Below are 57,671 nucleotides of genomic sequence, written 5' to 3'. Positions count from 1 at the left end.
CCAGTGCCATACCAAAGCTCACCGAGAGCAGCACTATTGGCCTCGTTGGACAACCTGACACCCAGCGGGGCGCCCTCCAGCAGGGCCCGGGGATTCAGCTCCTCTTGCTCCCAGTGCAGGTTAGGCGCGGAAAGGACAAGGTTGCGCTGCTCATCCACCAGCCCCGGGACCGCGAGGCCACCACCCAAGATGGCGATGTTGGCGGCGGCGGCCTCGGCTTTCACCTCAGCCGTCAAGAGGCCTAGGCGTTCCATAACCTTGGCCGGAGCCAGACCGCGGTTCCGCGACTCCACGGTTGAGTGGAACCGAAGGTTTCCGCCAAGGTCCACCAGCCCAACAGCCAGGTAGTCAACGTTGATTTCCATTCCCACCACGCCGCGGCGCGAGCTGAGTTCGAGCCCCTGCCCCGGCCGACCCCGCTCGCCGTCACGATAGAGACCCACCTCGGAAACCAGCCCGGATTCCACGAGGTCGGCAACAAGACTGGATACGGCGGCTTTAGTGAGTCCGGTTCCGGCCGCGAGCTGCGCGCGGCTGGGTTTGGCGTCCCCGGTTCGGGCGATGGAGTCCAAGACGAGCGAAAGATTTCGACGGCGGACGTCCCCTACACGCCCGGGCGCGGCTGCTTCATTCACTGGCGTGGGACCTCCCTGCAGATTCAAAGAACTTTTTTCCGGCTTCCATTGACCATGATCCATTATCCCCCATATAGTTCAGATTGAAAACTAATTGGAATGCACTTCTCCAAGTTCTTCCCCAGTGCTTTGCAAAGGAGCAAATATGACCCCGCAGCCCACCCCGCAGGACCGCTTCACCTTTGGCCTCTGGACTGTCGGATGGACCGGCGCCGATCCCTTCGGCGTGGCCACCCGTCCGGCACTGGACCCTGTGGAAGCCGTGCATAAACTCAGCGAGCTGGGCGCTTACGGCATCACTTTCCACGACAATGATCTGATCCCCTTTGACGCCACTGCCTCCGAGCGCGACCTCATTCTGAAGAACTTCAAGGCAGCCTTGGCAGAGACCGGGCTGAAGACGCCCATGGTGACCACCAACCTCTTCAGCCACCCGGTATTTAAGGACGGCGGTTTCACGTCGAACGATCGCTCCATCCGCCGCTTTGCCCTCAGCAAGATCCTCCGGAACATTGACCTCGCCGCAGAGCTTGGCGCAGAAACTTTCGTGATGTGGGGCGGCCGTGAAGGCAGCGAATACGACGGCTCCAAGGACCTCTCCGCAGCGCTGGACCGCATGAAGGAAGGCGTGGACACCGCAGCCGGGTATATCAAGGAAAAGGGCTACGGCCTCCGGATCGCGCTCGAGCCCAAGCCGAACGAACCCCGCGGCGACATCTTCCTCCCCACGGTCGGCCACGGCCTGGCGTTCATCGCGCAGCTCGAGCATGGCGACATCGTGGGCCTCAACCCGGAGACCGGCCACGAACAGATGGCGGGGCTGAACTTCACCCACGGCATCGCCCAGGCCCTGTGGGCGGGCAAGCTCTTCCACATTGACCTCAATGGCCAGCGCGGCATCAAGTACGACCAAGACCTCGTTTTCGGCCACGGCGACCTCACCAGCGCCTTCTTCACGGTGGACCTGCTGGAGAACGGCTTCCCCAACGGCGGACCAAAATACGATGGCCCCCGCCACTTTGATTACAAGCCCTCACGTACCGACGGCTACGACGGCGTGTGGGAATCGGCCAAGTCCAACATGTCCATGTACCTCTTGCTGAAGGAACGCGCTTTGGCCTTCCGCGCTGATCCAGACGTTCAGGAGGCACTTGCTACGTCGGGCGTGTTCGAGCTGGGTGAGCCGACGTTGAACGCCGGCGAAACCACGGCGGACCTGCTCGCTGACGCCAGCGCCTTCGAGACGTTCGACGCCGACAAGGCCGCCGAACGCTCGTTCGCTTTCGTCCGCCTCAACCAGCTGGCCATCGAGCACCTGCTCGGCGCCCGCTAAATCAGACCACCACACTGATATCCCGCCGCCAGGTCGTTCCGGAATTCACTCACGGAACGGCTTGGCGGCGGACCCCAAAAGGATTAACGCATGCCTCTCGTAGCCGGGATCGATAGCTCAACCCAGTCCTGCAAAGTGATCATCCGGGACTCCGTCACCGGTACCTTGGTGCGCCAGGGCAGGGCCTCCCACCCTGACGGCACCGAAGTCCACCCGGATCACTGGTGGACAGCCCTGCAGGACGCGATCAGCCAGGCAGGCGGCCTTGACGACGTCGATGCCGTCTCCATCGGTGGACAACAGCACGGCATGGTGTGCTTGGACGACTACGGCAACGTCGTCCGACCGGCCTTGCTGTGGAACGATACCCGTTCGGCGCCCGACGCAGAGGAATTAATCCTTGAGGCCGGTGGTGGCGATGCCGCCGCCGGGGCCGCATATTGGGCCTCCACCACAGGCACAGTTCCCGTAGCATCCCTGACCGCCACCAAGCTTCGCTGGCTCGCAGGGAACGAACCCGCCAATGCCCAACGTACGGCTGCGGTGTGCCTTCCGCATGATTGGCTGTCTTGGCGTTTGGCGGGTCACGGACCCGGAACCGGCCCGGCATCGTTGGAGCTCCTCCGCACCGACCGTTCCGACGCCTCCGGCACAGGCTACTTTTCGGCAACCACTGGGGAGTACTTACCCGCAGTCCTGGAACGCACGCTGGGCCACGTCCCGGTGCTGCCAACCGTCGTCGGGCCTTTGGAAGCGGCGGGCAAGACTCCCACGGGCGCGTTGATCGGCCCGGGTGCGGGAGACAACGCCGCAGCAGGGCTGGGCGTCAACGCCGCCGTCGGGGACGTTGTCATTTCGATCGGAACATCGGGGACGGTGTTCGCGGTATCAGATGTTCCCTCTCATGATGCCAGCGGACTCGTGGCAAGCTTCGCGGATGCGACCGGCAACTACCTTCCGCTGGCCTGCACGCTCAATGCGACCCGGATCTTCGACGCGACAGCTGCACTTCTGGGAGTGACCCTAACGGAACTCGGCAACCTGGCCCTGTCAGCTCCGGAAGGCGCCGACGGGCTGACCCTCGTCCCGTACTTCGACGGGGAGCGGACACCCAACCTGCCCGATGCCACGGGATCGCTCCACGGCATCACCGTCTCCAACTACACTCCAGCCAACATGGCCCGGGCAGCCATTGAGGGTGTGCTGTGTTCCTTGGCCGACGGGCTGGCTGCTCTGCAGGCGCAGAGTGTCTCTGCCCAGCGCATCATTCTGATTGGCGGCGGAGCGCAATCAGACGCCGTCCAACAGATTGCAGCCTCAACTTTCGGCTTGCCTGTCTTCGTCCCAAGGCCCGGCGAGTACGTGGCCGATGGCGCTGCCAGGCAGGCCGCAGGCGTTCTCACCGGTCAGCTCCCGGGCTGGAAGCTTGAAGGGCGGGAGCTGACACCGCAGAGTGCTTCCGGAGTTCCTGGGTTCCTGGCCCGGTACCGGCTTTACGCCGCGGGGGTCGCGAAAGGCTGATCCCACACCGGTGCTCTATCGTGACAGGGTGAGCATTGAACAATCTGCACATCAGCGACCTCCTGTCATGGAGGATGTGGCCCGCGTGGCAGGCGTCTCGCATCAAACCGTGTCGCGCGTTCTGAACAACCACCCCAACGTGAGTTCCAAGACCCGCGAGCGCGTGGAACAGGCAATCACCGAGCTGGGCTACCGACGAAATACGGCTGCTCGCAGCCTGGTGACGCGGCGTTCCCAGACCATTGGCGTGCTCGGCAGCGAAATGGCACAGTACGGGCCGTCTCACACCCTCCTTGGTGTGCAGCAAGCCGCCCGGGATGCGGGCTATTTTGTGAGCGTGGCCGGTTTGCGGGAAGTCACCCCGGAGACCATCAAGGACGCTATTGCCCACTTCATGGACCAAGGCGTAGATGGCATCGTGGTCACTGTTCCCCACCCGGGTACGTTCGACGTCCTCCGCGATGTCACCGCCCAGGTTCCGCTGGTGGCCGTGGGGTCAGTGGGCGACGAACACCTCAGCGGCGCCACGGTCGATCAGAAGCAGGGGGCACGGCTCGCGGTCCAGCACCTTTTGGACCTCGGCCACACTCAGATCGGCCACTTGTCCGGGCCGTCCGATTGGATTGACGCAGCAGCCCGCATCGAGGGCTGGCAGGATGCACTGACTCAGGCCGGCCTAGAGCCAGCCACACTGATCGAGGGCGACTGGAGCGCCGAATGTGGTTACAGGGAAGGCCTGAAGATTGCGGCTGACCGTTCCGTGACCGCCCTCTTCGTCGCTAATGACCAGATGGCTCTTGGCGTCCTGCGCGCGTTCCATGAAACAGGGGTTCAGGTCCCCGGCGACCTCAGCGTAGTGGGCTTTGACGACCAACCGGAGTCGGCATATTTCATACCTCCACTGACCACCGTGGCGCAGGATTTCGAGGAGCTCGGCCGGCGATGCATTGGCTTGCTGTTGGATCGGCTGGAGAGCGGCGCCACGGGCACGCCTGCCACGGTGGCGCCGCGGCTGGTGGTCCGATCCACCACGGCCCAAGCAGCCAGCTAGGCATCCCCCTCCCAACTAAATAGCAGCTGAGCACGTTTTGAGGACTCTAAACGTGCTCAGCTGCTACGTACTTGGGTGCGCCAGCCACTAACTTCTTCAGAAGGACCCATTCCGCGCGGCCCGCTCTTGACATCAAAGTTGTGAGCGCTAACAATTGCATCAGACCTTCTTCAGTTTTCCACCCCTACCCCCGGCAATGAGGCCCAGGCCAGCCGGATGGAGACCCCATGAATACCTCTGAAAACCTCCCGCTGGACGAGCAGTTCGTCATTGGCGTGGACTATGGAACCCTGTCCGGCCGCGCCGTCGTGGTGCGCGTTTCTGACGGCGCCGAGATCGGCAGCGGCGTCTTTGAATACCCGCACGCTGTCGTGTCGGAAACACTCCCCGGCAGCGGACAGCGACTCCCTGCCGACTGGGCCCTCCAAGTACCCAACGACTACCGCGACGTCCTGCGCAACGCTGTCCCGTCCGCCGTCGCCGACGCCGGAATCAACCCGGAAAATGTGGTGGGCATCGCCACCGACTTCACCGCTTGCACCATGGTTCCGACGACGGCGGACGGCACGCCGCTGAACGAACTGGAACGCTTCGCGGATCGCCCGCACGCCTTCGTCAAACTGTGGCGCCACCACGCAGCCCAGCCACAGGCCGACCGCATCAACCAGCTCGCCGAAGAACGGCGCGAATCATGGCTTCCCCGCTACGGCGGCCTGATCTCCTCCGAATGGGAGTTCGCCAAGGGGCTGCAGCTCCTCGAGGAAGATCCGGAAGTCTACGGCGCCATGGACCACTGGGTTGAGGCCGCCGACTGGATCGTTTGGCAGCTCTGCGGCAGCTACGTCCGCAACGCCTGCACCGCCGGGTACAAGGGCATCTACCAGGACGGAAAGTACCCCTCCCGGGACTTCCTGGCTGCGCTTAACCCGGACTTCAAAGACTTTGTGTCCCAAAAGCTTGAACACACCATCGGCCGCTTGGGAGATGCCGCCGGCTACCTCACGGAAGAAGCAGCGGCCTGGACCGGGCTTCCTGCGGGAATCGCAGTGGCTGTGGGAAATGTTGATGCCCACGTCAGCGCACCCGCCGCAAACGCCGTTGAACCAGGGCAGCTCGTCGCGATCATGGGCACCTCCACCTGCCACGTCATGAATGGCGACGTTCTCCGCGAAGTCCCGGGCATGTGCGGAGTAGTGGACGGCGGCATTGTGGATGGCCTCTGGGGTTACGAAGCAGGCCAGTCCGGCGTAGGCGACATCTTCGGTTGGTTCACCAAGAACGGCGTCCCGCCGGAATACCACCAAGCCGCCAAGGACAAGGGCCTGGGCATCCACGAATACCTCACCGAACTCGCGGAAAAGCAGGCAATCGGCGAGCATGGACTGATCGCCTTGGACTGGCACTCGGGCAACCGCTCAGTGCTGGTGGACCATGAACTTTCCGGCGTAGTGGTAGGCCAGACCTTGGCCACCAAACCGGAGGACACCTACCGGGCACTCCTGGAAGCCACAGCCTTCGGCACACGCACCATTGTGGACGCGTTCTGCGATTCCGGCGTCCCGGTCAAGGAGTTCATCGTGGCCGGCGGGCTCCTGAAGAACAAGTTCCTGATGCAGGTGTACGCCGACATCACCGGCCTGCAGCTCTCCACCATCGGATCGGAGCAGGGTCCTGCGCTGGGCTCGGCAATCCACGCCGCCGTGGCCGCAGGGAAATACAAGGACATCCTCGACGCCGCAGCGTCCATGGCTGCCGCGCCCGGCGCGGTCTACACCCCCATCCCGGAAAACGTTGCCGCCTACGAGGTCCTTTTCCAGGAATACAAGGCTCTGCACGATTACTTCGGCCGCGGCACCAACAACGTCATGCACCGCCTCAAGGCCATCCAGCGCGCGGCAATCCAAGGCTCCGGACAACACGCCGACCAGCCCGCCGCCCTGGAAGGAGCCTCGGCATGAGCACGCTCTTGGAGTCCATTGCCAAAGTCCGCAAGGAAGTCTGCGATCTGCACGCCGAACTGACCCGCTACGAACTGGTGGTATGGACCGCTGGCAACGTCTCGGGCCGCATCCCCGGGCACGATCTCATGGTGATCAAACCGTCGGGCGTTTCCTACGATGACCTCGCACCCGAGCTCATGGTGGTCACCGACCTTTATGGCACACCTGTGCGGGGAATGAACACCGGCAGCGCGGGGACCGTGGATTGGGGCAACCCGGACCTCTCCCCGTCCTCCGATACCGCCGCGCACGCGTACGTCTACCGGCACATGCCCGAGGTAGGCGGCGTGGTCCACACGCACTCCACCTATGCCACGGCCTGGGCTGCACGCGGTGAGGCAATCCCCTGCGTACTGACCATGATGGGCGACGAATTCGGCGGATCGATTCCGGTGGGACCGTTCGCGCTGATCGGCGACGACTCCATTGGCCAGGGAATCGTGGAGACTCTGAAGAACTCCAGCTCCCCCGCGGTGCTCATGCAGAACCACGGTCCCTTCACTATCGGCAAGTCCGCCCGCGATGCAGTCAAGGCAGCAGTGATGTGCGAGGAAGTGGCCAGGACGGTCCACATCTCCCGCCAGCTGGGCGAGCCGTTGCCCATTGACCAGGACAAGATCGACTCCCTCTACAACCGATACCAGAACGTTTACGGCCGCTAAAGCGGACAACCCGGCTGCCGCCGCGGACAGCCCGGTCGCCACTGCGGACCACCGAAGCCACTCGAAACTCAAAAGCACCTCAGGAGCCACGAAAATGCCCAGCGCCAACAACACTTCCGCCAACAATACGTCCCTGGGCCAGTACGAGGTCTGGTTCCTCACCGGCAGCCAGCACCTCTACGGGGAGGACGTCCTCAAGCAGGTGGCAGCGCAGTCGCAGGAGATTGCCAACGCCCTCAACGCCAACAGCGATGTTCCCGTCAAGCTCGTGTGGAAGCCGGTCCTCACCGATTCCGATGCCATCCGCCGCACCGCATTGGAAGCCAACTCAGACGATTCCGTCATTGGCGTGACCGCTTGGATGCACACGTTCAGCCCCGCCAAGATGTGGATCCAGGGCCTGGACCTGCTCCGCAAACCGCTGCTGCACCTGCACACCCAGGCCAACCGCGACCTGCCCTGGGCTGACATCGATTTCGACTTCATGAACCTCAACCAGGCTGCCCACGGCGACCGCGAATTTGGGTACATCCAGTCGCGCCTCGGCGTGCCGCGGAAGACCGTCGTCGGGCATGTCAGCAACCCTGAGGTGGCCCGCCAGGTGGGTGCGTGGCAGCGCGCCTCGGCCGGATGGGCCGCCGTGCGAACCTTGAAGCTGACCCGTTTTGGTGACAACATGCGTAACGTCGCCGTCACAGAAGGTGACAAGACAGAAGCCGAGCTTCGCTTCGGCGTCTCGGTCAACACCTGGTCCGTCAACGAGCTCGCTGACGCTGTCCACGCAACTGCAGAGTCCGACGTCGACGCCCTGGTTGCCGAGTATGAGCGACTTTACGAGGTGGCCGACGAACTAAAAAAGGGCGCTGCCCGCCACGAGTCGCTGCGCTACAGCGCCAAGATCGAGCTGGGTCTCCGCAGTTTCCTTGAAGCCAACGGATCGGCAGCGTTCACCACGTCCTTCGAGGATTTGGGGGAACTGCGCCAACTCCCCGGTATGGCGGTCCAACGCCTCATGGCCGACGGTTACGGCTTCGGCGCCGAAGGTGACTGGAAGACCGCCATCCTGGTCCGCGCGGCCAAGGTGATGGGCGGCGACCTGCCCGGAGGCGCGTCGCTCATGGAGGACTACACCTACCACTTGGAGCCCGGCTCGGAGAAGATCCTGGGTGCCCACATGCTGGAAGTCTGCCCCTCGCTGACGGCCACCAAGCCGCGGGTGGAGATCCACCCGCTGGGAATTGGCGGCAAGGAAGACCCCGTCCGCATGGTGTTTGACACCGACGCCGGCCCCGGCATCGTCGTAGCGCTGTCCGATATGCGCGATCGGTTCCGCCTGGTGGCGAACGTGGTTGACGTCGTCGACCTTGACCAGCCGCTGCCCAACCTGCCCGTAGCCCGCGCGCTCTGGGAACCGAAGCCCAACTTCGCCACATCGGCCGCCGCGTGGCTCACCGCCGGCGCCGCGCACCACACGGTATTGTCCACACAGGTGGGCCTCGAAGTATTCGAGGACTTCGCCGACATCGCCAAAACCGAACTTCTCACCATTGATGAGGACACCACCATCAAACAGTTCAAAAAGGAACTCAACTGGAACGCCGCGTACTACAAGCTGGCCGGCGGCCTGTGAGCACTGAATTCACGCTGAGCGCTGGCGGTTACACGGCAGTTGTGACCGCCCGGGCGGCCGCACTGCGCGTTCTGCAGTTTCAGGGCAGGGACCTGGTTGTGCCGTTTCCGGAGGGCGGTCCGATCCCGGATTACCGCGGCATCATTGCTGCGCCGTGGCCCAACAGGATCGCCGACGGCAAATACACGTCCGACGGCGTCGATCACCAGTTGCCTGTCAACGAACCTGAGCGGGGCACTGCCCTGCACGGCCTGGCCTTCCCGCTCGATTGGACTCCGAAAGAGTCCGACGCCGGGTCGCTCACCTTGACATGCACTGTGGGTCCCACCGCGGGCTACCCGTTCGTGCTGGAGCTGTCGGCTCGGTTCGTGCTGGACGCTGACGGATTGCACACCACGGTGACTGCCCGGAACGCCGCTGACATCGCAGCTCCCTACGGCGTGTGCCCGCACCCGTACCTGGTGGCCGGCTCGTCGCCCCTGGATGAGTGGGTGCTTGAGTTCGCTGCGGATTCATTCTTGGAAGTCACCCCGGACAGGCTGCTGCCCGTTGAGGTGGTGGGCGTGGAGGGGCACGCTTTCGACTTCCGTTCCCCGCGCGCCATCGGCACCACCGAAATCGACCACGCCTTTACGGACATAACGTTCGACGGCGGGCTGGCGCGGCTGTCCGTCCGCGACCCGGCGGGCACCGGCGTCGGAATGTCCTGGGACGAAAGCTGCCCTTGGCTGCAGATCCATACGGCAGACAAGCCGGCACCGATCCCTGGGCGAATCGGCCTTGCCGTGGAGCCCATGACGTGTCCGCCGGATGCCTTCAACAGCGGAACAGACCTGATCCGACTGGAACCCGGGGCCGAGCACACGGCGTCGTGGAGCATCTACACCCTGTAGCGCGTTCCTGCCCAGTTAGCCGAGGCAACGGGGGGCACAAGCCCGGCTTTCCGCGAAACTGCTCGCGGGAATCCGGGCTTTTCGGGGACTAACTGGGCAGGAGCGCAGCTAAGCGCCGGCGGTGCTTTGGCGGACCACCAGCTCGGGCGTGAACACCACCGCCCGGTGCTTGGCGCCGCCGCTCTCCTGTTCTTCCGCGAGCAGCTCGATCGCCGTGCGGCCCAGCGCTTCCGTGGGCTGGCGGATGGAGGACAACGGGACCACTGCGGAAATGGCGAAATCGATGTCGTCATAGCCAATGAGCGCGATGTCCTCGGGTATCCGGACGGTCCGCAGCATGGTCAACGACTGCATGACGCCGAGTGCCAGGAGGTCGTTGGAGCAGAACACGGCTTCGGGACGCTTTTCCGGCGAGCGCTCCACCAGGCTATTGCCTACTTGTCGGCCCGCAAGAACGGTCTGTCCGGCGGAGTCGAGCACTTCAATGCTGGCATCCGCCACTTCGCTGACGGCACGCTGCGCGCCCTTGAGTCGGCTGGCCACCTGTCGTATGGACGGCGTACCAACAAAAGCTAAACGACGGCGGCCCTGGTCCAGCAGGTGCTTGGCGGCCAAGTAGCCACCTTCTTGGTCATCCACGGAGACCGAGCTGCAGCGATCGGTGTCCGCGAGTTCGTCCACCAGAACAGTGGGCACGCCGCGTTCGCGGAGGGTATCGATCCGCTCCCCCACATCTCCTACCGGAGAAATCAGCAGGCCTTGGACGCGTTGCTCTTGGAAAAGGTCCATGTAGTGCGCTTCGCGGGAGGAGTCCTGACCGCTGTCCCCCACCAGCACTACGCTGCCCAGGGCCGCCGCAGCATCTTCCGCCGCGCGAGCCACTGAGGAGAAGAAGGGGTTTCCAACGTCCAACACGATCAGGCCAATGGTGCGGCTTTGGCCGGCGCGGAGCTGACGGGCGGCGTCGTTGCGGACGAAGCCGAGTTCAGCAATGGATTTGAGGACACGTTCCTTGGTCCTCTGCGAAACCCTGTCCGGATAGTTCAGCACATTGGAAACAGTTCCCACTGCTACCTGGGCGTGAGTGGCAACGTCTTTGATGCTGGCTGTCTGGGACATGCTTTCCGATCTCCGCTGGCTGACGTCAATGTGTTGGAAACGTCTTGACACCCTCCCGTTTACGAGGGTAATTTGAATCGTAACAAATGAAACGATTCAAAGACGAGTAACCCTGGAGATCCGCACATGAGGGTTTGTTTCCGCTCTTCAGTCCAGCCGGAACTGATGGCCGAGTACAAGCAGCGCCACGCCGCCGTATGGCCGGAGATGCTGTCCGCACTGAAAAACGCAGGGTGGAACAACTACTCCCTGTTCCTCGCTCCGGATGGCCAATTGATCGGCTACCTGGAATGCGAAGACTACGAGGCCGCCCAAGCTCGCATGGCTGTCACGGAGATCAATGCCCGCTGGCAGGCCGAGATGGCCACCCTCTTCGCGAACAGCGATGTCCCTCCGGACCAGGGCTTCGAAGTCATTGAAGAAGTTTTCAACCTTGAAGACCAGCTTGCCGCCGCGGACGACGTCATAGCCGCCGCCGGCGTCACACACATAGACAAAGACCCCGCCCACGAGTACCAAAAGGAACAAGCATGAACACCACAGAATCGGCCCTGGGCCGTCTAGGGGAACTGGCCATTGAAGTGCCGTCCTGGGCCTACGGAAATTCCGGGACCCGGTTCAAGGTCTTCGGCACCCCCGGTACTCCACGCACCGTTCAGGAAAAGATCGCCGACGCCGCCAAGGTGCACGAGCTCACCGGGCTGGCACCTACTGTGGCATTGCACATCCCGTGGGACAAGGTGGATGACTACGCAGCGCTGCGCGAATACGCCGCAGGGTTGGGCGTCGGGCTGGGCACCATCAACTCCAACACCTTCCAGGATGACGAGTACAAGTTCGGCTCCCTGACGTCCTCCAACGAGTCCGTGCGTCGCCGGGCCATCGATCACCACCTGGAGTGCATCGAGATCATGCACGCCACCGGGTCCAAGGACCTGAAGATCTGGCTGGCTGACGGCACCAACTACCCGGGCCAAGACGATATCAGAGGCCGCCAGGACCGCCTTGCCGAGTCCCTCCAAGAGATCTACGCGGGCCTCGGTGACGAGCAGCGCCTGGTACTGGAATACAAGTTCTTCGAGCCCGCTTTCTACCACACCGATGTTCCGGACTGGGGAACCTCCTACGCTCAGACCCTTGCACTCGGTGAGAAGGCTTTCGTCTGCCTCGACACCGGCCACCATGCCCCGGGCACCAACATCGAATTCATCGTGATGCAGCTCCTGCGTCTGGGCAAGCTGGGTTCCTTCGACTTCAACTCCCGCTTCTACGCCGACGATGACCTGATTGTTGGCGCGGCTGATCCTTTCCAACTGTTCCGCATCATGCACGAGGTCATCCGCGGTGGCGGCTTCGGCAAGGACTCCGGTGTCGCCCTCATGCTGGATCAGTGCCACAACCTCGAAGAGAAGATCCCGGGCCAGATCCGCTCGGTCCTCAACGTCCAGGAAATGACCGCCCGCGCCCTGCTCGTGGACACCGCAGCACTCTCCGAAGCACAGCGTGCCGGGGATGTCCTGGCCGCCAACGGCATCTTCAACGATGCCTTCTACACCGATGTCCGCCCGGTCCTGGCCGAGTGGCGCGAATCCCGCGGCCTGCCCGCCGATCCGATGGCCGCGTACAAGGCCAGCGGATACCAGAAGAAGATCAACGAGGACCGCGCAGGCGGCCAGCAAGCCGGATGGGGCGCCTAAGCATGACTACCAACACCACTGTTGAAGAGCTGATTTCCCGTTCCAACCGACTCGGCGCGGACAAACGGAACACCAACTTCGCTGGCGGCAACACCTCCGCCAAGGGCACCGAGAAGGATCCTGTCACTGGCCAGGACGTTGAGCTCCTGTGGGTCAAAGGCTCCGGCGGAGACCTCGGCACTCTGAAGGCTGAGAACCTCGCAATACTCCGGCTGGACCGGCTGCAGGCGCTCAAGTCCGTTTACCCCGGCGTCGAGCGAGAAGACGAAATGGTGGCCGCCTTTGATTACTGCCTGCACGGAAAGGGCGGCGCCGCGCCGTCGATCGACACCGCCATGCATGGCCTGGTTGATGCTGCCCATGTTGACCATCTGCACCCGGACTCGGGCATCGCGATCGCTACCGCGGTTGACGGCGAGGCACTGACCTCCAAGGTCTTCGGCGACAAAGTGGTGTGGGTTCCGTGGCGTCGGCCCGGTTTCCAACTGGGCCTGGACATCGCGGCGATCAAGGATGCCAACCCGCAGGCCATCGGCACCATCCTGGGCGGCCACGGCATCACCGCGTGGGGTGCCACCAGCGAAGAAGCCGAGGCCAACTCGCTGTGGATCATTGACCAGGCCGAGAACTACATCAAGGACAACGGCAAGACGGAGCCCTTCGGCGCCCAGCTTCCCGGTTACGGCGCCCTCCCAGAGGCTGAGCGCCGTGCCAAGGCAGCTGCCCTCGCTCCGGTGATCCGCGGCCTGGCTTCCACGGACAAACCGCAGCTGGGGCACTTCAGCGATGACGCCGTCGTGCTTGAATTCCTTGAGTCCGCAGAGCACCCGCGCCTCGGCGCGCTGGGCACCTCCTGCCCGGACCACTTCCTACGCACCAAGGTCAAACCGCTGGTCCTGGACCTGCCGGCCGACGCCACCATCGAGGAGTCAACCAACCGCCTCAAGGAACTGCACGCCGCCTACCGCGAGGATTACCAGGCGTACTACGACCGCCATGCAGACGAGAACAGCCCGGCCCTCCGCGGTGCGGACCCGGCAATCGTGCTGGTCCCCGGCGTGGGCATGTTCTCCTTCGGCAAGGACAAGCAAACCGCACGCGTGGCCGGCGAGTTCTACATCAACGCCATCAACGTCATGCGCGGCGCCGAGGCCATCTCCACCTACGCCCCGATCGAGGAATCCGAAAAGTTCCGCATCGAGTACTGGGCCTTGGAAGAAGCCAAGCTCGCCCGGATGCCCAAGCCCAAGTCCCACGCCACCCGCATCGCGCTGGTGACCGGTGCGGCGTCGGGCATTGGCAAGGCGATCGCCACCCGTTTGGCGTCCGACGGCGCGTGCGTGGTCATTGCCGACCTGAACCTTGAGAACGCGCAAAAGGTCGCCGAGGAACTGGGCGGTTCCGACGTCGCCATCGGCGTCCAGGCCGACGTGACCGACGAAGCCCAGATCGCTACTGCCATCCAGGAAGCCGTGCTCGCGTTCGGCGGGCTCGACCTGGTGGTCAACAACGCCGGCCTGTCCATCTCCAAACCGCTGCTGGAGACCACCGAGAAGGACTGGGACCTCCAGCACAACGTCATGGCCAAGGGCTCGTTCCTGGTGTCCAAGGCCGCGGCCAAGGTCATGATCGATCAAGGCCTGGGCGGAGACATCATCTACATCTCCTCCAAGAACTCCGTGTTCGCCGGCCCCAACAACATCGCCTACTCGGCCACCAAGGCAGACCAGGCCCACCAGGTCCGTCTCCTTGCCGCTGAATTGGGCGAGTACGGTGTCCGCGTCAACGGCATCAACCCCGACGGCGTGGTCCGCGGCTCCGGTATCTTCGCCGGCGGCTGGGGCGCCAAGCGAGCCGCCGTGTATGGCGTGGACGAGCAGGAACTGGGCAAGTACTACGCCCAGCGCACGCTCCTCAAGCGCGAAGTCCTTCCCGAACACGTGGCCAACGCCGCGTCCGTGCTTACCAGCAACGAGCTCTCCCACACCACCGGCCTCCACATCCCCGTGGACGCCGGCGTGGCAGCAGCCTTCCTCCGCTAGGACTCACAGTGACCAACGGAACCACCACGGACACCGCCCCGGCACACGCCGGGGCGGTGTCCGCTCCCGCAGACATCAACGCAGTGTTCGCCGCCATCGACATCGGAGCCTCGTCCGGCCGCGTCATGCTCGGCCGCGTCTCTCCCTCCACAGGTGTCTCCCTCGAGACCATCCACCGCTTCCCCAACGGCGTCATAGAGATCAACGGCGGCCTCCACTGGGACTTCGACGCCCTGTTCGCCGAGGTACTCAAGGGCCTAACGGCCGCCGCTTCCGTTGCGGCCACGAACGGCGAGCGCATCGTCAGCATCGGCATCGACACTTGGGCTGTGGACTACGGATTGGTGAACGATGCCGGCGAACTCACCTCGGTTCCGTTCAGCTACCGGGACGAGCGCAGCCGGGCCACGGTGGAGCGCGTCCATGCGGACATTTCCCCCGAGAAGCTCTACGCCACCACGGGCTTGCAGTATCTGCAGTTCAACACGATTTACCAGCTCGCTGCCGAACCGAATCTGGATGGGCTGCAGGCCCTCCTCATTCCGGACCTGATCGCCTTCCTGCTTACAGGAGAACGTCGGACCGAGGCCACCAACGCCTCCACCACGGGGCTCTTCGATGCCGTCAAGGGCGAGTGGGCCACCGGATTCTTGGATGCTTTGGGGCTTCCCCGGAACCTCTTCCCGCCGCTCATCCAGCCCGGAGAAACCGTGGGCACACTGCTTCCGGCGATCCTTGAGCAGACGGGTCTGCCCGCTGACACTATGGTGGTGGCTGTCGGCTCGCACGACACCGCCTCGGCCGTCGCCGCCGTTCCAGCCGACGAGCAAGACTTTGCCTACATCTCCTCCGGCACATGGTCGCTGGTGGGAGTGGAACTGAACAAGCCCGTACTGACTGAAGCGAGCCGTAGCGCCAACTTCACCAACGAACGCGGCGTGGACGGCACCATCCGGTACCTGCGAAACGTCGGCGGTTTGTGGTTGCTCAGCGAATGTCAGCGGGCTTGGGCTGCGCAGGGGTTCAGCCAATCACTGCCGGCATTGTTGGACTCAGCTGCGGCGCTGCCTGAGGGCGGCCCACAGATCAACGCCGACGACCCCGCCTTCACCGCCCCGGACAACATGCCGGACCGCATCCGCGCAGCCGTGCGCAACACCGGTGCCGTGCTCGCAGACCGTCCTGCCGCCGTCGTGCGTTGCATCATGGACAGCCTCGCGGCCGGCTACGCTCGCACACTGGCCGACGCCGAACGGCTCACCGGCCGCAGCGTGGACGTGGTGCACATTGTGGGCGGCGGTTCGCAGAACCGGCTTCTGTGCCAGCTCACCGCGAATGCCACCGGAAAGCCTGTGGTTTCAGGACCTGTGGAAGCCACCGCGCTGGGCAACGTGCTGGTGCAGGCACGCGCCGCTGAAGTGGTGGCCGGCGGCCTGGCTGAGCTGCGTGGGCTGGTTGCCGCCGGAACGGAGCTGGCGCGCTACGAGCCGGCCCCTGAGGTCAGCGGCGTGGCCTTCTGACCCTCATTGGCAAGAGGATGGCCGCGAAACAACCCGCAGGGGTTGCTTTGCGGCCATCCATCGTTCAATCAAGGTCAGGAAGCCACACCGCCATCGGCCGAACGTCTGGTACGTCACAGCGCCGGATGAGGGTGCCGCGCTAAACTGATCGCATTATGATCCGCACAATGTTCAAGTCCAAGATCCACCGCGCAACGGTGACCCACGCCGACCTCCACTACGTCGGTTCCGTCACTGTCGACCTGGACCTCCTGGACGCGGCCGACATCCTTCCCGGCGAGCTCGTCTCCATTGTGGACGTCACCAACGGCGCCCGGCTGGAGACGTACACCATTGCCGGCGAGCGCGGTTCCGGCGTGATCGGGATCAACGGGGCGGCCGCCCACATGGTCCACGTTGGCGATACCGTCATCCTCATCACCTACGCCGAGATGACCACGGAAGAGGCCCGGATTTATGAGCCCCGCGTGGTCCACGTGGGCAAGGACAACAAGATCCTGCAGCTCGGCAATGACCCAGCCGAGGGCCACACTCCCGGGCTGATGCGCCCGCCGCATGCGCTCAGCAACGCAGCGCACCTCAGCTAAGGCTCCACAGCAACGCTCGACGTCGGCCCTCACCGGAGGGCCGACGTCGAGTGCGTTGTGAGTCCGTATGACGGAACTCTCGGCAGAAAACGCTTACTCGAACGGCGGTTCTGGCTAGGCTGGGAACCGTGACCCAGCAAACCCCCACCCGCACAGCGCCATGATCGGCGTCCTTTCCGGGTTCTTCGTGGTGTGGGCCATCATCCTGGTGGGCATGTTCGTTGGACGCCGGAACATCCTTGGCGAGAATGCCCGGTCCGTCCTAAGCTCGCTGACCTTCTTCGTGGCGAGTCCGGCGCTCCTGTTCGAGACCTTGAGCAAAGCCAAACTGCATGACGTCTTCGCCGCCCCGTTGCTGGTCACTGCCGTGGGCGCTGTGGTGACGGGCCTGCTGTTCTTCCTGATGGTGAAGTTCTGGCTCAAACGAACCATGCCGGAAGCCCTCATGTCCTCCATGAGCGCGTCCCTGGCCAACTCGGCCAACCTGGGCATCCCCATCGCCGTGTTCGTGCTGGGTGACGCCAGCTATGTGGCTCCCCTGTTGATCTTCCAGCTGGCGTTCTTCACGCCGATGTACCTGATGGCCCTGGACGCCAGCACCAGTTCGCACCGCACCACTCCCGTGCGTTTCCTGCTGATGATCGTGAAGAACCCCATGATTGTGGGCTCAGCGCTGGGGCTTCTGGTGGCGGGCACTGGATTTCAGGTCCCCACACTGATTTTGGAGCCCATCCACCTCATTGGCGGCGCAGCGATTCCGGCAATGCTGATGTCCTTCGGCATGAGCCTGAACGGGTCCAAGCCACTGCAAAAAGCCGCAGGCCGTAGGTTGGATACCTTGTTGGCCAGCGGATTCAAGCTGGTTGTCCATCCCCTGATCGCCTACTTGTTCGCGCGCTTCGCGTTGGGCATGGATGGTCACGCGTTGTTTGCCGTGGTGGTCACTTCGGCCCTGCCCACGGCCCAAAATGTGTTCGTTGCAGCCAACCGCTACCAAGCGGGAATCACCGTGGCCAAGGACACCGTGCTGATCACCACCATCGTGGCTGTGCCGGCCATGATCGCCGTGGCGCTCCTGCTCGCCTAGCTGTGCCGCCCAAGCGAGGGTTACTCCACGTCCGCGCTGGCCAGGTAGTAGTCCAAGAGCTGGGCGCAGCGGATGAAGCCCAGATGCGAGTAAGCCTGAGGATGGTTGCCCAGATGTGTTTCCGTGCCGGGATCGTACTCCTCCGGCAACAGGCCAGTGGGTCCGAACAGTGCCACCAACTGATTGAACAACTCCAAGGCATCATCCAAGCGGCCAACAGCCAGGTACGCCTCGATCAGCCAAGTGGTGCAAATGTGGAAGCCACCCTCCAAACCCGGCAGCCCGTCGTCGTACCTGTATCGGAAAACGGTGGGTCCCACGCGCAACTCGCGTTCAACCGCCGTGACGGTATCCAGGAAGCGCTGGTCCTGGACATCCAGCAGGCCCGAGAGCCCGATGTGCAGGACCGCGGCATCCAGGTCAGGGCTGTCGTAGGCCACAGTGTAGGAAGCTGCGGACTCATCCCAGCCCTCGCGAAGGACTTCCTCCCGGATGGTTTCGGCAGTGACGGCCCAGTCCGCATGAGGCCGGCGCCCATGCAGGGCGGCGGCCCGGAGGGCCCGGTCCAGCGTCACCCAGCACATCACTTTGGTGTAGACGTGATGCCTGGGGGCCCGTCGTGCTTCCCAAATCCCGTGGTCAGGTTCATGCCAGCGGGCCAGCACCGCATGGGCCATCTGCTCCATCAGGAACCAGTGTTGTTCGGGCAGGAACCCGCGGCGTTCAGCAAGATCGTGGATCAGATCGGCGATGGGCCCGAACACATCCAGCTGCACCTGGTGGTCCGCCGCGTTGCCGATGCGCACCGGTCGTGACCCCGCATAGCCGGGCAGGCTTTCCACAATTGCCTCCGTGGAGAGCGGCGCACCCGTCACCGAGTACAGAGGGTGCAGCCACTCGGGCCCCGGCGCATTTTGAAGGATGCGGTCCAGCCAGGCAAGGAAACCGTCGGCCTCCTGCGTGGAACCCAACGACACCAGGGAATTCACGGTCATGGACCCGTCACGCAGCCAGCAGTAGCGGTAATCCCAGTTTCGGGTCCCGCCGATACCCTCAGGCAAGGAGGTGGTGGGCGCGGCCAACACGGCGCCGGTGGGCTCATGAACAAGCGACTTCAGCACCAACGCGGAGCGGCGCACCAATGATGTTTTGATGGTGGGCAGCTGCAGTGCCTTGATCCAGTCACGGGAGGACTGCCCGACGGCGGTGCGCCGGTTTGGTTCGCCGCCCGGGTCCGCGGGTGGCGGCTCGGTGTCACCGCAGCGGAGATTCAACACCACAGGACCATGGTTAAGGGGAACTTCAGCCGTGGCCGTGGCGTATTTGCCGTCGCTGGTAATCCGGAACGAAACCCCGGGTGCGGAGAGGATGATCGGATCCGAAGTACCCATGATGTGGACATCGTCGCCGCGGACCTCCATGCTGAAGGGCGCGTTGGCATAGTCCGGCCTGGGCGCAAAAACCACGCGCGCGGTGCCCGTCCCGGAAAGCACCCGCACCAGGCTGGTGATGCCTTCCGGTGCCGGCTCCAAATAATCAGTCACGGTGACGTCAGCCCAGCGCGTCTCCACGATCATGGTGTTATCCACATACCGCTGAGCCAGCACCTGCGATGGCTTCACCGGTTCTATGCTGAAGTGACCGGCGGGTTCACCGCCAAGAATGTGGGCAAATATGGATCCGGAATCGGGAAGGGGATGACTCATCCAGCAGACTTTGGCGTCCGGGGTCAGCAGTGCTGTGGAGCTCCCGTTGCCGATCATGGAATGCCGTTCCAGCCCTACCGCATCTTCTCCAAACAGCCATGCCCGTCTGAGTTCGAACAACAAAGCCAGTACGCGCGCAAAGGCTTCCGGGTCAGCGATGGTGTGCGCCGCCGTCGTATCCCCGGGGCCCACATGAAGGCCGAGGTCCGGTCCGCGCAGGGTGGCGATTGCTTTTTCGTCGCTCTCGGCGTCACCGGCGTACAGCGCGGCACTTACCCCGAGCCGTGCACGTAGCTGCTCAAGCGCCTGGCCTTTGGCAGGCTCTTCCACGGTGAGGTCCAAAACGGTGCCATCGATGATGAAGTACAGACCGAACTCAATGGCGATCTTCTGCGAAAGGAAAATCACCCGATCCACCACCTCGGGGGTAGCCGGCCGGGTATGCACGGCCACGCCCACGGGTTTGCGGACGATGCTGATGCCTTTCTCAAAGCCCACAGCCTCGGTCAACGCCGTAGCCACCTGTTGGAGGAGCTGTTCCGTGGCCAGGGACAAGGTGTAGGCATAGCCCATGTCGAATTCCACACCGTGGGAACCCACCAGATGTACCTCGGCCGGAAGGCGGGAAACGGCGGCCAGGTCCCGCAACGAGCGCCCGGAAATGATGGCTGTGTGCGTGTTGGGCAAGGCGGCGAGCGCACGGAGTGCCACCGCAGCGCTATCCAGTGGCAAGGTCTCGGTGGACACGCCCTCAGCGGAGCAGAGAGTCCCACCGTAATTGCACGCCACCAGTAGTCCGGGGACGCGGGCGAGTGCCCTGAGTTCGGCGAACAGCTGCGGCGTAATTCCGCTCTCCGCGTCAGACTGGAGAACGGTGCGGAGGAGGCCAAGCGGGAGAGACTTCATGAGCAGAGCAGAGTCGGCTACTGCTTGGTTCAGGTGCGTAGGCATGGCGGATCCTTCCGGGGCGGATAGCTACAGTTTCCGCCCTTCCGGTTTCGCTTGACTACCTAGTAAGTTGCAAATGCGTAAAGCTTTTCCTTGGATTTATCCCCCGGCAGGTCCCGCTCCCCGAACGCCACCACCGGCTCGGGAAACGGGACATGCTGCAGCACGGCTACTCCGCGAACGTGTCCGCGATGTCCAAGACGTCGTCCAGGATCGCCAGACCCGCACGGGCATCCTCAGCACTGATGTTGCAGGGCGGAACCACGTGGATGCGGTTGAAGTTGGCGAAGGGGATGAGACCGCGTGACTTGCAGGCCGCCACGAGTTGGTTCATTTCGGGGCTGGAAGAACCATAAGGAGCCAGTGGTTCGCGGGTGGCGCGGTCCTTGACCAGCTCGATGGCCCAGAAAACACCCCGGCCCCGCACTTCGCCCACGGAGCGGTGGCGTTGGGCGAATCCGGCGAGCGCCGGGCCGATCACCTCGGTGCCCAGGTTTGCCGCATGCTGCACCATGCCTTCGCGTTCCATGGCGTTGATGGTGGCCACTGCGGCCGCGGTAGCCAGGGGGTGGCCTGAGTAGGTCAGCCCGCCGGGATAGGCGCGTGTACCGAAAGTGGCTGCGATTTCCGGGCTAATGGCAACGCCACCAAGCGGTACGTAGCCGGAGTTCACTCCTTTCGCGAAGGTGATGAGGTCCGGGACAACGTCAAAATGCTCGACGGCGAACCACTTGCCGGTGCGTCCGAAGCCGGCCATGACCTCGTCGGCGATCAGGACGATGCCGTGTTTGGTGCATAGTTCCCGCACGCCCCGCATGTAGTCAACCGGCGGAACATAGATCCCGGCCGTTCCAGGGATACTTTCCAGCATGATCGCAGCGATGCTGGTGGGACCTTCGAGCTCGATGAGCTGTTCCAGGTGCTCCAGGGCCCGTTGAGCTTCCTGCTCCTCGGTGGTGGAGTGGAAGGCCGTGCGGTAGAGGTACGGCGGGAAGAAATGCAGGGTTCCCGTGGAGCCGTTGTCGCTGGCCCACCGCCGTGGGTCTCCGGTGATGTTAACGGCTAAGTGCGTTCCGCCATGGTACGAGCGGTAGGCGGAGAGGACCTTGTGGCGGCCCGTGTGCAAGCGGGCCATCCGGACGGCGTGCTCGTTGGCGTCCGCTCCGCCGTTGGTGAAGAAGATCCTGTCCAGCTCCCCCGGGGTTCGCTCGGCGATCAACCGTGCGGCTTCGGATCGGGCGTCGTTGACGTAGCTGGGAGCAATAGTGCACAGCTTGGCTGCCTGTGCGGCGATTGCTGCGACGACGGCAGGGTGCTGGTGCCCGATGTTGGTGTTGACCAGCTGGGAAGAGAAGTCCAGGTACTTGTTGCCCTCACCGTCCCAAACGTGTGAGCCCTCTGCGGCTGTGATGACCATGGGATCCAGCGTGTCCTGTGCGGACCAGGAGTGGAAGACGTGTTGACGGTCCAGATCGTAGGCGCGCTGGGCTGCCTCACGGTCCGTCTGCTGCGGTTCAAGAATGGCGGTCATGATGGTTTTCCTGACGTCGTCTCTGAGTAGTTCGGGGGAACGCTTAGGAGTTTTGCGGGAAACCGAGGTTGATCCCGCCGTGGCTGGGATCCAGCCAGCGGGTGGTGACGGCTTTGCCCCGGGTGAAGAAGCCCACTCCTTCAGAACCGTGGGCGTGGGTGTCTCCGAACAGGGAGTTCTTCCATCCGCCAAACGAGTAGTAGGCCATGGGCACCGGGACGGGGACGTTGATGCCAACCATTCCCACCTCAACCTCATTTTCGAAGCGGCGGGCGGCACCGCCGTCGTTCGTGAAAATCGCGGTGCCGTTGCCGTACGGGTTGGCGTTGATGGTGGCCAGGGCGTCGTCGTAGCTGTCCACCCGCACCACTGAGAGCACCGGGCCGAAGATCTCTTCCTGGTAGATGGACATGTCCGTGGTGACGTGATCGAACAGGGTGGGGCCTACGAAGAAGCCGTCGCCTTCGGAGTCGGGAACTACGCTGCGACCGTCGACGACGAGCGTGGCACCTGCCGCTTCACCGGCGTCGACGTATCCGGACACCTTGTCCCTGTGCTGGGAGGTCACCAGCGGGCCCATATCGCAACCTCGCAGTCCATCGCCGGTGCGCAGCGAGCGGGCACGGTCAGCGATTTTATCCACCAAAGCATCAGCGATGTCGCCGACGGCCAGGAGCGCCGAGACCGCCATGCACCGTTCGCCGGCTGAACCGAACCCTGCGTTGATGGCGGCGTCGGCGGCGAGGTCAAGATCGGCGTCGGGCAGGACAATCATGTGGTTCTTCGCGCCGCCCAAGGCTTGGACCCGCTTGCCGTGGGCGGTGGCGGTCTCGTAGACGTACTTGGCAATCGGGGTGGATCCCACAAAGGAAACGGCCTTGACGTCGGGGTGTGTCAGCAGGGTATCCACCGCTACTTTGTCGCCGTGGAGGACGTTGAAGACGCCGTCGGGAAGGCCGGCTTCCTTCCAGAGCTCGGCCACCCAGTTGACGGCCGTGGGGTCCTTCTCGCTGGGCTTGATGATCACGGTGTTGCCTGCCGCGATGGCGATGGGGAAGAACCACATGGGGACCATTGCCGGGAAGTTGAACGGGCTGATGATTGCCACGGGACCCAGCGCTTGCCGGATGGAGTGGATGTCCACCTTGGTGGAGGCGTTTTCGGTGTAGCTGCCCTTGAGCAGGTGCGGAATACCGCAGGCGAACTCCACCACTTCCTGGCCGCGGCTTACTTCGCCCAGGGCGTCGTCCAGCACCTTGCCATGCTCGGAGGTGATGATCGCGGCGAGCTCGTCCTTGCGGGAGTTGAGGAGCTCACGGAAAGCGAAAAGAACCTGGGTTCGGCGGGCCAGGGAGGTATCGCGCCACGCCGGGAAGGCCGCTTTGGCGGCGGCGACTGCGGTGTTTCCGTCCTCCACGCTGGCCAGGGCAACCTGCCCGGTGACCTTACCCGTGGCCGGGTTGGTAACGGGAGCGGTGCGGTCTCCGGCCGGGACGTAGCTGCCGTTGATCCAGTGCTCGATGGTGTTCAAGAGTTCTCCTTGGTGCGGGGTGATGTGCAGGCTGGATTCAGTCTGTCCGGCGTTCAGCAGCCGCAGTAGGGCCTATGTGTAAGAGAATTCCTTGAGAGCCTTACACTGTGTAAATGCTGCCCACTGTTCGCGCCGTCCTTGAGCTTCCCGTGTTGCGGGCCGCCGTACCCACCGTTCTTGGCGGTACTGACCGCTTGGAGGCGCCCGTTCGCTGGGTGCACGTCAGCGAAATTCTCGACGTCGGCGGCCTGCTGTCCGGCGGGGAATTGGTGCTGACCACAGGACTGGAGTTGGAGAAGTCCCCGGAAGAGTCGGCGTCGTTCATCTCTTCGCTGGAGGCCGCCGGAGCGGCCGGACTGATTGTGGAACTCATTGGCCAGCGCCCCCGCAGCCGCAGGGCCCTGGAGAAAGCGGCCCGCTCCGCCTCCATGCCCGTGGTTGTGGTGGAGCGTCGGGTGCGCTTTGTCCAGGTCACGGAGATTGTGCACAGGATGATCGTGGCTGAACAACTGGAGCGTGTGGAACGTGCCCGCGACGTCCATGAGGCCTTCACCGTGCTGAGCTTGGAAAGTGCCGACACCCAACGTGTGGTGGAGCAAGCGGCCTCCATGATCGGTGCATCGGTAGTGCTGGAGGACCTCTCACACCTGGTTCTTGCCTATGCCGGGCAGCGCGTATCCACCACGGATCTTCTGAACGACTGGGAGCGGCGATCCCGGACCACCCCCTTCCCTGCCCACACCGCACGATCCGGACCGGAACAGTGGCTCCAGGCGGCAGTGGGAGTACGGCAACAAGTGTGGGGCAGGTTGGTAGTGCCTATGCCACCCGCCGATTTGGACGCCGATCAGGACATGGTCATCATGGTTCTGGAACGGGCGGCCCAGACCCTGGCCATCAACCGATTGGCGGATCGCGATCAGCGCGAGCTCAGCCACCATGCGCAAGCCGGACTCCTGAACGCACTCCGCCAACCCCGTGGGCTCAGCGAAGCAGAAGCATTGGCACGCGCCGGTTCCTTGGGGTTGAAGCGATCCTCCTACTATGTGCCGCTCGTATTCAGGACTGCCCTCACAGCATGGGGTTCGCCCATCCTTTCCGGCGACCCCTTCGCCGGCCAGCAGGACGAGCGCGAACTCTTGGAGAGGCTGGCCAAAGCATTGAAGTCCAGCGCCGGCACAGCGTTGGCGGCAAGCATCCAGTCCGGTTCAGTAGGAATGATCCTTTCCCTCCCCGCCCGGCAGCAGGAGGAACCGACGCTCCACATCCTCGCGGAGGCAGCCGCCGGTCCGGCTGAGGCCACACCCCCCGGCTGGATCATCGGAGTTGGCCGTCTGCAGCCAACGCTCTTGGAGGCCGCAGCGGGCATCGACGAAGCAGCGCATGTGGCCGAAAGCGCCGCCACGCTCCGGGATACGGGCAAGCCCTACTTCCGGGCTACCGACGTGCGCCTCCGCGGGCTGCTGGCTCTCTTGCGCAAGGATCCCCGCGTTCAGCAATTCGTGGAGTCGGAGTTGTCCGCCGTCCTCCGAGCGGACGCCGAAGGCAAAGGCGAATACCTGGACCTGCTGGGACGGTACCTCGGATCCGGTGGCAACAAGGCCGCCATGGCACGCAGTGGCTACCTGAGCCGGCCCACTCTTTACGCCAGGCTCAGGAAACTCGAGGATCTGCTGGGGGTGGATTTGGAGGACGCGGAATCGCGGACCTCACTGCACGTGGCGCTCCTGGCACACCTCATCCGGGGGCAGTGACGTCTCGCTGTTGATGGCACCATGGACAGATGGCCAAGCCCTTCACCCTGACGCAACTTCGGTACTTCGCCGTGGTGGCCGAACTCGAGAATATGACAGCTGCCGCCCAGCGGCTCATGGTGACGCAGTCTGCCCTGTCGGCTGCCATGGCTCAGCTGGAAGCAAGCCTGGCTACGCAGTTGTTCGTGCGCCACAAGTCCCGCGGTTTGCGGTTGACGCAGAGCGGCCGCCAATTCGCCCAGGACATCAAGTCCTTCCTGGAGCAGGCAGATTCGCTGTATGAGTCGGCGCGGGGACTTTCCACCACGCTGGTAGGTGAGTTGAAAGTGGGCGTTTTTGCCCCCTTGGCGCCTTTCCGTCTTCCCGCCATCCTGCAGACCTTCGAAACCCGGCATCCCGGCGTCGAAGTTTCCATTCTGGAGGCGGACCTGGCCACGTTGCAGGACGCGCTGATGGATGGCCGCTGCGATGTTGCCCTCACTTACGGGCTGGGTCTTGGCAAGGGGTTCGCCTACAAGGTGGTGGAGCGGGTTCCGCCGCACATCCTGGTCCACCAGGGTCATCCGGCGGCGGGGCGCCCGGAACGCGAAATTGCCCTGAAAGAGCTCGACGGCGAGCCTTCCGTGGTGTTGGACCTCCCGCACAGCCGGGAGTACTACGAGCAGTTGTATGCCACAGCAGGGGTAGTCCAGAATGTCCGCCATCGATTTGCCGGCTACGAGACGGTCCGCTCGTTTGTTGCCAAGGGTCACGGCTATGCCATCCTCAACCAGCGCCTGCACAGCGACGTGACCTACTCGGGCGGCAAGGTGGTCCCGTTGGCATTGACGGACGCTTTCCCCCCGATCGAGGTGATGCTGGTCAGGCCGGAGGGTGTCCAGGCCACCAAGCGCGTCCTCGCTTTCGAAGAGACCTGCCTGACCTTGTACGGAGCTGCCCGCGACTAGGTTTCGCTCCAGCTTCTATCAAATAAATCGATCGCAGAATCAAAAACAATCAATTGGACAGATGTGACGCGGGTCACCGATGGTTGAACAAGTCCGGCATCGACATCAGCGCGGAAGACCCCCAGGTCCCCGCCACTGCAGGAAAGTCGCCTTGGCCGGACCCCGGTTTGCCATCCTGATCAGAGGAGATTCGATGGTGCAGAACAGCGTCGAAAATGTCCGCGCGGTTTCCCCGCATGGCCCCGTCAGCAATAACCAGGCAATAATCGCCCACATCATTTCCCATAGCCGAAACACTGAATCGGCAACAGGAAACCTGAGCAACCTAGCGTGGCAGTCATGACCCTCAACAAGCTCGCCGCACACGAATCGGCCAAAGATCCAGCGGCCTCGGCGCCCTCCACCAGTGACAAGTCCACAACCATGCAGAAGCGTGTTCTGGCAGGCGGCAGCGTCGGTCAGTTCATCGAATTCTACGACTTCACCCTCTACGGCCTCACAGCTGTGGTGTTCTCCCAACTCTTCTTCCCGGGCAGCAACCCGCTGACAGCCATGCTCGCTACGTTCGCGACGTTCGGCGTGGCTTTCGTGGTCCGCCCCCTCGGCGGCCTGTTCTTCGGTGCACTGGGTGATCGGATCGGTCGGCGGCGCGTCCTCACCATCACCCTCATAGCGATCGGCGGAGCCACTGCCCTCATGGGACTGCTCCCCACCTACGCTCAAATCGGAGCTTGGGCACCGGCCCTCCTGGTGCTCTGCCGGCTTATCCAAGGATTCTCCGCGGGTGGCGAATCTGTTGGCGCCCCGTCCTTCGTGTTCGAACACGCGCCCGTGAGCAAACGTGGCTTCTGGCTCAACATCACCATCGCGGCAACAGCGCTGCCCTCTGTGGTGGCAGGTTCCATGATCCTGATCCTCAGCCAGTCCATGCCCAACTCAGCATTCATGGAATGGGGATGGCGCCTTCCGTTCCTGCTGGCCCTCCCCCTTGCCTTGTTTGGAGTGTGGATTCGCAGCCGTACCGAAGAAAGCGATGTCTTCAAAGAGGCACAATCCGGTCAGACCAAGGAATTCAGCCCCATCCGCGAGGCTTTCCGCGAAAACAAGCTCCGAATGGTGCAGGTCATCTTCGTCATGGGCCTGACAGCCATGGGATTCTACTTCCTCTCTGCCTACTTCGTTTCATATGTCCAGACCACAGGAAAGCTCAGCCGCGAGCAGTCACTGATGGTCAACGCCGCAGCACTGGCACTGTATGCCGTACTCCTGCCGATCGGCGGACGAATCGGGGATCGTTTCGGCCGCAAGCCAATGTTGATTGCTGGTTCCGCTGCCTTGGCTTTGCTGTCCATACCGAGCTTCATGCTGGTCACCAGCGGCAGCCTGCCCCTGGCATTGCTCGGCCAGTCCATCTTCGTGGTGGCACTGTGCATCTACGGCGGCGGCTGCTACACGTTCTTCGTCGAGATCTTCACCACAAAAACACGCTTCACCTCGGCCGCAGTTAGTTATAACGGCGCCTATGCGATCTTCGGCGGCACCGCTCCACTCATCGGCACGGCTTTGGTAGGCGCTACTGGAGTACCGCACGCGCCGGGCCTCTACATGGCGGCAGCTGCCGCCGTCGTGCTTCTCCTGATCCTCTTCACCAAGGTGCCCGAGACCCGCGGCCGAATGGGCTGACGCACACCGCACCCACCGCATTCCACAGCACCCTAAGGACCTCCATGACTTCCTCAGCTTTTCTTCAGGACTTCCACCATGTGGCCACCATCGGTGCCACAGCCAACAACGGCGTAGACCGCCAGGCCGCAACGCCGGAAGATGCCGAAACCCGCGCCTGGTTTGGGCAGTGGATTCACGACGCCGGATGGCAGCTTCAGGTAGACGGCATCGGCAATATGTTCGGGCTGGTTGAGTGGACGCCCGGGGCGCCCTTCATCCTGATCGGTTCCCACCTGGACAGCCAACCCCTGGGTGGGCGGTTTGACGGCGCCTATGGCGTCATTGCCGCTCTGCATGCTGCCCGGGCCATCGACCTGGACGTCAAGACCACCGGCGACGCGCCCCGCTTCAACCTGGCCGTGGTCAACTGGTTCAACGAGGAAGGCGGCAGGTTCGCACCTTCGGTCATGGGAAGCTCTGTTTTTACTGGGCTGTTTGACCGCGAAGAGATGCTGTCCGTGAAAGATCTCCAAGGCGTCTCAGTCCGTGAAGCCTTGGAAGGCATCGGCTACCTCGGCACAGATACGGGACCGAACGCGGCGGGGTACGCAGAAATCCACATCGAGCAGGGCCGGATCCTGGAGCGGGAAGGGATCAGCATCGGGCTCGTTGACAGCAGCTGGTACACGCAGAAGTTGGATATTGAAGTGCTGGGCGAACAGTCCCACACCGGTGCAACGGCCATGGCAGACCGCCACGATGCGCTGGTAGCTGCATCGAAAATCATCCTGATGGTCCATCAAGTCACCGAGGAATTCGCAGAAGAGGCCCTGGTCTCCTCCGTGGGCCAACTGACGCTGGAGCCCAACTCGCCAATCGTCGTGGCACGTCGTGTGCACTTGGTGGCGGACCTGAGATCCGCTGAACCGGACATCGTGAAGTCGGCCCGGGCCAAGTTACTGGCAGATATCCAGGAGCTGGCCGTTGAGCATGACATCAAGGTCAACGTCAAAGACTTCGATATCCGCCCCATCCGCCGGTTTCCGGAAGCCGGACTGGAGCTCTCCGCCAAGGTCGCTGCCAACCTTGGTCTGTCTTCCCGCCGCATCCAGACCATGGCCGGGCATGATTCCGTGGCCATGAACACTGCTGTTCCCTCGGTGATGCTGTTTGTACCTAGTGTGGACGGCGTATCCCACTGCGAGCGCGAATTCACCACGGACGAGGATATGGTGACCGGCGTGGAGATGCTGACGGGTGTTACCCGGGCTCTGGTGCAGGGAGAATTGGCGTGACCGAATTGCACTACTTGGACGCCAGTACTGCCCTGGGTTTGTTCCGACGCCGTGAGCTTTCCCCTGTGGAGCTCCTGCAATCGCTGATCAGCCGCATCGAGGAAGTGAACGGCGGCATCAATGCGTTGACGGAGACGCTCTTCGACGACGCTCTGCCGGCTGCGCAAAAAGCCGCCACGCGGTACGCCCGCGGACGCGATATCACTCCCCTTCTGGGGTTGCCGGTGGCTGCAAAAGAAAAGCACGGGATTCAAGGGCGCACACTCTCCCAAGGCCTGGTGGCGCGGAGGGACACCGTTGCAGCGGCGGACCATCCTGTGATCGAGAGAATTCAACGCGCCGGCGGAATCATTCATGCCCGGACCACCACCCCGGAATTGAGCTGCGCAACGGTGACGCACAGCCCGCTCTGGGGTGTCACCCGAAACCCCTGGAATCTGCGGTTCTCCCCCGGCGGGTCTTCGGGAGGTTCCGGTGCGGCATTGGCTGCAGGCTTCGCACCCCTGTGCACGGCATCAGACATTGCGGGATCAACCCGGCTGCCGGCGTCGTTCACAGGAACCGTGGGCTATAAGGCTCCCTACGGAAGGATCCCGGGATTAGCCCCTTTGTCAGCGGACCACTACCGCGGCGATGGCCCCATGGCACGTACCGTGGCAGATACTGCGTTGCTGGCGAATATCATGTCCGGGCGACACCCCGGCGATCACACCACTGTGGCGGACGCGGCGTCCATAACTCCCGATCCTGCATTTGTGGCCGGTTTACGGGTTGCGCTGTGCATACGCTTGGGCGATTACCCCGTAGCTCCCGATGTTGAGGCCAACACGCGGCGAGTGGCGCAAGCCCTCACGGCGGCGGGGGCCGTGGTGGAAGAGATCGTCCTCCCGTGGACCGTCCAGGAGATCAGCAAAACCATGTTCACGCATTTCGGATACCTGCTGGGTCCCGCCATGGAGGACGACACGGCCGGGACTGAGCCCCAGCTCGCCGCTTACACCAGGCGTTTTATGGCTGATGCCCGCGCGGCGGCCGAGGGAAACCGTTTCGTGGACGGGCTCCGGGCCGAAACCCTCCTGCAGGGACAGCTGGCAGAGGCCATGACCGGGTTCGATGCGCTGCTGTGTCCGGCGTCGGCTACTCCGGCTTTGGACGCAGACGCCCACTATCTCAACGGAATCGACGTCAACGGCCAGCACCTCAGCCATTATTGGCAGGCACACATGACGGCACCGTTCAATATCGCCAACCGTTGCCCGGTCCTGGCCATTCCCAGTGGAATGGCTGACTGCGGTATTCCCACAGGAGTGCAGATTGTGGGACACCCATTTGATGACGCCACCGTTTTCCACCTCGGGGCGGCCGTGGAATCCACACTTCCGTGGGCTGATCGCCATCCCACTGCTCCCGAATTCGCGGGGCATGTGGGCTAGCGGAGTCAGCCTACGCGGCCACAAGCCCCGCGACCTCAGCCACAAGTTCCACCGACCGCAGGCGCTCTTCGGTGCCGATGCTCTGGTGGGCCACGATCAGTTCATCAGCATCAGCGAATGCCGCAAACTCGTCGAGGTAGTCACGCACCACGTCTTTGGTTCCCACAGCGGAGAACTTCATCATTTGGGCAATGTGCTGGCCTTGCGGGGAATCAAGCACCATGTCTGCTTCGTCGTCGGTGAACTCGCGGCCGCCACCGAAGAACAGTGAGACGCGGGCGCGCTTCACAGCGAGGTGGATGGCCTGTGCCTCGGCGTTGGAGTCCGCGGCAGTAACGTTCACGCCGGCGATCACGTACGGCTCGGACAACTGATCCGAGGGCTTGAATTCGCGGCGGTAAACGGCAACAGCGTCCTGAAGCGCGGCGGGGGCAAAGTGTGAAGCGAACGCGTATGGAAGACCCAACTGGGCTGCCAGCTGGGCGCCGAACAGCGAGGATCCCAAGATGTACAGCGGCACGTTGGTGCCCTTGCCCGGCGTCGCTTCAACACCTTGGATGCGTGTGGGACCAGTGAGGTAACCCTGCAGTTCCAACACGTCCTGCGGGAAGCGGTCCGAGGAAGTATGGTCCCGACGCAACGCGCGCATGGTGTTCTGGTCGCTGCCGGGGGCACGGCCCAGTCCGAGGTCGATCCGTCCCGGGTGCAGTGTTTCCAGCGTGCCGAACTGCTCAGCGATGGTCAGCGGCGAATGGTTGGGCAGCATCACACCACCGGCCCCGAGGCGGATGGTGTTGGTGTGGGCGGCGACGTGAGCGATCAGCACGCTGGTAGCGGAGGAGGCAATCGCAGACATGTTGTGGTGCTCGGCGTACCAAACACGGCGGTACCCAACCTCTTCGGCTTTCTGCGCCATGGCAACACTGCCCGCCAAGCTCTCCGCCACCGTCTGGCCCTTCCCGATGGTTGCCAGGTCGAGGATGGAAAGAGGAACAGTCACAGGAAAGCCTTTCGGTACGTTGTGGTGCCCGCACGGTTGATTGCCGGGCACTCTATGGACAACGACGACGACCCCCGGCTTATTTCTGTGAGTTGCGTCGCGCGGTGCCCTGGCCCGTGTTTTGTGACCCATTTCGACGCCCGATTAACTGCCGTGAACCCCTGTATCCCAGCGTTTCAGAACGCTTTGACCCGCTCCCGGAAGCTGCCGGATAGTTGCAGCCACAAGTACGCATCAGACCTCCCTGTCGTGATGATCAGGGAAACCCAAGGAGAAACACATGGCACGCTTTGCTCTCAAGACCGGGGCCACCGCGGCGCTGGCCGCTACGGCGATACTGGGGCTGGCTGCCTGCTCCGATCCTGGGGCGACCGCCGCTACGGGTCCGAGCGCCCCGGCGTCGAACGTTTCTTCCAACTCCTCCACCAAAGAGTTCAACCTGACCCCGCAGCAGGACCGCATCAAGGTGACTGTGGACTCCGCCGCGGCCGCCTTGGTTCCCGACGCCATCAAGGCCGACGGCAAGCTGACCGTGGTGACCACCGGCGGCACTCCCCCGCTGAGCACGTTCGCCACGGACAACAAGACGCTGATTGGCAGCGAAGTGGACATTGCCTACGCAGTGGGCGAGAGCCTGGGCCTGCAGGTTGAGGTGCTGCCGGTAGCGTGGGCGGACTGGCCGCTGGGTGTCGAGTCCGGCAAGTACGAGGCAGTCCTATCCAATGTCACGGTCACCGAGGCGCGCAAGGAGAAGTTCGACTTCGCCACGTACCGCAACGACCTCCTGGGCTTCTACGCCAAGACCGACTCGGACATCTCCACCATCAAGGAAGCCAAGGACGTGGCCGGCAAGCGCATCATCGTTGGCTCGGGCACCAACCAGGAAGCAATCCTGGTGCGCTGGGACGAGGAGAACAAGAAGAACGGCTTGAAGCCGGTTGAGTTCCAGTATTACGACGACGACTCCGCCTCCCAGCTGGCCCTCCAGTCGGGCCGTGCGGACCTGACGTTCGGACCCAACGCATCCGCGGCCTACAAAGCTGCGAAGGACGGCAAGACCAAGGAAGTGGGCACGTTGGAAGGCGGCTGGCCGCTGAAGGCTGAAATTGCTTTCACCACCCAGAAGGGCAACGGCCTTGCGGTGGCTGCTCAGGCTGCACTGAACACCCTCATCAAGGACGGAAGCTACGCGAAGATCCTGGACCGTTGGGGCCTCTCATCCGAGGCGATTCCTGCGTCCGAGCTGAACCCGGCAGGCCTGCCCAAGAAGTAGGAACCGCTATGGCAGGGCCACCTGCCGACGACGAATCCCCGCCGGACATCAACCGGCGGGGATTCTTTGTGTGCTGCTGTTACTCAGTTGGGTGCGGTTAGAAGTGGGCGGGATCGGTGTTGGCTCCGCAGAGGATCACTGCAACGGTTTCGCCCGCCCGTGGAGCGTAGGCGCCTGAGAGCAACGCCGCGTAGGCCGCTGCTGCACCGTGCTCCACCACGATCCTGTAATTTTCCCAGAGAGCCCTGCGGGCGGTCACAATGTCTTCATCGCTGACGAGGACGCTCCGGACCCCGGTACGCCGGGCCACTCCAAAGCCGATTTCGCCAATCCGCCGGGCGCCAAGGGAGTCCGCAGCGATTCCGGACACGGCCACATCCACCGGCTCACCTTGGGCCAACGCGGTGTGCAGCGTGGGGACTGTCTCGGGTTCGACGCCCACCACCTGCGCCCTGCCCTCGGCGGCCGCAGCAATGCCACCCATTAACCCGCCGCCGCCTACAGCAACAAGAATGGTGTCGACGTCGGGCAGTTCATCCAGGAGCTCAAGCCCAACACCACCGGCACCGGCTACGATCTCGGGCTGATCATAAGCGTGGCAGTAGACCGCGCCCTTTTCCTCCGCGTAACGGATCGCAGCGGCATAAGCGTCCGCATACTCCGCGCCGCCCTGGACCACAGTGGCACCAATCGCGTAGAGCTTGTGCACTTTGTTTGCCGGAGCAGACTCCGGGACGAATACAGTCGCCGGGACCCCCATCCTGGCCGCGGCGTAGGCATTGGCCAAGCCGGCATTGCCACCGGACGCCACCACGATGCCCACCTCCGGGTTTAGCTCGCCGCTTTCCTGCGCCGTGAGGAGCCTGTTGAAGGCGCCGCGTGCCTTGAAGGATCCAGTGTGCTGCATGTACTCGCATTTGAACCACAGCTGATAGGCCTCTTGGTCGCCGCTCTCAGCCAGCGGAGTATGGCGAACCCAACCTGCCGTCCTTGAGTACGCTGCTTCTACCTCTTCACGTGTGACCATCCTGGCTGCACCTTTCGTCCATGTCATCCTATGGTTCGCGTGGGGCGCGCGACGTCCTGCCGGTTCCAGCATCCACTTGTATTGTCTTGCAATATTAACCACTATTGTGTGACAATAATCCATGGGGATTAGATGGGCTAGCAGCTCAGGTAAACATGGCGTAACGCGGGAAGATGCCCTGAACGCAATCCTCAATTACACCTACCGCATCCAACAATTTGATGAGCCTCGCGTGGACACAACCACCAGGCCTGATCTTTTTATCGGACCCAGTAGGGACAACCGGATGACCTTAGAGGTGATGGCGTCTATTACACCGCCAGACGACATCTTTGTCTTTCACGTCATGGAAGCCAGACGTAAGATTCTTGATATTGCAGAAAGGGGCAGTGCGCTATGAGTGACGCTGGAATGGAAGCAAAAGAGGAGGACCGCTACGCGGGTCTCGCCGACTGGGCTGAGATAGCGGACATCGGACCTGATGCTCACATCACGAAGGCTAGCGGTCCCGAAGCTGGACGATCGATTCTTGAGGCTGCGCTGGGTTCAGCGGAAGCTGTACGACGCGCCGTTGGAAAGCCGTCATTGAGTGCCCGGGGCACCTCGCCGTCTCGTTCCCTCCGGCTTCCGGAGGAAATGGACGCACAACTGGTGGCCCGCGCCGCTGCTGAGCAGAGAAAGCCCTCAGCCATCATGCGTGATGCATTGGCCGAGTACCTGGCCAAGGCGTCCTGAACAAAACGATATGGGGGTGGACATAGGCTTGAACCCATGTCCGTTGACTTCGTCCTCCGCCCCACCGTTGCCACCGACGCTTCCTGGATTGCCGAACTGCGCGCCGTGGTGATGCGCCCGGATCTCGAACGGCTGCAGCGCTTTGATCCAGTGAGGGTCCGCGAGCGCTTTCTGAAAGGCTTCCAGCCCGAGCACACGTACATCATCCATTCGGACGGCGTTGACGCGGGCGTGATCGCTATCCGCCCCGAGCCGGACAGCCGGTGGATTGAACATTTCTATGTGGCTCCGGCGCATCAGGGCAAAGGGCTGGGCAGTGCCGTGCTTCGCCACGTGATGTCGGCAACGGTGGACGGGCGCCCGTTCCGTCTGGACGTGTTGCAGGGAAGCCCGGCCCGTCGCCTGTATGAACGCCACGGCTTCGTGCTGGAATCCGAGGACCCCGTTGATGTCTTCATGGTGGCTCCCGCCAAGCCGTGACCGCCACCCCCTAACCACCACCCCGTGACCGCCACCCCCTGACTCGGTGGGCGGAAGTGCGGTACCCTCAGCACACACCACGCGGCTACCACGCGATACTTTCCGGGGGGAAACATGGGGATCTTTAAGGCGCGCCTATTCAAGAGCGCCGCCACCACCGCACTCGCAATGGGACTACTGGGCTCAGGGCTAGTCGCCGCTGGTCCGGCCACCGCGGCATCACAGCCGACGCCGTTCATCGACGGCGTCCCGTATGTGGGCTCCGAGATGAGGCGGCAGTACAACTACGACTACTGGGGCTGCCGGAACCCGGATGGCTCCGGGGACGCGATCACCTTGGAGTGGTTAAGGGACGGCGAACCACTCCCGGCGGAGCGTCAGGGTGAAACTCTGCGTGTCCTCCCTGAAGACCAAGGCAGCCGCATCTCCTTGAGGGTCTACCCGCTCACTCCTGGTGAACAAGGCTGCCCCACTGGAACGCAAGTCAGCGCCGAGACCACACCCATCAAGGCCTCCAGCCGCGCCATGGGCTGGACCGGGCGCGGCAATTTTGAACCTCTCGCCCGCACCCATGACGGCAGGCTGGTCCTGTATCCACGCACTTATACCTATTACAAAGGCATGTGCGAGGGCCCTTGCCCGGCCTACTTCGGCTCCTGGGATGAACCCCGGCAGGTGGGTGCCGGCTGGAACATGTTCGACATCGTCTTCTCCCCCGGAGATTTTGACGGCGACGGGTTCAACGACCTCCTGGCGCGGAACGCGTCAGGTCAGTTGTTCCTGTATCCCGGCGACGGCAACGGCGGCTGGCTTCCAACGCGGCAAGTGGGCTCCGGCTGGAATGTCTTCGACTCCATCGTGGGTCCCGGGGACTTCACTGGCGACGGCACCAACGACGTCCTGGCAAGAAACCCGGCCGGCGAGCTGTTCCTCTACCCCGGCGACGGCAACGGTGGGTGGCTCACCCCGTCCAAGGTGGGCTGGGGTTGGCAGGTCATGAACAAGATCATTCCCGGTGGCGACATGAACGGTGACGGCACCGTGGAGGTCTTCGGCCGGGACATCAACGGCGGCCTCCAGCTCTACTCAGCCAACGGCCAGGGCGGCTGGGGTGCCCAGGCCTTCATGGGTGGTGGCTGGAATGAGTTCCTGGATGTGGCGGGCCTGGGCAGTTTTGCTCATCAGAAGTACAACAATCTTGTCGCCATCAACGGCAACGGCGACCTCGTCACGTACTCCACCGGCGCCGCCACTACAGGCCTCTATGGTCCTTACGGGCCTATTGGAAACGGATGGAACGTGTTCCGCGAGCTCCTTTAGATCCTGAGGAGAAACTATAGTGGCTGGCTGCCCACCGTCAGTTGCAAGCTGACTGTCCCGCGCGAAACGTCGACGACGGCGGCACTCACGCCGCCGTCGTCGGGCGCTGTTGCTCCGGGGCGCGGCTGGAAGCCGAGCCGCCGCAGCACGTTTCTCAGCAGGTGTTCAGCCTTCATCAGGCGTGCGCCGGCTCTTCGGTCCGCACCGGCGTCTCCAGACCCAGGTTTTCGCGGAGGGTAGCGCCCCGGTATTCGGTGGGGTAGACGCCGCGTTCCTGGAGTTCGGGGACCAGGTGGTTCACGATCTCGTCCAAGCCTGTGGGAATGAGCCATGGTGAGATGTTGAAGCCATCCACCGCCCCAACCCGGGCATACTCGGCGAGGTGGTCCGCCACCGCGGTGTAGGAGCCGGTAAATGTGGCATCGATGCGTGCCGTCTTGGAGGTGACGAACTGGCGGATGGACAGGCCCTTGTCTTTGGCTTCGGCCCTCCACTGATCCGCAAGCTGACGGGCCTTGGCGCCGTGGAAGCCGCTGCCGCGCGTCTCAGAGGTTTCCTCCACCACTGGATCAATCTCGGGGAGTGGGCCGTCGGGGTCGTAGGAGGAGAGCTCCCGCCCCCAGAACTGTTCCAGGTAGGCGATGGCCTGCTGCGGTCCGATCTGCAGGCTCCGTACCCATGCCTTCTTCTCCTGTGCTTCCTGATCGGTGGCACCCAGGATGAATTCACTGGCAGGCATGATCTGCACGGCGTTGGCACCGCGGCCCGCGGCGATGGAACGTGCCACGATGTCCCGGCGGAACTCCACGGCGTCATCGAACTTGGGATGGGCGGAGAAGATCACGTCGGCTTGGCGGGCTGCGAAGTCACGCCCGTCCGGGGAATCGCCGGCTTGGAAGAGCACGGGGCGGTACTGGGCGCTGCGCGGCAGGCGCGGGGTCACATCAACGGTGTAGTGCTGGCCTTCGTGGAGGACTGGCCGGGCGGGGCCGGTGGGAGTTTCCCACGAGTCCCAGATCCTCTTGGCGGTCTCAACAAAGGCTTCAGCGTGTTTGTAACGGTCGGCGTGGTCCAGGTATCCACCGCGGCGGAAGTTAGCACCGGTCCAGGCGTTGTCCGTGGTGACGATGTTCCACGCCGCCCGGCCCCCGGAGATCAGGTCCAAGGACTGCAAGCGGTGCGCCAGGTCAGCGGGGTCGTTGTACGTGGTGTTTTGAGTGGCTACCAAGCCGATGTTCTTGGTGACTGCAGCAAGTGCGGCCAGCATGGTCTGAGCGTCAGGCCGGCCCACCACATCGAGGGCATGGGGGCGGCCGAGGTGTTCGCGCAGGCGCAGCCCTTCGCCCAGGAAGAAGGCGGCAAACTTACCGCGCTCGGCAGTTTGGGCGATGTGGCGGAAGGATTCGAAGTCCGTCTGCGAACCCGCTTGGGGCGCCTTCCAGATGGTCCCGGAGTTGACGCCTTGGAAGAAGATCCCGAACTGGATCTGCCCGCTTGGCTGGAAAATGTCGCGTGTCATGGTGTTCCCCTACTTTCCGGCGGCAACAGGAGCCGCGGCAGTGGTCGAATAGCGGTTCTCTGCCGGAGCCAGTCCGAGGACGTCGCGGAAGGTGCCGTCCTGGATCGGTGCCCGCAACAAGCCGCGGCGACGCAGCTCCGGGAGGACCAGCCTGGACAGTTCCTCCAGCTCCACGTCAAGGACGGCCGGATGGAGCCGAACGCCGTCGGCTTCCTGGAGCAGTGGGGCGAGGAGCTCGGTGAGGGCCGCTGCCGTGCCGACAAACCGCGCGATGCCGCTGTCGTGGGACGGCACGACGCGGGAAGCCGCAGCCTGTCCACGCGAGTCAAGAACGACGTCGAGCTCGGAAATAATCGCCACCGAAGAACCAAGCCGGGCCCTCGCGTCGCGGACCTCGGCAGCCAGCAGCTCCGGGGTCGGAGCGGAAACGAGCACGGCGTCCACGGCGTCTACCGGAACCAGGCCCTCGCCCACCAGCGACACCGCGGCGAGCACCGGCAGCTGCCCTTGGAGGGGCCTTGGAATGATGGATGGTCCCTTCACCGAATAGGCGGTGCCGGCAAAGTCAGCGGGCGTTTCGAAGTCCGCGTAGTGCAGCTTGTCCACGTCGATGTACCGCCCGGTGGCGACGTCGCGGATCACGGCGTCATCCTCCCAGGAATCCCACAAGCGGCGGCTCACCTCGATGGACGCGGCAGCCTCCTGCGCCAGCGCGTCGCCCTCAACAAACGAACGTCCGACGGCGGCTGCGGCCTCGGGTGACACCGCTGCGGTAGCGATCCAACCAGCCCGGCCGCCGGACACGTAGTCCAGGCTGGCGAGTTGCGTGGAAACGTGGAAAGGCTCCGTGTAAACGGTGTCGATTTCCGGCACGACGGCGATGGTGCGCGTGACGGGTCCGGCAAAGGCTGCGCGCTGCAGGGCGTTGGTCCGTCCGGCTTCCGGGGTGTCCTTAAAGGTTGCTGCGTGGAAACCGGCCGATTCGGCTGCGAGGACGGCGGTGGCGAGGTTCTGGTACCCGGCGCCGTCGAGTTCAATGGCCAGGAACCCGGCCTTGCGTTCTTCGAAGGTACTCACTTCTGGTCCTGACGTTCGTAGGGGATTTTTTCGCCGGCTTCGATCGCCACAGGCAACCGGTTCTCGGCAGGCGGGAGCGGGCAGGTGGCCAGGTCCGTGTAGGCGCAGGGCAGGTTTACGGCCCGGTTGAAGTCGAGCTGCACGGAGCCATCAGGGGCGGGAACCACGGACAGCGAGCGGTTGGCTGCGTAGGTGGTTTTGCCGGAGGTCTGGTCGGTGAACAGCACGGACAACGAGCCCGGTGCGTGCCCGTTGAATGCCGTCAGCGCCAATTCCTCGCCGGCCAGCTTGAAACGGATCTCGCCCGGGGCTTCGTAGACGTGCTGGATACCTTCGACGGCGGCACCCACCGTGGTGGGGCGCGGTGCTTCAAACGGGACAAAAGTTCCAGCCACGGCATATGCCGCGTTGGGTGTGTAGGCGGGCGTCCCCTGGTAGTCCTGCAAGAGTTGATTGTCCGGGTTTCGCGGCCGGACGATGTACTCGCCGCCCCGCTTGGCCACCTCAATCACGGTGCCGCCGGAGACCAGGTTGATCCCGTCCCGTTCCTCGATGGGACCGAATTCCAGCGGCTCTCCGGTGTTGAGTTCCACGCCGTCCAGCTGCAGGCTTTCGCCCGGTTCCAGAACAACACGCACGACGTCGTCCTCCGCCTTCCAGGTGCCAGGCGCGCCTTCCAGTCGGCTCGCCTCGCTGCTGAGCCAGTGCAAGTGGGTCACGGCGAGGAAGCCGTGCGGGTGGGCACAGTGGCGCTCATGGGCGTCGTGCCATTCCTGCCATTCCTCGCCGAAGGATTCGAGTGCTGTATCAGTGTGCAAAGACATGGGCGTTGTCCGTCCTGTTGAAGGCGTGGTCTGCGGTGACTGCTGCTGCGGCGTCGGGTTCGGTGGCCCCGGCAAATTCGGGTCGGCCCGCGAAAGGATCCCCGGCTTCCCACAGCGTGGTGGGTGCCGCGGCACGGACGGCCGGGATGACCTCCAGGGCGAAACGTTCCAGGATCTCCAGCTGCTGCTCGAAGGGCAGCGTGGTGGGCAAGGAGATCGACTGGAGATCGTGGGCGTACAGCGAGTGGTAGCTGAGGATCTTGTCGATGACCTGTTCCGGGCTGCCGACCAGGGCAGGGCCCTCGGCTACGGCGTGCTGGATGTCCCGGAAGGGAGAGTTGTTGCCGGGGACGTTGCGGTTGGCGGTCAAGCCCTCGTACACCGGCCCGTACTGGCGGATGGCTTCCTGCGTGGTGTCCGCGATGAACACTCCGCCGGCGCCACTTCCCGAGCCGACATACTGGTGCCGAGGATCGTGCCCGTGGCGCTCGTATTCTTCGCGGTAGTGGTCAATCAGGACCTTGTAGTTTCCACGCGGCTGGATGGCGTTGGCCGTGAACAACGGATCACCCCACTTGGCTGCGAGCGCAGCGGAGGTCAGGGTTGTAGCCGAGCCGTGCCAAATACGGGGCGAACCGGCGAAGGGGCGCGGCGTCGTCGTCGTTGGTTCGGTGAGGGCCGGGCGGAAACGACCTGACCACGTGACGCTTTCCTTGCGCCACAGCGTGCGTAGCAGCGAGTACTTTTCAGCGAGCAGGTCCCACTGATCGTCCAGGGACAGGCCAAAGAGCGGGTACTGCAGGACTTCGTTGCCCTTGCCGATCACCAGTTCCAGGCGGCCACGGCTCAATTGGTCGATGGTGGCGTAGTCCTCGGCCACGCGAACCGGATCCAGCACGGAGAGCACAGTGACGCCGGTCTGGAGGCGGATGCGGCTGGTGACGGCGGCAATCGCGGCGAGCACCGTCGTCGGGGATGACGAGACGAACTCGCCGGCGTGGCGTTCGCCCACTGAGAAGCTGTCGAAGCCCAGTTCCTCGGCCCGTTTCGCCGTCTCAACAACCTGGTTCAGGCGGTCAGCGGTGGAGACGATCTCCCCCGTGACCGGGTTCTTCAGGTGGGGAATGATGTCCAGGACCTGGAACTTCATTTGTTGGTCCCCGCCGGGGTGACAAAAGTGGCCTCAGTGACTGTTTTGGACTCCGGGATGGCTTCCTCGGAGAGGCCCCAGCGTTCCAGGACTTTGCCGTAGGAGCCGTCCTTGATGGTGGAGTTCAGGGCGTCCGTGATGGCAGGCGCCAGACCGTTGCCCTTGAGGGTGGTGGCAGCAACGAGTGTTTCCGCGGGCCAGCCTGCGTTGACCTTGCCCACCACTTTGAGGTCATCGCGGGTGTTCTCGCGGTACGTCACTGACGGGTACGGTGCCAGGTTCAGGTCGGTGCGGCCCGAGGACAGCGCCAGGATGGTGTCGGCGTCGGAGGAGTAGTACTGCAGGGTGGCCGGTGCCTTGCCCTTGGCTTCGAGCTCCTTGTTCCAGGCCAGCAGGATCTTCTCCTGGTTGGTGCCGGAGCCCACGGAGATCTTCAGTCCGGAAATGTCATCCGAGCCCTTGATGTCGTACGTGGAGCTCTTCTTGGCTTCGAAGCCCATGTACGCCGCACGGTAGGTGGAGAAATCAAACAGCTTCACTCGAGCTGCGTTGATGCCCACGTTGGAGAAAACGGCTTCAAAATCACCGGACTGTGTCTTGAGCGGCCAGTTCTCCCAGGACGTCACTTGAAGGTCCAGTTCCAGCCCGAGCTTGTCCGCCACAAGTTGGGCAATGTCCACCTCAACGCCGATCGGAGTCTTGTCGTCCGTGGCATGGAAGGACAGCGGGATTGAACCCGCGGTAGTGGCAACGGTCAGCTTGCCGTCCTTGGCGATCGCCGTGGGGACCTTTGCGGTGGCAGCAGCGTCTTTTTCGCCGCGGATCCGGTTCTGATCCACGGACGTGTTGTAAACAATCCCGTTCTTGGCAGCTTCGGACTCCGGCTGGGCTGCCGACGCTCCAGGATCGGAGCACCCGGCCAGCACTGGAAGCACGACGGCGGGAAGTACAGCGAGTGCCAGGATCTTGTGTTTCTTGGTGGAGCTGGAAATGCGAAGCATGGGGTGTCCTAGATGTTGAAAGCTGGTTCGATGACTTTGGAGAAGAAGCTGCGGGTGCGTTCCTCGCGGGGGTTGGCGAAGATGTCCTGAGGAGTGCCGGACTCCACAATCTGGCCCTGGTCCATGAACACCACGGTGTCCGCCACATCCCGGGCGAAACCCATCTCATGGGTCACCACAATCAGCGTGGTGCCGGACTTGGCGAGTTCGCGGATAACGTCCAGAACCTCGTTGACGAGCTCAGGGTCCAGCGCGGACGTGGGCTCATCAAACAGGAGAATCTTGGGGTCCAATGCAAGAGCCCGGGCAATCGCGACTCGCTGCTGCTGGCCGCCCGAAAGCTGGCGGGGGTACGCATCAGCGCGATCCTTCAGACCCACGCGGTCCAGGAGTTCCAAGCCGCGCTTCCGGGCCTCGGCCTTGGAACGCTTCTGGGCCACAATCGGCGCCTCGATCACGTTCTCCAGCGCCGTGAGGTGCGGGAACAGGTTGAAGCTCTGGAACACCATGCCAATGTGGGTGCGCTGCTTGAGGATGTCCTTTTCGCGCAGCTCGTGGAGCTTGTTGCCGCGGACCTCGTAGCCCACCAGTTCGCCGTCGATGGTGATGTAACCGCCGTCGACTTTTTCCAGGTGGTTGATGGTGCGCAGCAGGGTGGACTTGCCGGAGCCTGACGGGCCAACAATCACGGCCACACCACCCGGCGGGACGGACAAGGAAACACCCTTGAGGACCTCGGTGGCGCCAAAGGACTTCCGGACATTCGTGATGTCCACCTGCCCACGGGTTGCTGCCCTGTTCACCGTGGCGGGCTGGGCCGCCGTCGTGCCTTCAGCAGAAGCGGCCGAAGCGGCAGCCTGCTTTTCCTCTGCGACCTTTGCCGCCGTTGCGGATTCTTTGCGTGCAGCAATAATGCTCATCGGGCGTCCTTCGTGGGAGAGGCAGCAACGTGGGTGGTGAAGAACTTACGGGCCTTCTGCAAGGGAGTGAGCGGAAGGGTCCGCAGGGCGCCCTTGGAGAAGTGGCGTTCGATGTAGTACTGGAAAACGCTCAGCACCGAGGTGATCACCACGTACCAGAGCGTGGCCACCAGCAGCAGCGGAAGCACTTGCTGGGTCCGGTTGTAGATGACCTGCACCGTGTAGAAGAGCTCCGAGTAGGCCAGTACGTAAACGATCGAGGTGCCCTTCACCAGGCCGATAATCTCGTTGAACGCGTTGGGCAAGATGGCGCGCATCGCCTGGGGAAGCACGATCCTGGTGGAACGCTTCCACGCCGGGATGCCCAAGGCTGAGGCAGCTTCCAGCTGGCCCTGGTCCACGGAAAGGATGCCGCCGCGGATGATTTCGGCAGAGTAGGCCGCCTGGTTCAGCGTGAGTCCCAGGACGGCCGCGGCGAACTGGCTGATGAGCGTGGTGGTCTGGGCCTCGAAGAAGCGGACGTCCGTGAACGGGATGCCCAGGCTGATCTTCTCGTAGAGGTAGCCAAGGTTGTACCAGAGCAGGAGCTGGACCAGCAGTGGAGTGGAGCGGAAAATCCAGGAGAACGTCCATGACACCGAGACCAGCAGCGGTGAGGCGGACAAGCGCATGAGGGCCAGAATGAATCCGAGGACGAAACCCAGGACGCCGGAAATGGCCGTGAGCTTGAGGGTTTCGATCAGTCCATTGACCACGGACTGCGCGGTGAACCATTCGGCCACCACCCCCCACTCCCAGCGCGGGTTGGTGACCAGCGACCACGCGATGGCTGCGACGCCGGCAGCCACCAGCACGGTGCCCACCCAACGCCAGGGATGCCGGGCCGGTACCAGCTGGTAGTCGGAGTAATCCGGGGTGGGCGGTGCAGTTTCCGCCGTGGCAGGCGGTGCGATTGCACTCATGCGCCACCTCATTTCAGATCGGTTGTTGTCTATCGGATGGCTGCCAATCTAGGGCCGCGCGAAACCCGGCAGCAAGGCGGGAATTTGCACTTCTTCACTGGACTTCGCGCGGCTTCGCCGGGGTTCGCACAGCGTCACAATCCTCGTCATGAAGCGCCATATGCGTCCTGATTTTGCGCGCCATAACGCTGCGTGACGTGTGGTGAACGGCGGTTACCGGCGCCTCGACCCGCAGCCTGCTTCGTCCTTAGATTGGGCATCACCAACCACTGTTTTTCAGGAGATCCCATGCCGTCACGAGTACCCGCCATCGCCTTCATCGGCGGCGGCCCACGCACTGCCGGTGTCCTGGAACGGCTTGCTGCAAACCGTCCCGAACTGTTCGACCGTCCCCTGCACATCCATGTGATCGACCCCCATGAACCGGGTTCCGGGAGGATCTGGCGCTATGACCAGGATCCCGGGCTGCTGCTGAACTCCACGGCTGCGGATGTCACCATGTTCACCGATGCCTCGGTGGTCTGCGATGGGCCTTCCGTTGACGGGCCCGGGCTTTCCACCTGGGCGGCAGGCGTGCTGGATGGCACCATCCGCGATGTTCCGGCGCTGGAGTCGCACCTGCTGGACCAGCTCCGCTCGCTAACCCCTTCGTCCTTTCCTACCCGGCAACTGCAGAGCAAGTACCTTGAGTGGTTCTTCCGCCGGGCCGTGAGCAATCTTGGCCCCGAGGTCACGGTGACCGTTCACCGCAGCACAGCCACCGGCGTCGAGCGCTTCTCGGACGGCCAGGCTGCTTCCGGCCCGCACCACGACGGTGCGCACCGCGTGCGGCTGGCTTCCGGCGACGAGGTGGTTGCCGACGTCGTGGTTTACGCGCTGGGCCACACCGATTCCCTGACTGATCCCGAATCTGCCCGCCACAGTGAGTTCGCTGCCCGGCACGGCGGGTTCCATGCGCCGCCGTCGTACACCACAGATGTGGACTACTCCGGGATTGAAGCAGGGCAGGACGTGATTGTCTCCGGCATGGGACTCGCCTTCGTGGACCTGCTGGTGCTGTTGTTTGAGGGCCGTGGCGGCCGCTTTGAAGAAAGGCCCGACGGCGAACTGGACTATGTGCCTTCCGGCGCTGAGCCGCGGGTCTGGGCGGGGTCACGACGCGGCGTGCCGTACCATTCCAAGATCTCTTCCGCTCTGCGGGGTGAGCCGGTATCCCGTCCCCGGTACTTCACCGCCGAAGCCATTGACGCCCTGTTGGCCACGCACCAGGAACTCGATTTCCGAACACACCTGTGGCCACTGATCGCCAAGGATGCCGGCTATGCCTACTACCGCGAGCTCTTCACCGGCTACCCTTCGCGGGTGCTGGGGACGTGGGCGGACTTTGAGTCGCGGCTCGATGCCGTTGACTGGTACAGCGCTGCCCGGGAAGAACTGGCGGCCTTCTCCATACCGGATCCTGCGTTGCGCCTGGACCTCGAAAAGCTGGACCACCCCCTGAGCGGCTGCGCTTTCGCTGACCATGAAACTGTCCAGCGCTCCGTGGCCGCCTACATCCAGAACGACCTGAACCTCAGGACCAGCCCGGATCATTCCGAAACCCTCGCCCTGTTCACGGCGTTGTTGTACGTGTACATGGACTTGGGACGTTTGGTTCCGCAAGACCGGCTCAATGCACGCTCTCAACAGACCATTCACGGCTGGTGGCACGGCTTCTTCAGCTTCGTGGACTCGGGGCCGCCAGCGCACCGGCTCCGCGAAATGCTCGCACTGCACAGGGCCGGGCTCCTGAAGTTCCTTGGCCCTGGCATGTGGGTCCGCGCCGACGACTCCATGGGGAGGTTCGTTGCCGGGACGTTCCAGTCGCCCGTGGTGGTGGATGCGTCCGCGTACATTGAGGCTCGGCTGCCTTCCGCGTCCGTGGAACGTTCAGCGAATCCCGCCTTGGCTGACCTGCACCACTCCGGATGGGGTACCGAGCAAAGGCTCCTCACCTCAGAGGGCGCCCACTCCACCGGCAAGCTCCTGGTCTCCGGGAATCACCAGGTCCTGTCCCCTGTTGGAACTCCACAGGAGGGTTTGTTCGCGGTGGGACCGTGGACGTCCGGTTGGGGTGCGGGGGCGTTTGCCCGTCCCAACACCAACGCAGCACCCTTCAGGGAAAACGACGCCCTGGCACGCCGGATCCTGTCCACGGTCGCCGCCACCCACCCAACTGAGTCGCAGTTAACGTCGTTCTGAGCCCTCAGAACGACCGTAATTGCCACCTGCTTGGGATCCACCTACGAAAGGCCTGACATGACCACCACGCCCACCCTGCCGACGTCAGGCCTGACCGTCCTCAGCCTGCCCATGCGCGACCCCCGGGTACGCCCGCTCCTGGACGAGCTCGCCGTCGAATACAACACCCGCTACGGGGACCTGTTCAGCAGCGAAGGAGCGGCCGAGGAACTGAACCGCTACCCGGCAGAAGAGTTCGCCGCCCCGCACGGCGCCCTGATCATCATTCAGGAAAACGGCGAGTCCGTGGCTGGCGGCGCGTTCCGCCGCTACGACTCCCACACAGCGGAACTGAAACGGATCTGGACGCACTCAGCCCATCGCCGTCGCGGTTTGGCACGGCTGGTGCTGACCGAACTGGAAAATGAGGCTCGACGCCGGGGCTACCGAAAGCTCTACCTCACCACCGGGCCGCGACAGCCGGAGGCCAAAAACCTCTACCTCGCCACCGGCTACAAAGCACTGTTCGATCTCGCCGCAGACCCCGAGGAAATCAAGCATTTGGCCTTCAGCAAGGATCTTGCCGAGCAGGGCTAAGCTATCCGCATGGCCAACAAAACGACTGCCGAAAAACTCGCCACCATCCAACAGGGGTACACCCTGGAAGGTGCCACGATCGAGCTGGGCGCCGCGATCGTGGACGGTGAAATCCACAAGGAAGCCCAGGTCCGGCTCCCGCTCGCCATGATGAACCGGCATGGGCTGGTGGCCGGCGCCACGGGCACCGGCAAGACGGTCACGCTGCACATGATTGCCGAGCAATTGTCCACGGCGGGCGTTCCGGTTTTCCTCGCGGACATCAAAGGTGATCTGTCAGGATTGGCCACGCCGGCAACGGGCAGTGAGAAGTTGACCGCCCGTACGTCTGCGCTGGGGCAGGAATGGTCTGCGAAGAACTTTCCGGTTGAGTTCCTCTCGCTCGGTGGGGATGGTTACGGCATTCCAGTCCGCGCCACCATTACGTCGTTTGGGCCCATCCTGCTTTCCCGCATCATGGACCTCAACGACACTCAGGAATCCAGCCTCCAGCTGATCTTCCACTTTGCGGACAAGAACAACCTGGAACTGGTGGACCTCAAGGACCTCCGGGCCGTCATCCAGTTCCTCACCTCGGATGAGGGGAAAGCCGAACTCGCAAACCTAGGCGGGCTGTCGAAGGCCACGGCCGGTGTGATCCTTCGCGAACTGGTGGGTTTGGAAGCGCAAGGCATGGAGAAGTTCTTTGGGGAGCCGGAGTTCGACACCGCAGAGCTCCTCCGCACTGCACCGGACGGCCGCGGTGTGATCAGCTGCCTTGAACTGCCCACCTTGCAGACCAAGCCGTTGTTGTTCTCCACGTTCCTCATGTGGCTCCTCGCGGACCTCTTCGAAGACCTGCCCGAGGCCGGCGACCTGGACAAGCCCAAGCTGGTCTTCTTTCTGGATGAAGCGCACCTGCTGTTCAACGGTGCATCCAAGGCCTTCCTTGAAGCCATCACCACTACCGTTCGGCTCATCCGTTCCAAGGGGGTGGGCATCTTCTTCGTCACCCAAACACCCAAGGATGTTCCTGCGGACGTCCTAGGCCAGCTGGCAAACCGCGTCCAGCACGCCCTCCGCGCCTTCACACCCGAGGATGCCAAGGCATTGAAGGCCACCGTCTCCACGTTCCCGGTCAGCGACTACGACCTCGAAGAGACACTCACCTCCGCAGGCATCGGCGAGGCCGTCATCACCGTCATGAATGAAAAGGGCGCACCCACCCCCGTGGCCTTGACCCGGCTCCGCGCTCCGGAATCCGTGATGGGGCCCAGCACTGACGAACTTATCAAGAGCACCGTGGCCGCATCTCCCTTGCTGGGGAAATACGGCACCGCTGTGGACAACCTCTCCGCTTACGAGAAGCTCAATGGCAAGGCCGCGGCCGCTACCGGGGCTGCCGCGCCGGGTTTGCCGCCAGTGCCCTCTTCGGGGTCTTCGGGAGGTTCGGGGGGTTCGCAAGCGGACATCGACGCCGAAGCGCGCCGGATCGAGGAGGAAATCCTGGGCCGTCCCAGCTCACGGTCCTCGTCGCCAGAGCCTTTCCCCGCACCGCCGGCGCCTCCCGCTCCGGCACCGCAGTCCTCACAGCAGGACGGTATGTTCGGTGACATCGCCGGCGCCCTCGGAGGAGCCCTGGGTGGCGGGCTCAAGAGCATGGTCCGATCCATGGGAACGCAGCTTGGGCGCGACCTCATGCGCGGGGTCTTCGGCACCTCCTCGCGGCGTCGCCGCTAGTCCTTTCTGAAGGCCGGAACCACGACGCCGGGCGGCTGCAACGCCAGCTGCCACCCGGCGTCGAGCCTTCTCCAGACGGTGGATATAAGTCGTTCCGAGGCCTTCCTGCACGGCGTTGGCTGCCGCGGCAGGTAACGTAAAGGGCGTGCAGTTGAGTCAAGCATTGGTCAAGACCGCAGCCGGATGGCTGCTCGGTCTGATGCTTGCTGCCGCCGGAGCCATCGTGTGCATCAACCTGGTGAGCTCCTCTGTTGCCAGCCCGCAACAGCCCGTCAAGGAGTATCTAGCAGCCTTGCAGCACGGCGAAGGCGAAGCAGCGCTCGGCTTGCTCCGTGCCAAAGTCCCCAGCGCGAACCCCGCCATGCTGGACGGTACAGCGCTCCAAACGGCCGCCTCCAAGATGTCCGATATCAAGGTTGGAAACCCTGAAACCCGGGGCAGCAACCGCGTCGCTGTGCCAGTGGACTACACCCTTGACGGAAGCCGGCTTCACACGGAATTCCTGATGGAACGCACCGGGACCCAGTGGCTGTTCTTCGCTAAGTGGGCCTTCGTTCCCACCACGCTTCCCACCATAGAAGTCACCGTGGTCAACGCCAGCGAGGCCACCCTCAACGGCGTACCCGTGAACATGCCCAACGGGCGCAACAACTTTGCCGTGTTCTTCCCCGGCAAGTACGAGGCAAGCCTGAACGGCACCTATTTCGAAGCCCCGGCAGCCTCGGCCCTTGTCACAACACGCGACGGCGGCCAGGCGCCCCTGAACCTGCAGACCCGTTCCACCAAGGCCATGAATGAGGCCGTCGCGGGTAAGGTCCGGGAATTCCTGGACACCTGTGCCGCCCAAGCCACCGAGCAGCAGCGACTGCAACCCGATTGCCCGTTCTACCACGCCAGCAATGCCCGTGTGGTGGACGGAACCATCAAGTGGGCCATCACCGAGTACCCCAAGATCACCATTGAGCCGTTCGGTGGAAAATGGGTGGTGGCTCCCCTCAACGGCAAGGCCACACTGACCGCCCGGGAGATCAACCTCTTCACCGGGTTCGTCAACGACCTCAACGTGGAGCACGACTTCAGCTTCACCACCCAATTGGATGTGGGCGCAGACACTGTGACGGTCACACCCATGCTGACCTTCTGAGTCTTCGGCGCCCTCTCCTTCCCTGGGTCCGGTCCAGCCGGACTGGCTTTGCTCTGAACTGGCCTCGCCGGGCTGGCCTCGCCGGAATGGCCCAGTTTCTACCCCCTAGGTCCCGCAATCACTGCCCACCGAGGCATGAGAGCGCCCAGAAATGGGCTACTTCGACCACAACCGAGCTGGCCCACGAAGAAGAACTTCGCGCACATGCCGGAGCATCTTCTCCGGCGCGTACACCACATCGTCATAGAAGAACCTCAGCACCAGCATTCCTTGCCTGGTTGCTTCGTTATCCCGCCGGCGGTCTTTCTTGAACTGACGTGGCTCCAGATGGAAAGCAATGCCATCGAGTTCAACTATGAGGAAGCCTTCAAGAAGAAAGTCCACGGTTCCTACGCCGTCGATCCAGACCTGCGTCTCGGTGCGGATGCCTGCATCACGGAAAAGCACCCGTGCCAGGGTTTCCAACAAGGACCCTGCACCCCGGTCCACTCTGGCCAGAACTCCACGGGCTTGACCACCCCGGTTGCCCAGTAGATGGCGTCGCAGATACCCGAGCCCGATGTCGCCGCGGATATAGGCGCTCTCTACCATCACCAGCGATTCCAACGGTGGCAGACAGAGAAGTGCGTGCAGAAGAACATCCGGCAGAGCGACGTACGGCTCGTTAGGTCTAGGTTGAGACAGGGACAGGCGGTGGCTGATGCACTTAGCCGTGCGCCGGCCGTTGCTTTGCCAGTAATGGGGCTCAGCGGGTTCGTGCAGCAACCATAGGCCATAGCGGCTCGCAGCTGAAGCACAGGTGAGCAGCGACCTCGCTTTGACTGCGGCAACCAATGCCGTCTCTGCGCCCGGAAGACTCAACACTCCACGTTCGACGCGCTGAACGCTTCCCTTCCGCACAGCGGATCGAATCGCCGCTTCGCTGGCGCCCTGAGCTTGCACCTGCCGGGTCATGGCAGCGCCACCCAATCGTCGCAAGGCTTCCTCGGGTTCCATCCCTCCAGCCTGCAGCTCCAGCTAAGGGGCCGGCAGGGCCGAATCCGGCTATGTGGATAGTCCGAGGCTCCGGAGCGACCCAGTTTTGGACGGTCCGACGGCATAAGAATGGCCCGGGCGACCTCCTGAGAGGTCAAACCCGGGCCATTCTCGATGGGTACCGCTTAGTCCATGCCGCGCAGGTCCAGCACCAGCTCGGATTCACCGTCGGCCTGCAGCACCACGGGAATGCCCCAGTCCTGCTGGTAGAGGTGGCAGGCAGCGTGGTCCGGAATTTCGCCGTCCTCAGTCTCGGGACCATCGCATGCAGCCGCGCGGGCCGTGATGTGAAGGATGCCCTCAGGAACATCGGCAGAAAGTTCCAAGGTTCGCAGCAAGCCCACCGAGGTCCCACCGCCGGAGACCAGCAGTTCAGGCGGGGTAGAGGAAATCTTCAGCTGCGTGGGGTCGCCCCAGCGGTCGTCCAGCTTCTGGCCGGTGGGAGCCTTGAAACGTACCGCGAGCTCAAGGTTACCGGGGGTCACCGGGCTCTTGGGACGGTGCGTTTGCGATGCTCCCTCATCCACCTGCAGGGCTTCCTTGGGGATGGGAACAAGGACCAGTTGGTGCTTGTTTGACTCCACTACAACAAGGAGAGGATCGCTGCCTTCCACCTGGACCACGACGACGTCGCTCGGCTCCGCTAGGCCCCTCGCCAAGGTGGAAACGGACTTGGTGGCGGGATCGTAGCGACGCACGGCACCGTTGTAGGTGTCTGCGATGGCCACGGAATTGTCCGGTAGGACAGTCACGCCCAGCGGGTGCTGCAGACGTGCATCATCGGCACCGCCGTCGCGGAACCCGAAGTCGAACAGGCCCTTGCCTACGGCGGTTTCCACGGTCACACCGGAATCACCCACCACCAGGCGGCGCAAGGACGACGTCTCCGAGTCGGCAACCCAGATGTTGTTGTCACCATCAATGGCCAAACCGGACGACTGGGCGAACCAGGCTTCCTCCGCTTTGCCGTCAAGCAGGCCTTCAAGCCCGGAACCGGCGAGGATGGAAACCTCGTTGGCCAGGGGGTCGAAGGCGAAGATCTGGTGAGTTCCCGCCATGGCGATGACTACGCGCTGCAGCTTTTCGCTCCAAACCACGTCCCACGGTGAGGACAGTGAGACCTCGGTGCCCAAGCCCAACGCCCCAACATCGATTGCGTCGGCAGCGAAGTCAGCAGGGCCGCCGTCGTGGTGTTCAGACCACGTTCCGGCACCGGTGTCCGTCACCCGGGCGGGACCGGCGTCGAGCAGGCGCTGAACACCGTTGCCGGCGAGGGTCTGCACGTAGCCTGAGCTCAACGTGACGCCACGCAGGCGATGGTTGACAGTGTCCGCAACCACTGCGTCGTAGCCGAGCTTCCACGCCAATTCCGACGGCAGGACGGTCACGCCCTGGGGTTCGTTGAACTGTGCGATCTCCGATTGCCCGTCCAGGAATCCCTTAGTGCCGGAGCCAATGATGCGCTCCACGGTTTCAAGATCGGGGCGTAGTTCCACCAGCCGGTGGTGGCCGGAGTCCACCACGAGGTAGTTGCCGTTGGCGAGCTGAGTCGCCTTTCCGGGGAAGCGCAAAGTGCCCGACGTCGGCTCCGGGGCCACGTAGGGACCGTTACCGCGGTGGAGGGTCCCCTTGGCCTCGTGCTCGGCTACGAGTTCCTCCAGGAGAACAGCGAGGCCGCCTGCGTGACCCTCACCGGAGAGGTGGGCCACGATGTAGCCCTCGGGGTCAATGACCACAAGTGTGGGCCATGCGCGAGCGGTGTAGGCCTTCCACGTTGCCAGCTCCGGGTCATCCAGAACCGGGTGGTGAATTTCGTAGCGTTCAACGGCGGATGCCAGTGCGACGGGATCCGCTTCGTGTTCGAACTTGGGCGAATGCACACCGACCGTCACCAGGACGTCCGAGTACTTTTCCTCAAGGGGGCGCAGTTCGTCCAGCACGTGCAGGCAGTTGATGCAGCAGAAGGTCCAGAAATCCAGCAGCACGATCTTGCCGCGCAAGGACTCGAGGTCCAGCGATTTCCCGCCCGTGTTGAGCCAGCCGCGGCCCTCCAGTTCGGAGGCCCGGACCCGGTGTTGGGTACGTACGGTTTCGCTCATCAGCGTCCTTCCAGCTTGGTATTCGGTTCGGTCTGCCCGGCAGAGTCTGTGGTGGCGTGTTCGGCGTTGCCGCGTTCCGACCGCGCCGGCGTGGATTCTTGGGCCTCCATGGACACCTGAGGGGTCCTGGACACCTGAGGGGTCCTGGACACCTGAGGGGTCCTGGCTGCCTGGGTAGTTCGAGTAGTCATCTTGGCATCGCGATCAGCGAGCCGGGCAAACATATCGTTGTAAGCACTGAGATCGGCGTCGTTATTCCTGTCGGCCGCCCGATCCACCCTCCGGGTCTCCCGCTCGTCCGAACGGGACCACATCACAGCGACGCCAATTGCCACCAGCAAGGTGGGCACCTCCCCGATGCCCCAGGCCACTGCGCCACCGATTTGCTGGTCCCCAATGGCCGACGGGCCCCAAGCCCTGCCCAGGTTTCCAAAGTAATCGGCGGCCAGCAGCCCGGTGCCACCCATAATGGCCACACCGAAGAATGCGTGGAAGCCCATGGTGGCCAGAAGGAGAAGCAGGCGCATGGGGTACGGGGCACGACGAGGAAGAGGATCGCTCCCGATCATGGTCAGCACAAAAATGTAGCCGGTCAGCAGGAAGTGCACGTTCATGAGCTCATGTCCCACGTGCTCACGCATCGCAAGGCTGAACAGGTCCGAGTAGTAGAACAGGACGATCGAGCCGGCGAAGTTGGCGGCAGCGAACAGTGGGTGCGTCACCACCTGCGAGAACTTTGAGTGCACAAACAACAGCAACCATTCGCGCAGGCCGCGTGATCCGTGAGCTCCTTCACCCCGGGCCGGCAAGGCCCGCAAGGCAAGAGTTACAGGGGAACCCAGGACCAGGAAGATGGGAGCCACCATGGTGAGGGCCATGTGATCCACCATGTGGGCAGAGAACAGCACGCGTCCGTAAACGGCGGGCGGACCGGACGTGATGTACATGAGCACCACCAGCCCGATGAGCCAGTTCACCGTCCGGAACCAGGACCACTTGTCGCCACGCTTACGCACCTTGACGATGCCAAGGATGTAGGAAACGGCACCGAACAGGGCGACGCCCACCCACAGCCAGTCGAAGCGCCACTCAGTCAACCAGCGTTCCGGTGTGAGCTCAGGTGGGAGCTCGTAGCCGGAAAGGATGAACGACGGCGAAGCGTCGGGTGCATACGTGGTTGGCTGCGGCGGCGCTGAGCGTCCGAGCGCAACGGCGAGTCCCGACGTCGCGCCCATCACCAGCAGCTCCACCAAAACCAGCTGCCACAGCACCCGGCGAGCAGACAGGGAACCGTTCCTGCCCAGCTGCGGGATGACCCACTGGCGGTGCATGAAGCCGATACCACCCAGCACCAGGGTGGCTAGGGACTTGGCGATAATGAGCTGGCCATAGGCGGAGCCGAAAAGGTCGGCGGGGTTTGTCACGCGTATGGCTGCGTTGATGACACCGGAAGCGAACACCAGGACGAAGGCGAAACCGGCCAGCGACGAGAAGCGACGCAGCGTTTGCTCGGTGATGTCCGGTGTTCCCTTGCTCCGGGAACCCGTGAGAATGCCGGAGAGGACCGCCAGCATGATGATGCCGCCAACCCAGGTGGACACACCCACCAGGTGGAGGCCCAGGGAGTTGATGGCCCCCTCATGGTCGCTGGAACTGGAGGAGTGCCCGATCAGGGCAGTAGGAATCAGGCCGATCAGGGCCAACAGGAGCGTGAACGCCAGGCCCGTCAGGGACCTCACACCGAACAGTGCAGTGGTGACCACGGCAGCAATGATGGTGACTGCGAGCCAGGCCTGGCCGGTTTCAATGTCCGTCATGAAGTAGACCAGCGAACGGGTGAACTCCGCATCACCGGAGAGGCCCTGTCCTGCGACATCTGCGTACGTCAGGACGAGGACCGCCACTGCGGATAATGTCCAGGCTGCGCCTGCTGCCGCCGCAACGGCCAAGGCCCGTTCGAAGGCCGGATGTTCGGGGGCGTCAAGGTCCTTTTCACGGGACCGCGAGCCTCCAAGGTTTTTGGGCAGGATGCCCACAGCAAAGATCAGGCCGCCAACTACCGTTGCTACTGACACGTTGTGGACGGCTTTTGCGATGGGGAGGCCCCACCGGACCAATTCACCGGGATCGGAAACCTGCCGCGCAGCTGAGGCGCCGGAGAAGATGAGGGCCGCTGCGAGTGCCAGGAACAGCACCGCCAGACCGGCCAGTTGCCACGGCAAGGAAATGCCCGCGGCAGCAGTGCCTCCCCGCTCTCCCGGTTTGGGAACAGGCGAAGGGGCAGTAGCGGAGCTTCTTGCTGATGGCACTTATCCATTGTCCGCTACCTGCCGCCGGGCTGCGAATCGGGAAGGCGCTATGTGGATTAACTCAAAGCAGAAGGGACGGCAACCTCGCGGTTGCCGTCCCTTCAAGGCTTTCGCCGAAGAGTAATTACTTCTTCTTGGCGACCGCTGCCTTCAGCTTGGAGCCAGCGGTCAGCTTGACGCTGTGACCGGCTGCGATCTGGATGGTTTCGCCGGTCTGCGGGTTGCGGCCGGTGCGAGCTGCACGGTCGGTGCGCTCAACTGCGAGCCAGCCCGGGATAGTGATCTTTTCGCCAGCGGCGACAGAAGTCTCGAAAACTTCGAACAGTGCATCGAGCACGGAGTTGACTGCTGCCTGGCTGGTGCCAGCCTTGCCTGCTACCTCTGCAACGAGTTCACTACGGTTCTTAGCCATTTACGTCCTCCTGGACTCATACGTTTTTGAGCTTTCAAGCGGAATGCGAGCAAGCCACTGTTCGAAAACTTACCAGCTTGGGCTGGCATGGCCAGCAAATTCCGCGTGTTTCCGCGCCTTTTTGACCAAAATCACCGGAATTTCGGGGTTTTTAGGGGTGCTTTACGCCCTTGGCGTACCCTACGGCTTTGGCGTCAGGCGCAAGCAGGCACTCCGCTGGCCTCCGCAACTAGAACAAAATGCGTTGGAACAACACATGGTCCTGCCACTCACCGGCGATTTGGAGGTAGGACGGTGCCACCCCAATTCGCTCGAAGCCGGACCGTTTCAGCACCGCTTGGGAGGCTGCGTTGTGGGCCAGCGTAGCGGCCTGAATGCGATGGAGGCCGAGTTCGTCAGCAGCCATACTCACGACGGCGGCTACCGCACCGGACGCTACGCCCTTGCCGGTACACAACTCATCCACCCAGTAGCCGAGGTTGGCATTCAAGAAGGGCCCGCGGACAATACCGGAGAGGGTGATCATCCCCAATATTTTCTGTCCGGCGGTCAAAACCCAAGGCACCTCCGTGCCTTGTTCATAGAGGTCCAGCTTGCCCTTTAATACCGCCGTCTGACCCGCGGTACTGAAGAACTCGTCATCCCGGGCTGGTTCCCAGGGTGCCAGGTGCTCACGGTTCTGCCGGTAGGCAGCGGCCAGGGCGGACGCGTCAGAAATTTCCAGCGGACGCAGGAGGAACTGAGCGGCGTCTCCGCCCGCTGATGCAATGTCCAGGTTTCGCGTGAGACTCATCCCTGGACTCTACCGGTGGTCACCCGCGGCGATTGCGCACGATTCAGCGGAGTGATAGCTTTCCCGTGATCGTGCTTTTTCCACAGGAGGTGAGACCCATGAACGCAGTATCCACACTGGGCGCTCCCCTGTCCACGATCCCGCGACTGAGTTAGTCGCCACTGGGAGCGCCGAACAGGCAATTCGCGAAAGGCGCCTCCCATGAACACAACTCCTTCTTCTTTAAACGTCCCTGCACCCTCCTATCGGCAGGATTCCGATCAGCTGGTGTTTCACCAGCCTCACCCGGCTATTGACGCCTCACAAAGAGTGCCCGCCGGAGAGCGGGCGCTGATCCTCGGTGGCGGCGGGTCCACAGGCAACGCATGGCTTATCGGCGTCGTCGCTGGACTTTTCGACGCCGGCTTGGACGTAACCGCTCCGGACCTCACCGTTGGCACGTCGGCCGGTTCGACGGCGGCGGCCCAGTTGGTGGGGGCAACTCCACCCGAGCTCTTTGATGCCGTCCTTGCCGCGGCCCCGCCGAAGCCCGCGGCGGTGCCCGGAGTGATCCCTGGCGCCGAATCCGCGCCTGCCAAGCACGCCGGCGGGAGGAACGGAGCTCGGGCTGTGACCGACCATATGGAACGAACCGCCAAAATCCTGGAGGACTCCACGGACATGGCCGATATGAGACGCCGCATGGGTGCCGCGGCTCTGGACATGGCCGAAGCGATGGAAGGCCCCAGTGCACGCTGGCGCCAAACCGTTGCTGCCCGACTATCCCATCAGGAATGGCCGGAACGATTAATGCTCCTCACGGCCGTTGACGCCCGCACCGGGGAACCCGTGGTGTTCGACCGCCATAGCGGAGTGGAGTTGGTTGACGCTGTGGCCGCCAGCTGTGCCAGTGGGTTCGCTTATGGCATCGGCAGCAAGCGCTATATCGACGGCGGTTACCGGTCCAATGCCGATAACGCCGACCTCGGGGCCGGATACAGCCGTGTGCTGGTGCTGTCACCCTTTGGAGGGAGGACACGGACTCCCCTGGAATGGGGCATGCACTTATCCGCACAAGTAGATGAACTCCGCCGCAGCGGCAGCCGGGTTGAAACGCTCTTCCCTGACAGCGGGGCTGAGCACCTGTTCGGCGTCAACGCGATGGATCTCTCGCTCCGGCAGGCAGCTGCCCAGGCCGGCTTCGATCAGGGCAAAGCCTTGGCCGGCCCGCTCAGCGCATTCTGGCGCTAACCCGTCGGTATGTCAGCCGCGATTGGGGGTTCTTCAACCGTCAGTCGCGGCTGCGTTCCCGGCCGTGTTCGTGGGTGGCTTGGTTGTTAAATGCGGGGAGCCCCGACCTTGTGGTCGGGGCTCCTCCGTGAATGGTTGTCCGGCGGTGTCCTACTCTCCCACACCCTCCCGGGTGCAGTACCATCGGCGCTGTGGGTCTTAGCTTCCGGGTTCGGAATGGGACCGGGCGTTTCCCCCA

General features: G+C 63.3%; 48 protein-coding genes and 1 rRNA gene (1 of these 49 running past the window's edge). 27 read left to right on the top strand and 22 right to left on the bottom strand.

The window, feature by feature from the left end; genetic code table 11:
• A protein-coding gene (locus HAV21_RS14265; RefSeq protein ID WP_166842171.1) for an ROK family transcriptional regulator crosses the window boundary here: on the bottom strand, window positions 1-698 show its 5' portion. The gene continues 571 nt to the left of window position 1, outside the view; only the first 698 of its 1,269 coding nucleotides appear in the window; its start codon is at window positions 696-698; the stop codon falls past the left edge of the window.
• 82 nt (window positions 699-780) lie between these two features.
• Between HAV21_RS14265 and xylA the strand changes: the two genes are divergently transcribed.
• The 7 genes from xylA (at window position 781) to HAV21_RS14230 (ending at window position 9,725) form a co-directional block, all read left to right on the top strand.
• Window positions 781-1,968: a xylose isomerase gene (gene xylA / locus HAV21_RS14260; RefSeq protein WP_142937721.1), complete on the top strand. Its 1,188-nt coding sequence runs from the start codon at window positions 781-783 to the stop codon at window positions 1,966-1,968.
• Between the two features lie 90 nt (window positions 1,969-2,058).
• Window positions 2,059-3,489, top strand: coding sequence for an FGGY-family carbohydrate kinase (locus tag HAV21_RS14255; protein ID WP_166842170.1), 1,431 nt, complete (start codon window positions 2,059-2,061; stop codon window positions 3,487-3,489).
• Window positions 3,490-3,556: 67 nt separating this feature from the next.
• Window positions 3,557-4,540, top strand: a complete 984-nt coding sequence (locus tag HAV21_RS14250; RefSeq protein WP_166842279.1) for a LacI family DNA-binding transcriptional regulator — start codon at window positions 3,557-3,559, stop codon at window positions 4,538-4,540.
• A gap of 227 nt (window positions 4,541-4,767) precedes the next feature.
• Window positions 4,768-6,498, top strand: coding sequence for a ribulokinase (gene araB / locus HAV21_RS14245; protein WP_166842169.1), 1,731 nt, complete (start codon window positions 4,768-4,770; stop codon window positions 6,496-6,498).
• The gene (locus HAV21_RS14240; RefSeq protein ID WP_142937718.1) at window positions 6,495-7,202 is read left to right on the top strand and encodes an L-ribulose-5-phosphate 4-epimerase; all 708 of its coding nucleotides are present in this window, start codon (window positions 6,495-6,497) and stop codon (window positions 7,200-7,202) included. Before araB ends, HAV21_RS14240 begins: the two co-directional genes overlap by 4 nt.
• A 94-nt stretch (window positions 7,203-7,296) precedes the next feature.
• Window positions 7,297-8,832, top strand: a complete 1,536-nt coding sequence (araA, locus tag HAV21_RS14235; RefSeq protein ID WP_166842168.1) for an L-arabinose isomerase — start codon at window positions 7,297-7,299, stop codon at window positions 8,830-8,832.
• On the top strand, window positions 8,829-9,725 hold the full coding sequence (locus HAV21_RS14230) for an aldose 1-epimerase family protein (protein WP_166842167.1): 897 nt from the start codon (window positions 8,829-8,831) through the stop codon (window positions 9,723-9,725). Before araA ends, HAV21_RS14230 begins: the two co-directional genes overlap by 4 nt.
• A 108-nt stretch (window positions 9,726-9,833) precedes the next feature.
• Here the strand turns inward: HAV21_RS14230 and HAV21_RS14225 are convergent, their stop codons facing one another.
• A complete protein-coding gene (locus HAV21_RS14225; RefSeq protein WP_166842166.1) occupies window positions 9,834-10,844 on the bottom strand; it encodes a LacI family DNA-binding transcriptional regulator in 1,011 nt (336 codons plus the stop codon).
• Window positions 10,845-10,970: 126 nt separating this feature from the next.
• On the opposite strand from HAV21_RS14225, the gene HAV21_RS14220 reads away from it, so the two are divergent.
• From HAV21_RS14220 to HAV21_RS14195, 6 genes are all read left to right on the top strand, one after another.
• A complete protein-coding gene (locus HAV21_RS14220) occupies window positions 10,971-11,378 on the top strand; it encodes an L-rhamnose mutarotase (protein ID WP_166842165.1) in 408 nt (135 codons plus the stop codon).
• Window positions 11,375-12,541, top strand: coding sequence for an L-rhamnose isomerase (rhaI, locus tag HAV21_RS14215; RefSeq protein WP_026543299.1), 1,167 nt, complete (start codon window positions 11,375-11,377; stop codon window positions 12,539-12,541). Before HAV21_RS14220 ends, rhaI begins: the two co-directional genes overlap by 4 nt.
• A gap of 2 nt (window positions 12,542-12,543) precedes the next feature.
• Window positions 12,544-14,583: a bifunctional aldolase/short-chain dehydrogenase gene (locus HAV21_RS14210; protein ID WP_166842164.1), complete on the top strand. Its 2,040-nt coding sequence runs from the start codon at window positions 12,544-12,546 to the stop codon at window positions 14,581-14,583.
• Window positions 14,584-14,591: 8 nt separating this feature from the next.
• Window positions 14,592-16,103, top strand: coding sequence for a rhamnulokinase family protein (locus HAV21_RS14205; protein WP_347877657.1), 1,512 nt, complete (start codon window positions 14,592-14,594; stop codon window positions 16,101-16,103).
• 155 nt (window positions 16,104-16,258) lie between these two features.
• On the top strand, window positions 16,259-16,690 hold the full coding sequence (gene panD, locus HAV21_RS14200; RefSeq protein WP_208096878.1) for an aspartate 1-decarboxylase: 432 nt from the start codon (window positions 16,259-16,261) through the stop codon (window positions 16,688-16,690).
• 160 nt (window positions 16,691-16,850) lie between these two features.
• Window positions 16,851-17,777 (top strand): AEC family transporter, encoded by a 927-nt coding sequence (locus tag HAV21_RS14195; RefSeq protein ID WP_166842163.1) that lies wholly within the window; start codon window positions 16,851-16,853, stop codon window positions 17,775-17,777.
• A gap of 20 nt (window positions 17,778-17,797) precedes the next feature.
• On the opposite strand, the gene HAV21_RS14190 is transcribed toward HAV21_RS14195, so the two are convergent.
• From HAV21_RS14190 to HAV21_RS14180, 3 genes are all read right to left on the bottom strand, one after another.
• Window positions 17,798-20,434, bottom strand: a complete 2,637-nt coding sequence (locus HAV21_RS14190; protein ID WP_166842162.1) for a trehalase-like domain-containing protein — start codon at window positions 20,432-20,434, stop codon at window positions 17,798-17,800.
• A 166-nt stretch (window positions 20,435-20,600) separates the two neighbouring features.
• Complete coding sequence (locus HAV21_RS14185; protein ID WP_166842161.1) at window positions 20,601-21,962, bottom strand: aspartate aminotransferase family protein; 1,362 nt, start codon at window positions 21,960-21,962, stop codon at window positions 20,601-20,603.
• A 43-nt stretch (window positions 21,963-22,005) separates the two neighbouring features.
• Entirely contained in the window at window positions 22,006-23,493 is a 1,488-nt protein-coding gene (locus HAV21_RS14180; RefSeq protein ID WP_166842160.1) for a CoA-acylating methylmalonate-semialdehyde dehydrogenase, read from the bottom strand.
• A gap of 113 nt (window positions 23,494-23,606) precedes the next feature.
• On the opposite strand from HAV21_RS14180, the gene HAV21_RS14175 reads away from it, so the two are divergent.
• A complete protein-coding gene (locus HAV21_RS14175) occupies window positions 23,607-25,247 on the top strand; it encodes a PucR family transcriptional regulator ligand-binding domain-containing protein (RefSeq protein WP_166842159.1) in 1,641 nt (546 codons plus the stop codon).
• Window positions 25,248-25,276: 29 nt separating this feature from the next.
• Window positions 25,277-26,194, top strand: coding sequence for a LysR family transcriptional regulator (locus HAV21_RS14170; protein ID WP_166842158.1), 918 nt, complete (start codon window positions 25,277-25,279; stop codon window positions 26,192-26,194).
• Between the two features lie 73 nt (window positions 26,195-26,267).
• Here the strand turns inward: HAV21_RS14170 and HAV21_RS22040 are convergent, their stop codons facing one another.
• Entirely contained in the window at window positions 26,268-26,480 is a 213-nt protein-coding gene (locus tag HAV21_RS22040) for a hypothetical protein (RefSeq protein WP_208096876.1), read from the bottom strand.
• A 53-nt stretch (window positions 26,481-26,533) separates the two neighbouring features.
• Here HAV21_RS22040 and HAV21_RS14165 point away from each other — a divergent pair, with 53 nt between their 5' ends.
• The 3 genes from HAV21_RS14165 to HAV21_RS14155 are packed head-to-tail and all read left to right on the top strand — an operon-like array spanning window position 26,534 to window position 30,587.
• On the top strand, window positions 26,534-27,877 hold the full coding sequence (locus tag HAV21_RS14165; RefSeq protein ID WP_142937700.1) for an MFS transporter: 1,344 nt from the start codon (window positions 26,534-26,536) through the stop codon (window positions 27,875-27,877).
• 44 nt (window positions 27,878-27,921) lie between these two features.
• Entirely contained in the window at window positions 27,922-29,154 is a 1,233-nt protein-coding gene (locus HAV21_RS14160; RefSeq protein ID WP_166842157.1) for a M20 family metallo-hydrolase, read from the top strand.
• Window positions 29,151-30,587, top strand: coding sequence for an amidase (locus HAV21_RS14155; protein WP_166842156.1), 1,437 nt, complete (start codon window positions 29,151-29,153; stop codon window positions 30,585-30,587). Before HAV21_RS14160 ends, HAV21_RS14155 begins: the two co-directional genes overlap by 4 nt.
• Before the next feature lie 10 nt (window positions 30,588-30,597).
• Here the strand turns inward: HAV21_RS14155 and HAV21_RS14150 are convergent, their stop codons facing one another.
• Window positions 30,598-31,587, bottom strand: coding sequence for an LLM class flavin-dependent oxidoreductase (locus HAV21_RS14150; RefSeq protein WP_142937697.1), 990 nt, complete (start codon window positions 31,585-31,587; stop codon window positions 30,598-30,600).
• A gap of 280 nt (window positions 31,588-31,867) precedes the next feature.
• On the opposite strand from HAV21_RS14150, the gene HAV21_RS14145 reads away from it, so the two are divergent.
• Complete coding sequence (locus HAV21_RS14145) at window positions 31,868-32,860, top strand: ABC transporter substrate-binding protein (protein WP_166842155.1); 993 nt, start codon at window positions 31,868-31,870, stop codon at window positions 32,858-32,860.
• A gap of 97 nt (window positions 32,861-32,957) precedes the next feature.
• Here the strand turns inward: HAV21_RS14145 and HAV21_RS14140 are convergent, their stop codons facing one another.
• Window positions 32,958-33,887, bottom strand: coding sequence for a threonine/serine dehydratase (locus HAV21_RS14140; RefSeq protein WP_166842154.1), 930 nt, complete (start codon window positions 33,885-33,887; stop codon window positions 32,958-32,960).
• Between the two features lie 396 nt (window positions 33,888-34,283).
• Between HAV21_RS14140 and HAV21_RS14135 the strand changes: the two genes are divergently transcribed.
• From HAV21_RS14135 to HAV21_RS14125, 3 genes are all read left to right on the top strand, one after another.
• Window positions 34,284-34,622, top strand: a complete 339-nt coding sequence (locus HAV21_RS14135; RefSeq protein WP_166842153.1) for a ribbon-helix-helix protein, CopG family — start codon at window positions 34,284-34,286, stop codon at window positions 34,620-34,622.
• Window positions 34,623-34,658: 36 nt separating this feature from the next.
• A complete protein-coding gene (locus tag HAV21_RS14130) occupies window positions 34,659-35,102 on the top strand; it encodes a GNAT family N-acetyltransferase (protein WP_166842152.1) in 444 nt (147 codons plus the stop codon).
• 114 nt (window positions 35,103-35,216) lie between these two features.
• Window positions 35,217-36,422: a VCBS repeat-containing protein gene (locus HAV21_RS14125; protein WP_166842151.1), complete on the top strand. Its 1,206-nt coding sequence runs from the start codon at window positions 35,217-35,219 to the stop codon at window positions 36,420-36,422.
• Between the two features lie 14 nt (window positions 36,423-36,436).
• On the opposite strand, the gene HAV21_RS14120 is transcribed toward HAV21_RS14125, so the two are convergent.
• From HAV21_RS14120 to HAV21_RS14085, 8 genes are read right to left on the bottom strand one after another with little or no spacing between them, the layout of a single operon-like run.
• A complete protein-coding gene (locus tag HAV21_RS14120; RefSeq protein WP_166842150.1) occupies window positions 36,437-36,598 on the bottom strand; it encodes a hypothetical protein in 162 nt (53 codons plus the stop codon).
• Window positions 36,598-37,941: an NtaA/DmoA family FMN-dependent monooxygenase gene (locus HAV21_RS14115; RefSeq protein ID WP_166842149.1), complete on the bottom strand. Its 1,344-nt coding sequence runs from the start codon at window positions 37,939-37,941 to the stop codon at window positions 36,598-36,600. Before HAV21_RS14115 ends, HAV21_RS14120 begins: the two co-directional genes overlap by 1 nt.
• Before the next feature lie 9 nt (window positions 37,942-37,950).
• The gene (locus tag HAV21_RS14110; RefSeq protein WP_166842148.1) at window positions 37,951-39,018 is read right to left on the bottom strand and encodes an LLM class flavin-dependent oxidoreductase; all 1,068 of its coding nucleotides are present in this window, start codon (window positions 39,016-39,018) and stop codon (window positions 37,951-37,953) included.
• Entirely contained in the window at window positions 39,015-39,842 is an 828-nt protein-coding gene (locus HAV21_RS14105; RefSeq protein WP_166842147.1) for a DUF1684 domain-containing protein, read from the bottom strand. The genes HAV21_RS14110 and HAV21_RS14105 overlap by 4 nt, the downstream gene beginning before the upstream one ends.
• Window positions 39,826-40,992, bottom strand: a complete 1,167-nt coding sequence (locus HAV21_RS14100; RefSeq protein WP_166842146.1) for an LLM class flavin-dependent oxidoreductase — start codon at window positions 40,990-40,992, stop codon at window positions 39,826-39,828. The genes HAV21_RS14105 and HAV21_RS14100 overlap by 17 nt, the downstream gene beginning before the upstream one ends.
• Entirely contained in the window at window positions 40,989-41,993 is a 1,005-nt protein-coding gene (locus HAV21_RS14095; RefSeq protein WP_166842145.1) for an ABC transporter substrate-binding protein, read from the bottom strand. Before HAV21_RS14095 ends, HAV21_RS14100 begins: the two co-directional genes overlap by 4 nt.
• 8 nt (window positions 41,994-42,001) lie before the next feature.
• Entirely contained in the window at window positions 42,002-42,913 is a 912-nt protein-coding gene (locus HAV21_RS14090; RefSeq protein ID WP_208096874.1) for an amino acid ABC transporter ATP-binding protein, read from the bottom strand.
• Window positions 42,910-43,875: an amino acid ABC transporter permease gene (locus HAV21_RS14085; RefSeq protein ID WP_187697092.1), complete on the bottom strand. Its 966-nt coding sequence runs from the start codon at window positions 43,873-43,875 to the stop codon at window positions 42,910-42,912. The genes HAV21_RS14090 and HAV21_RS14085 overlap by 4 nt, the downstream gene beginning before the upstream one ends.
• A gap of 288 nt (window positions 43,876-44,163) precedes the next feature.
• Here HAV21_RS14085 and HAV21_RS14080 point away from each other — a divergent pair, with 288 nt between their 5' ends.
• The 4 genes from HAV21_RS14080 to HAV21_RS14065 all read left to right on the top strand — a co-directional run bounded on the left by HAV21_RS14080 (window position 44,164) and on the right by HAV21_RS14065 (window position 49,555).
• Window positions 44,164-46,116, top strand: coding sequence for an FAD/NAD(P)-binding protein (locus HAV21_RS14080; RefSeq protein WP_166842144.1), 1,953 nt, complete (start codon window positions 44,164-44,166; stop codon window positions 46,114-46,116).
• Window positions 46,117-46,173: 57 nt separating this feature from the next.
• Window positions 46,174-46,692 (top strand): GNAT family N-acetyltransferase, encoded by a 519-nt coding sequence (locus tag HAV21_RS14075; RefSeq protein ID WP_166842143.1) that lies wholly within the window; start codon window positions 46,174-46,176, stop codon window positions 46,690-46,692.
• A gap of 9 nt (window positions 46,693-46,701) precedes the next feature.
• Window positions 46,702-48,411, top strand: coding sequence for a helicase HerA-like domain-containing protein (locus tag HAV21_RS14070; protein ID WP_208096872.1), 1,710 nt, complete (start codon window positions 46,702-46,704; stop codon window positions 48,409-48,411).
• Window positions 48,412-48,526: 115 nt separating this feature from the next.
• Window positions 48,527-49,555 (top strand): hypothetical protein, encoded by a 1,029-nt coding sequence (locus tag HAV21_RS14065; RefSeq protein WP_142937684.1) that lies wholly within the window; start codon window positions 48,527-48,529, stop codon window positions 49,553-49,555.
• A 156-nt stretch (window positions 49,556-49,711) separates the two neighbouring features.
• On the opposite strand, the gene HAV21_RS14060 is transcribed toward HAV21_RS14065, so the two are convergent.
• The 5 genes from HAV21_RS14060 to HAV21_RS14040 all read right to left on the bottom strand — a co-directional run bounded on the left by HAV21_RS14060 (window position 49,712) and on the right by HAV21_RS14040 (window position 56,203).
• Window positions 49,712-50,551, bottom strand: coding sequence for a type IV toxin-antitoxin system AbiEi family antitoxin domain-containing protein (locus HAV21_RS14060; RefSeq protein WP_166842142.1), 840 nt, complete (start codon window positions 50,549-50,551; stop codon window positions 49,712-49,714).
• A gap of 164 nt (window positions 50,552-50,715) precedes the next feature.
• Entirely contained in the window at window positions 50,716-52,689 is a 1,974-nt protein-coding gene (locus tag HAV21_RS14055; protein WP_166842141.1) for an NHL domain-containing thioredoxin family protein, read from the bottom strand.
• On the bottom strand, window positions 52,689-54,911 hold the full coding sequence (locus tag HAV21_RS14050) for a cytochrome c oxidase assembly protein (protein ID WP_166842275.1): 2,223 nt from the start codon (window positions 54,909-54,911) through the stop codon (window positions 52,689-52,691). Before HAV21_RS14050 ends, HAV21_RS14055 begins: the two co-directional genes overlap by 1 nt.
• A 211-nt stretch (window positions 54,912-55,122) precedes the next feature.
• On the bottom strand, window positions 55,123-55,410 hold the full coding sequence (locus HAV21_RS14045) for an HU family DNA-binding protein (protein WP_011776355.1): 288 nt from the start codon (window positions 55,408-55,410) through the stop codon (window positions 55,123-55,125).
• Window positions 55,411-55,639: 229 nt separating this feature from the next.
• Window positions 55,640-56,203, bottom strand: a complete 564-nt coding sequence (locus HAV21_RS14040; protein ID WP_166842140.1) for a GNAT family N-acetyltransferase — start codon at window positions 56,201-56,203, stop codon at window positions 55,640-55,642.
• Window positions 56,204-56,404: 201 nt separating this feature from the next.
• Here HAV21_RS14040 and HAV21_RS14035 point away from each other — a divergent pair, with 201 nt between their 5' ends.
• Window positions 56,405-57,433: a patatin-like phospholipase family protein gene (locus HAV21_RS14035; RefSeq protein WP_166842139.1), complete on the top strand. Its 1,029-nt coding sequence runs from the start codon at window positions 56,405-56,407 to the stop codon at window positions 57,431-57,433.
• Between the two features lie 137 nt (window positions 57,434-57,570).
• Here HAV21_RS14035 and rrf read toward each other — a convergent pair.
• A 5S ribosomal RNA gene (rrf, locus tag HAV21_RS14030) occupies window positions 57,571-57,671 on the bottom strand; the annotation flags it as partial.

Source organism: Paenarthrobacter sp. MSM-2-10-13 (assembly GCF_011605365.1).
GTDB lineage: Bacteria > Actinomycetota > Actinomycetes > Actinomycetales > Micrococcaceae > Arthrobacter.
Note: the sequence above shows the minus strand (reverse complement) of the source record. Positions and strands in the feature narration are given on the sequence as shown.

Bases quoted from the DNA above. Each gene is read 5' to 3' on its own strand.
- xylA (WP_142937721.1), top strand. From the start codon at position 781: ATGACCCCGCAGCCCACCCCGCAGGACCGCTTCACCTTTGGCCTCTGG.
- HAV21_RS14255 (WP_166842170.1), top strand. From the start codon at position 2,059: ATGCCTCTCGTAGCCGGGATCGATAGCTCAACCCAGTCCTGCAAAGTG.
- HAV21_RS14250 (WP_166842279.1), top strand. From the start codon at position 3,557: ATGGAGGATGTGGCCCGCGTGGCAGGCGTCTCGCATCAAACCGTGTCG.
- araB (WP_166842169.1), top strand. From the start codon at position 4,768: ATGAATACCTCTGAAAACCTCCCGCTGGACGAGCAGTTCGTCATTGGC.
- HAV21_RS14240 (WP_142937718.1), top strand. From the start codon at position 6,495: ATGAGCACGCTCTTGGAGTCCATTGCCAAAGTCCGCAAGGAAGTCTGC.
- araA (WP_166842168.1), top strand. From the start codon at position 7,297: ATGCCCAGCGCCAACAACACTTCCGCCAACAATACGTCCCTGGGCCAG.
- HAV21_RS14225 (WP_166842166.1), bottom strand. From the start codon at position 10,844: ATGTCCCAGACAGCCAGCATCAAAGACGTTGCCACTCACGCCCAGGTA.
- HAV21_RS14220 (WP_166842165.1), top strand. From the start codon at position 10,971: ATGAGGGTTTGTTTCCGCTCTTCAGTCCAGCCGGAACTGATGGCCGAG.
- rhaI (WP_026543299.1), top strand. From the start codon at position 11,375: ATGAACACCACAGAATCGGCCCTGGGCCGTCTAGGGGAACTGGCCATT.
- HAV21_RS14210 (WP_166842164.1), top strand. From the start codon at position 12,544: ATGACTACCAACACCACTGTTGAAGAGCTGATTTCCCGTTCCAACCGA.
- panD (WP_208096878.1), top strand. From the start codon at position 16,259: ATGATCCGCACAATGTTCAAGTCCAAGATCCACCGCGCAACGGTGACC.
- HAV21_RS14195 (WP_166842163.1), top strand. From the start codon at position 16,851: ATGATCGGCGTCCTTTCCGGGTTCTTCGTGGTGTGGGCCATCATCCTG.
- HAV21_RS14190 (WP_166842162.1), bottom strand. From the start codon at position 20,434: ATGCCTACGCACCTGAACCAAGCAGTAGCCGACTCTGCTCTGCTCATG.
- HAV21_RS14185 (WP_166842161.1), bottom strand. From the start codon at position 21,962: ATGACCGCCATTCTTGAACCGCAGCAGACGGACCGTGAGGCAGCCCAG.
- HAV21_RS14175 (WP_166842159.1), top strand. From the start codon at position 23,607: ATGCTGCCCACTGTTCGCGCCGTCCTTGAGCTTCCCGTGTTGCGGGCC.
- HAV21_RS14170 (WP_166842158.1), top strand. From the start codon at position 25,277: ATGGCCAAGCCCTTCACCCTGACGCAACTTCGGTACTTCGCCGTGGTG.
- HAV21_RS22040 (WP_208096876.1), bottom strand. From the start codon at position 26,480: ATGGGAAATGATGTGGGCGATTATTGCCTGGTTATTGCTGACGGGGCC.
- HAV21_RS14165 (WP_142937700.1), top strand. From the start codon at position 26,534: ATGACCCTCAACAAGCTCGCCGCACACGAATCGGCCAAAGATCCAGCG.
- HAV21_RS14160 (WP_166842157.1), top strand. From the start codon at position 27,922: ATGACTTCCTCAGCTTTTCTTCAGGACTTCCACCATGTGGCCACCATC.
- HAV21_RS14145 (WP_166842155.1), top strand. From the start codon at position 31,868: ATGGCACGCTTTGCTCTCAAGACCGGGGCCACCGCGGCGCTGGCCGCT.
- HAV21_RS14140 (WP_166842154.1), bottom strand. From the start codon at position 33,887: ATGGTCACACGTGAAGAGGTAGAAGCAGCGTACTCAAGGACGGCAGGT.
- HAV21_RS14135 (WP_166842153.1), top strand. From the start codon at position 34,284: ATGAGTGACGCTGGAATGGAAGCAAAAGAGGAGGACCGCTACGCGGGT.
- HAV21_RS14130 (WP_166842152.1), top strand. From the start codon at position 34,659: ATGTCCGTTGACTTCGTCCTCCGCCCCACCGTTGCCACCGACGCTTCC.
- HAV21_RS14125 (WP_166842151.1), top strand. From the start codon at position 35,217: ATGGGGATCTTTAAGGCGCGCCTATTCAAGAGCGCCGCCACCACCGCA.
- HAV21_RS14120 (WP_166842150.1), bottom strand. From the start codon at position 36,598: ATGAAGGCTGAACACCTGCTGAGAAACGTGCTGCGGCGGCTCGGCTTC.
- HAV21_RS14115 (WP_166842149.1), bottom strand. From the start codon at position 37,941: ATGACACGCGACATTTTCCAGCCAAGCGGGCAGATCCAGTTCGGGATC.
- HAV21_RS14105 (WP_166842147.1), bottom strand. From the start codon at position 39,842: ATGTCTTTGCACACTGATACAGCACTCGAATCCTTCGGCGAGGAATGG.
- HAV21_RS14100 (WP_166842146.1), bottom strand. From the start codon at position 40,992: ATGAAGTTCCAGGTCCTGGACATCATTCCCCACCTGAAGAACCCGGTC.
- HAV21_RS14095 (WP_166842145.1), bottom strand. From the start codon at position 41,993: ATGCTTCGCATTTCCAGCTCCACCAAGAAACACAAGATCCTGGCACTC.
- HAV21_RS14090 (WP_208096874.1), bottom strand. From the start codon at position 42,913: ATGAGCATTATTGCTGCACGCAAAGAATCCGCAACGGCGGCAAAGGTC.
- HAV21_RS14085 (WP_187697092.1), bottom strand. From the start codon at position 43,875: ATGAGTGCAATCGCACCGCCTGCCACGGCGGAAACTGCACCGCCCACC.
- HAV21_RS14080 (WP_166842144.1), top strand. From the start codon at position 44,164: ATGCCGTCACGAGTACCCGCCATCGCCTTCATCGGCGGCGGCCCACGC.
- HAV21_RS14075 (WP_166842143.1), top strand. From the start codon at position 46,174: ATGACCACCACGCCCACCCTGCCGACGTCAGGCCTGACCGTCCTCAGC.
- HAV21_RS14070 (WP_208096872.1), top strand. From the start codon at position 46,702: ATGGCCAACAAAACGACTGCCGAAAAACTCGCCACCATCCAACAGGGG.
- HAV21_RS14060 (WP_166842142.1), bottom strand. From the start codon at position 50,551: ATGGAACCCGAGGAAGCCTTGCGACGATTGGGTGGCGCTGCCATGACC.
- HAV21_RS14055 (WP_166842141.1), bottom strand. From the start codon at position 52,689: ATGAGCGAAACCGTACGTACCCAACACCGGGTCCGGGCCTCCGAACTG.
- HAV21_RS14045 (WP_011776355.1), bottom strand. From the start codon at position 55,410: ATGGCTAAGAACCGTAGTGAACTCGTTGCAGAGGTAGCAGGCAAGGCT.
- HAV21_RS14040 (WP_166842140.1), bottom strand. From the start codon at position 56,203: ATGAGTCTCACGCGAAACCTGGACATTGCATCAGCGGGCGGAGACGCC.
- HAV21_RS14035 (WP_166842139.1), top strand. From the start codon at position 56,405: ATGAACACAACTCCTTCTTCTTTAAACGTCCCTGCACCCTCCTATCGG.